54 protein-coding genes (2 of these 54 only partly in view) are annotated in these 57,454 nt (G+C 58.6%); 31 read left to right on the forward strand and 23 right to left on the reverse strand.

Features of this window, described 5'->3' with window-relative positions; translation table 11 throughout:
• The 9 genes from ahcY to J2W46_RS19135 form a co-directional block, all read left to right on the forward strand.
• On the forward strand, positions 1–450 hold the 3' portion of the coding sequence (gene ahcY, locus J2W46_RS19095; RefSeq protein WP_310355488.1) for an adenosylhomocysteinase. It extends 963 nt beyond the left edge of the window; 450 of the gene's 1,413 nt are visible here — the last part of the coding sequence; its start codon lies off the left edge, out of view; its stop codon occupies positions 448–450.
• 147 nt (positions 451–597) lie between these two features.
• Positions 598–951, forward strand: coding sequence for a phage holin family protein (locus J2W46_RS19100; RefSeq protein ID WP_006052549.1), 354 nt, complete (start codon positions 598–600; stop codon positions 949–951).
• 11 nt (positions 952–962) lie between these two features.
• Positions 963–1,793, forward strand: coding sequence for a methylenetetrahydrofolate reductase [NAD(P)H] (gene metF, locus J2W46_RS19105; RefSeq protein ID WP_027777004.1), 831 nt, complete (start codon positions 963–965; stop codon positions 1,791–1,793).
• 316 nt (positions 1,794–2,109) lie between these two features.
• Positions 2,110–3,738 carry an ABC transporter substrate-binding protein gene (locus J2W46_RS19110; RefSeq protein WP_087752462.1) on the forward strand — a complete coding sequence of 543 codons (1,629 nt, stop codon included), beginning with the start codon at positions 2,110–2,112 and terminating at the stop codon, positions 3,736–3,738.
• Between the two features lie 150 nt (positions 3,739–3,888).
• Positions 3,889–4,899, forward strand: coding sequence for an ABC transporter permease subunit (locus J2W46_RS19115; protein ID WP_006052552.1), 1,011 nt, complete (start codon positions 3,889–3,891; stop codon positions 4,897–4,899).
• A gap of 6 nt (positions 4,900–4,905) precedes the next feature.
• Complete coding sequence (locus J2W46_RS19120; RefSeq protein WP_020070785.1) at positions 4,906–5,823, forward strand: ABC transporter permease subunit; 918 nt, start codon at positions 4,906–4,908, stop codon at positions 5,821–5,823.
• A complete protein-coding gene (locus J2W46_RS19125; protein ID WP_087752460.1) occupies positions 5,824–6,828 on the forward strand; it encodes an ABC transporter ATP-binding protein in 1,005 nt (334 codons plus the stop codon).
• The gene (locus tag J2W46_RS19130; RefSeq protein WP_288828530.1) at positions 6,825–7,844 is read left to right on the forward strand and encodes a peptide ABC transporter ATP-binding protein; all 1,020 of its coding nucleotides are present in this window, start codon (positions 6,825–6,827) and stop codon (positions 7,842–7,844) included. The genes J2W46_RS19125 and J2W46_RS19130 overlap by 4 nt, the downstream gene beginning before the upstream one ends.
• Positions 7,837–9,009 carry a TraB/GumN family protein gene (locus J2W46_RS19135; protein WP_310355490.1) on the forward strand — a complete coding sequence of 391 codons (1,173 nt, stop codon included), beginning with the start codon at positions 7,837–7,839 and terminating at the stop codon, positions 9,007–9,009. Before J2W46_RS19130 ends, J2W46_RS19135 begins: the two co-directional genes overlap by 8 nt.
• Before the next feature lie 13 nt (positions 9,010–9,022).
• Here J2W46_RS19135 and J2W46_RS19140 read toward each other — a convergent pair whose 3' ends face one another.
• From J2W46_RS19140 to pxpB, 6 genes are all read right to left on the reverse strand, one after another.
• Complete coding sequence (locus tag J2W46_RS19140) at positions 9,023–10,837, reverse strand: tetratricopeptide repeat protein (protein ID WP_310355493.1); 1,815 nt, start codon at positions 10,835–10,837, stop codon at positions 9,023–9,025.
• Between the two features lie 222 nt (positions 10,838–11,059).
• The gene (locus J2W46_RS19145; RefSeq protein ID WP_027777010.1) at positions 11,060–12,016 is read right to left on the reverse strand and encodes a DUF979 domain-containing protein; all 957 of its coding nucleotides are present in this window, start codon (positions 12,014–12,016) and stop codon (positions 11,060–11,062) included.
• Positions 12,013–12,762: a DUF969 domain-containing protein gene (locus tag J2W46_RS19150; protein WP_088176784.1), complete on the reverse strand. Its 750-nt coding sequence runs from the start codon at positions 12,760–12,762 to the stop codon at positions 12,013–12,015. Before J2W46_RS19150 ends, J2W46_RS19145 begins: the two co-directional genes overlap by 4 nt.
• Before the next feature lie 256 nt (positions 12,763–13,018).
• The gene (gene pxpA / locus J2W46_RS19155; protein WP_020070792.1) at positions 13,019–13,771 is read right to left on the reverse strand and encodes a 5-oxoprolinase subunit PxpA; all 753 of its coding nucleotides are present in this window, start codon (positions 13,769–13,771) and stop codon (positions 13,019–13,021) included.
• Between the two features lie 97 nt (positions 13,772–13,868).
• A complete protein-coding gene (locus tag J2W46_RS19160; protein WP_310355495.1) occupies positions 13,869–14,921 on the reverse strand; it encodes a 5-oxoprolinase subunit C family protein in 1,053 nt (350 codons plus the stop codon).
• Positions 14,918–15,571 carry a 5-oxoprolinase subunit PxpB gene (pxpB, locus tag J2W46_RS19165; protein ID WP_310355496.1) on the reverse strand — a complete coding sequence of 218 codons (654 nt, stop codon included), beginning with the start codon at positions 15,569–15,571 and terminating at the stop codon, positions 14,918–14,920. Before pxpB ends, J2W46_RS19160 begins: the two co-directional genes overlap by 4 nt.
• A gap of 201 nt (positions 15,572–15,772) precedes the next feature.
• Between pxpB and J2W46_RS19170 the strand changes: the two genes are divergently transcribed.
• Positions 15,773–16,285, forward strand: a complete 513-nt coding sequence (locus J2W46_RS19170; RefSeq protein WP_020070795.1) for a winged helix DNA-binding protein — start codon at positions 15,773–15,775, stop codon at positions 16,283–16,285.
• Between the two features lie 97 nt (positions 16,286–16,382).
• Here J2W46_RS19170 and J2W46_RS19175 read toward each other — a convergent pair whose 3' ends face one another.
• The gene (locus J2W46_RS19175) at positions 16,383–16,925 is read right to left on the reverse strand and encodes a 5-formyltetrahydrofolate cyclo-ligase (RefSeq protein WP_310355497.1); all 543 of its coding nucleotides are present in this window, start codon (positions 16,923–16,925) and stop codon (positions 16,383–16,385) included.
• A 77-nt stretch (positions 16,926–17,002) separates the two neighbouring features.
• On the opposite strand from J2W46_RS19175, the gene J2W46_RS19180 reads away from it, so the two are divergent.
• The 4 genes from J2W46_RS19180 to J2W46_RS19195 all read left to right on the forward strand — a co-directional run bounded on the left by J2W46_RS19180 (position 17,003) and on the right by J2W46_RS19195 (position 21,920).
• Positions 17,003–18,970 (forward strand): lytic transglycosylase domain-containing protein, encoded by a 1,968-nt coding sequence (locus tag J2W46_RS19180; protein WP_087752456.1) that lies wholly within the window; start codon positions 17,003–17,005, stop codon positions 18,968–18,970.
• Between the two features lie 81 nt (positions 18,971–19,051).
• Positions 19,052–20,005, forward strand: coding sequence for a complex I NDUFA9 subunit family protein (locus J2W46_RS19185; RefSeq protein WP_020070798.1), 954 nt, complete (start codon positions 19,052–19,054; stop codon positions 20,003–20,005).
• Positions 20,006–20,037: 32 nt separating this feature from the next.
• On the forward strand, positions 20,038–20,691 hold the full coding sequence (locus J2W46_RS19190; RefSeq protein ID WP_310355498.1) for a glutathione S-transferase family protein: 654 nt from the start codon (positions 20,038–20,040) through the stop codon (positions 20,689–20,691).
• Positions 20,688–21,920: a multifunctional CCA addition/repair protein gene (locus tag J2W46_RS19195; protein ID WP_204522525.1), complete on the forward strand. Its 1,233-nt coding sequence runs from the start codon at positions 20,688–20,690 to the stop codon at positions 21,918–21,920. The genes J2W46_RS19190 and J2W46_RS19195 overlap by 4 nt, the downstream gene beginning before the upstream one ends.
• Before the next feature lie 84 nt (positions 21,921–22,004).
• Here the strand turns inward: J2W46_RS19195 and J2W46_RS19200 are convergent, their stop codons facing one another.
• Both J2W46_RS19200 and J2W46_RS19205 read right to left on the reverse strand, forming a co-directional pair.
• Entirely contained in the window at positions 22,005–22,199 is a 195-nt protein-coding gene (locus tag J2W46_RS19200; RefSeq protein ID WP_020070801.1) for a DUF2905 domain-containing protein, read from the reverse strand.
• A 16-nt stretch (positions 22,200–22,215) separates the two neighbouring features.
• A complete protein-coding gene (locus J2W46_RS19205; protein WP_310355499.1) occupies positions 22,216–23,406 on the reverse strand; it encodes a class I SAM-dependent methyltransferase in 1,191 nt (396 codons plus the stop codon).
• Positions 23,407–23,419: 13 nt separating this feature from the next.
• On the opposite strand from J2W46_RS19205, the gene J2W46_RS19210 reads away from it, so the two are divergent.
• The 9 genes from J2W46_RS19210 (at position 23,420) to J2W46_RS19250 (ending at position 33,695) form a co-directional block, all read left to right on the forward strand.
• Positions 23,420–24,238 carry an SDR family oxidoreductase gene (locus tag J2W46_RS19210; protein WP_288828513.1) on the forward strand — a complete coding sequence of 273 codons (819 nt, stop codon included), beginning with the start codon at positions 23,420–23,422 and terminating at the stop codon, positions 24,236–24,238.
• Positions 24,239–24,304: 66 nt separating this feature from the next.
• Positions 24,305–24,700 carry a dihydroneopterin aldolase gene (locus J2W46_RS19215; protein WP_020070804.1) on the forward strand — a complete coding sequence of 132 codons (396 nt, stop codon included), beginning with the start codon at positions 24,305–24,307 and terminating at the stop codon, positions 24,698–24,700.
• A gap of 3 nt (positions 24,701–24,703) precedes the next feature.
• Complete coding sequence (gene ttcA, locus J2W46_RS19220; protein WP_310355501.1) at positions 24,704–25,678, forward strand: tRNA 2-thiocytidine(32) synthetase TtcA; 975 nt, start codon at positions 24,704–24,706, stop codon at positions 25,676–25,678.
• Between the two features lie 129 nt (positions 25,679–25,807).
• Positions 25,808–27,169 (forward strand): bifunctional UDP-N-acetylglucosamine diphosphorylase/glucosamine-1-phosphate N-acetyltransferase GlmU, encoded by a 1,362-nt coding sequence (gene glmU, locus J2W46_RS19225; protein WP_310355502.1) that lies wholly within the window; start codon positions 25,808–25,810, stop codon positions 27,167–27,169.
• Positions 27,170–27,230: 61 nt separating this feature from the next.
• Complete coding sequence (gene glmS, locus J2W46_RS19230; RefSeq protein WP_310355504.1) at positions 27,231–29,048, forward strand: glutamine--fructose-6-phosphate transaminase (isomerizing); 1,818 nt, start codon at positions 27,231–27,233, stop codon at positions 29,046–29,048.
• A gap of 975 nt (positions 29,049–30,023) precedes the next feature.
• Positions 30,024–30,797, forward strand: a complete 774-nt coding sequence (locus J2W46_RS19235; RefSeq protein WP_310355505.1) for a reverse transcriptase domain-containing protein — start codon at positions 30,024–30,026, stop codon at positions 30,795–30,797.
• Positions 30,798–31,292: 495 nt separating this feature from the next.
• Positions 31,293–31,595, forward strand: a complete 303-nt coding sequence (locus tag J2W46_RS19240) for a DUF4031 domain-containing protein (RefSeq protein WP_044021441.1) — start codon at positions 31,293–31,295, stop codon at positions 31,593–31,595.
• Between the two features lie 73 nt (positions 31,596–31,668).
• Positions 31,669–32,730: a thymidylate synthase gene (locus tag J2W46_RS19245; protein WP_310355506.1), complete on the forward strand. Its 1,062-nt coding sequence runs from the start codon at positions 31,669–31,671 to the stop codon at positions 32,728–32,730.
• A 32-nt stretch (positions 32,731–32,762) separates the two neighbouring features.
• On the forward strand, positions 32,763–33,695 hold the full coding sequence (locus tag J2W46_RS19250; protein WP_310355508.1) for an alpha-glutamyl/putrescinyl thymine pyrophosphorylase clade 3 protein: 933 nt from the start codon (positions 32,763–32,765) through the stop codon (positions 33,693–33,695).
• Here the strand turns inward: J2W46_RS19250 and J2W46_RS19255 are convergent.
• From J2W46_RS19255 to J2W46_RS19270, 4 genes are all read right to left on the reverse strand, one after another.
• Positions 33,692–34,792, reverse strand: coding sequence for an ImmA/IrrE family metallo-endopeptidase (locus tag J2W46_RS19255; protein ID WP_310355510.1), 1,101 nt, complete (start codon positions 34,790–34,792; stop codon positions 33,692–33,694). The genes J2W46_RS19250 and J2W46_RS19255 overlap by 4 nt on opposite strands.
• A complete protein-coding gene (locus J2W46_RS19260; RefSeq protein ID WP_310355511.1) occupies positions 34,782–35,180 on the reverse strand; it encodes a hypothetical protein in 399 nt (132 codons plus the stop codon). The genes J2W46_RS19255 and J2W46_RS19260 overlap by 11 nt, the downstream gene beginning before the upstream one ends.
• A gap of 290 nt (positions 35,181–35,470) precedes the next feature.
• A complete protein-coding gene (locus J2W46_RS19265) occupies positions 35,471–36,832 on the reverse strand; it encodes a hypothetical protein (protein ID WP_310355512.1) in 1,362 nt (453 codons plus the stop codon).
• A gap of 165 nt (positions 36,833–36,997) precedes the next feature.
• A complete protein-coding gene (locus J2W46_RS19270; protein ID WP_310355514.1) occupies positions 36,998–38,215 on the reverse strand; it encodes a hypothetical protein in 1,218 nt (405 codons plus the stop codon).
• A gap of 531 nt (positions 38,216–38,746) precedes the next feature.
• On the opposite strand from J2W46_RS19270, the gene J2W46_RS19275 reads away from it, so the two are divergent.
• A complete protein-coding gene (locus J2W46_RS19275; RefSeq protein ID WP_310355516.1) occupies positions 38,747–40,492 on the forward strand; it encodes a serine/threonine protein kinase in 1,746 nt (581 codons plus the stop codon).
• 208 nt (positions 40,493–40,700) lie between these two features.
• Here J2W46_RS19275 and J2W46_RS19280 read toward each other — a convergent pair whose 3' ends face one another.
• The 3 genes from J2W46_RS19280 to J2W46_RS19290 all read right to left on the reverse strand — a co-directional run bounded on the left by J2W46_RS19280 (position 40,701) and on the right by J2W46_RS19290 (position 42,313).
• Complete coding sequence (locus tag J2W46_RS19280; protein ID WP_310355518.1) at positions 40,701–41,600, reverse strand: DUF2971 domain-containing protein; 900 nt, start codon at positions 41,598–41,600, stop codon at positions 40,701–40,703.
• A 181-nt stretch (positions 41,601–41,781) separates the two neighbouring features.
• Positions 41,782–42,000, reverse strand: coding sequence for a hypothetical protein (locus J2W46_RS19285; RefSeq protein WP_310355521.1), 219 nt, complete (start codon positions 41,998–42,000; stop codon positions 41,782–41,784).
• 34 nt (positions 42,001–42,034) lie between these two features.
• A complete protein-coding gene (locus tag J2W46_RS19290) occupies positions 42,035–42,313 on the reverse strand; it encodes a hypothetical protein (RefSeq protein WP_310355523.1) in 279 nt (92 codons plus the stop codon).
• 184 nt (positions 42,314–42,497) lie between these two features.
• Between J2W46_RS19290 and J2W46_RS19295 the strand changes: the two genes are divergently transcribed.
• Both J2W46_RS19295 and J2W46_RS19300 read left to right on the forward strand, forming a co-directional pair.
• Complete coding sequence (locus J2W46_RS19295; protein WP_310355524.1) at positions 42,498–43,406, forward strand: AbiJ-related protein; 909 nt, start codon at positions 42,498–42,500, stop codon at positions 43,404–43,406.
• 245 nt (positions 43,407–43,651) lie between these two features.
• Entirely contained in the window at positions 43,652–44,167 is a 516-nt protein-coding gene (locus J2W46_RS19300) for a hypothetical protein (RefSeq protein ID WP_310355525.1), read from the forward strand.
• Positions 44,168–44,632: 465 nt separating this feature from the next.
• On the opposite strand, the gene J2W46_RS19305 is transcribed toward J2W46_RS19300, so the two are convergent.
• The 7 genes from J2W46_RS19305 to J2W46_RS19335 form a co-directional block, all read right to left on the reverse strand.
• Positions 44,633–44,764 (reverse strand): hypothetical protein, encoded by a 132-nt coding sequence (locus J2W46_RS19305; protein ID WP_310355526.1) that lies wholly within the window; start codon positions 44,762–44,764, stop codon positions 44,633–44,635.
• A gap of 365 nt (positions 44,765–45,129) precedes the next feature.
• The gene (locus J2W46_RS19310; protein WP_374726849.1) at positions 45,130–45,867 is read right to left on the reverse strand and encodes an SIR2 family NAD-dependent protein deacylase; all 738 of its coding nucleotides are present in this window, start codon (positions 45,865–45,867) and stop codon (positions 45,130–45,132) included.
• A gap of 110 nt (positions 45,868–45,977) precedes the next feature.
• Positions 45,978–46,223 carry a hypothetical protein gene (locus J2W46_RS19315; RefSeq protein WP_310355528.1) on the reverse strand — a complete coding sequence of 82 codons (246 nt, stop codon included), beginning with the start codon at positions 46,221–46,223 and terminating at the stop codon, positions 45,978–45,980.
• A gap of 32 nt (positions 46,224–46,255) precedes the next feature.
• Entirely contained in the window at positions 46,256–46,681 is a 426-nt protein-coding gene (locus J2W46_RS19320) for a putative phosphothreonine lyase domain-containing protein (protein ID WP_310355530.1), read from the reverse strand.
• 464 nt (positions 46,682–47,145) lie between these two features.
• The gene (locus tag J2W46_RS19325) at positions 47,146–47,676 is read right to left on the reverse strand and encodes a hypothetical protein (protein WP_310355532.1); all 531 of its coding nucleotides are present in this window, start codon (positions 47,674–47,676) and stop codon (positions 47,146–47,148) included.
• Positions 47,677–47,788: 112 nt separating this feature from the next.
• On the reverse strand, positions 47,789–48,055 hold the full coding sequence (locus J2W46_RS19330; protein ID WP_083084447.1) for a BPSL0761 family protein: 267 nt from the start codon (positions 48,053–48,055) through the stop codon (positions 47,789–47,791).
• A 654-nt stretch (positions 48,056–48,709) separates the two neighbouring features.
• The gene (locus J2W46_RS19335) at positions 48,710–49,228 is read right to left on the reverse strand and encodes a DUF6471 domain-containing protein (RefSeq protein ID WP_310355534.1); all 519 of its coding nucleotides are present in this window, start codon (positions 49,226–49,228) and stop codon (positions 48,710–48,712) included.
• A 595-nt stretch (positions 49,229–49,823) separates the two neighbouring features.
• Here J2W46_RS19335 and J2W46_RS19340 point away from each other — a divergent pair.
• The 5 genes from J2W46_RS19340 to J2W46_RS19355 form a co-directional block, all read left to right on the forward strand.
• Positions 49,824–51,233, forward strand: coding sequence for a hypothetical protein (locus J2W46_RS19340; RefSeq protein ID WP_310355535.1), 1,410 nt, complete (start codon positions 49,824–49,826; stop codon positions 51,231–51,233).
• 796 nt (positions 51,234–52,029) lie between these two features.
• A complete protein-coding gene (locus J2W46_RS34370) occupies positions 52,030–53,010 on the forward strand; it encodes a TnsD family Tn7-like transposition protein (RefSeq protein ID WP_374726850.1) in 981 nt (326 codons plus the stop codon).
• The gene (locus tag J2W46_RS19345) at positions 52,967–54,589 is read left to right on the forward strand and encodes a TniQ family protein (RefSeq protein ID WP_310355537.1); all 1,623 of its coding nucleotides are present in this window, start codon (positions 52,967–52,969) and stop codon (positions 54,587–54,589) included. Before J2W46_RS34370 ends, J2W46_RS19345 begins: the two co-directional genes overlap by 44 nt.
• A 104-nt stretch (positions 54,590–54,693) precedes the next feature.
• Positions 54,694–55,560: a PDDEXK family nuclease gene (locus J2W46_RS19350; RefSeq protein ID WP_310355538.1), complete on the forward strand. Its 867-nt coding sequence runs from the start codon at positions 54,694–54,696 to the stop codon at positions 55,558–55,560.
• A gap of 40 nt (positions 55,561–55,600) precedes the next feature.
• Positions 55,601–57,454, forward strand: the 5' portion of a protein-coding gene (locus J2W46_RS19355; protein WP_310355539.1) for a hypothetical protein. It continues 405 nt past the right edge of the window; only the first 1,854 of its 2,259 coding nucleotides appear in the window; it begins with the start codon at positions 55,601–55,603; its stop codon lies beyond the right edge, outside the window.

The raw sequence follows: 57,454 nt of genomic DNA on the forward strand, positions 1-57,454 counted from the left end.
ATCAACCACGATCACATGAAGGCGATGCGTCACAACGCGATCGTGTGCAACATCGGTCACTTCGATTCGGAAATCGACGTGGCCTCGACGCGTCAGTACCAGTGGGACAACATCAAGCCGCAAGTCGACCACATCATTTTCCCCGACGGCAAGCGCGTGATTCTGCTGGCTGAAGGCCGCCTCGTGAATCTGGGTTGCGCGACGGGCCACCCGTCGTTCGTGATGTCGAACTCGTTCACGAACCAGACGCTCGCACAGATCGAACTGTTCACGCAAGGCAAGAAGTACGAGAACCGCGTGTACGTGCTGCCGAAGCATCTGGACGAGAAGGTCGCGCGTCTGCATCTGGCGCGCATCGGTGCGAACCTGACCGTGTTGTCGGACGCGCAGGCGGGCTACATTGGCGTCGACAAGAACGGTCCGTTCAAGCCGAACCACTACCGCTACTAAGTACGCGTTCCGGTATGCCCCTCGCGCGTAAGCCCGAGGGCAGCCTGAAAACATGATGGTGTGACGACGGGGCGGCGCTTAGGCGCCGCTTTGCTCGCCATGCCTGCCTTTTCGTTCAACGGACATCCTGCCTGCAAGGAGCTTTACATGACCGTTCTGCTGACCTGGCTGATCAATGCACTGGCGCTACTGATCATCACCTACCTCGTTCCGTCGATTCATATCCGCAGCTTCGGCACCGCGTTGATCGTCGCGGTAGTGCTCGGACTGATCAACACGGTCCTGCGGCCGGTGCTGATTCTGTTGACGCTGCCCGTCACGATTGTCACGCTCGGACTCTTCATTCTGGTGGTCAATGCGCTGTGCTTCTGGCTGTGCGCGTCGCTGCTGAAAGGCTTCGAAGTGTCGGGTTTCTGGTCGGCGTTCTTCGGCTCGATTCTGTATAGCATCGTGTCATGGCTGCTGTCCGCGCTCATTTTCGGCAACCGCAGTCTCGGTTGACATACTGAACCATGAACCCGATCGAACTTTCATTCGAATTCTTCCCGCCGAAAACGCAGGAAGGCGTCGACAAGCTGCGCGCAACGCGTGCGCAACTCGCTTTACTCAAGCCCAAGTTCGTGTCCGTCACGTTTGGCGCAGGCGGCTCGACGCAACAGGGCACGCTCGATACCGTCGTCGATATGGCGAAGGAAGGGCTCGAGGCGGCGCCGCATCTGTCGTGCATCGGCTCGTCCAAAGAGAGCTTGCGCGCGATTCTCAACGAGTACCGCGCACATGGCATTCGCCATATCGTCGCGCTGCGCGGCGACTTGCCGTCCGGCATGGGCGAAGTCGGCGAGTTGCGTTATGCGTCTGAACTGGTGAGCTTTATCCGCGCCGAGTTCGGCGACTGGTTCTGGATCGAGGTGGCAGGCTACCCGGAATATCATCCGCAGTCGCGTTCGCCGCGTCACGATCTCGAAAACTTCGCTCGCAAGGTGAAGGCCGGCGCCAATTCGGCGATCACGCAGTACTTCTTCAATGCGGACGCGTATTTCCGCTTTGTCGACGACGCACGGAAACTCGGCGTCGACGTGCCGATCGTGCCGGGCATCATGCCGATCACGAACTTCTCGCAGCTCATGCGCTTTTCAGAGATGTGCGGCGCCGAAGTGCCGCGCTGGATCGCGCGCCGGCTGGAGAGCTTCGGGGACGACCGCGAGTCGATTCGCGCATTCGGGCTCGACGTGGTGACGGACCTGTGCAGGCGTCTGATCAGCGCGAAGGTGCCGGGTTTGCATTTCTATACGCTCAACGGCGCTGCGGCGACCACGGCGATCTGCGAGCGCCTGGGCGGTTAAACCGCTGACTCGTCGTTGTCGGTGGCCTTTGTCGCCGATTGTTATCCAGGCCGCCGTGCGGATTCATGCGCGGCGGCTCTGGCGAATTGTCTCTTCCCAGCACTTTTCCCAGATTTCCAGTCATAACAACTCGAAACGATTCCACAAGAATCGCCGCGATGGCCTACTCTGAAAGTCATTCGAAAGAGGTCTCGAAATATCCGCGCAGGCGCGCCGGCTGCGGCGTGGCGGATAATTTCCTCTGCTTGTGACACCGGGGAAAGCTCAGTAATATCGCGCTACGCTGGCGTCAGCCAGCCCCGAACCTGGAGGAAACATGAAGCAAAACAACCTGTTGCGCGCCGCGCGTGTTACGACGCTCGTCGCAGCTGCAGCGGCATCGATGGTGGGTGCGCAAAGCGCGCGCGCCGAGATTCCGAACAAGACACTCGTTTACTGCTCAGAAGGCAGCCCTGCGGGTTTCGATCCGGCCCAATACACCACGGGCACCGATTTCACGGCCAATACGTTCACCGTCTATAACCGCCTCGTCGAATTCGAGCGTGGCGGCACCAAGGTCGAGCCGGGCCTCGCCGAAAAGTGGGATGTCTCCGCGGACGGCAAGACGTACACGTTCCATCTGCGTCATGGCGTGAAGTTCCAGACCACGTCGTTCTTCAAGCCGACGCGCGAATTCAACGCGGATGACGTCATCTTCACCTTCGAGCGCATGCTCGACGCGAACCAGCCGTTCCACAAGGCCTACCCGGTGCAGTTCCCGTACTTCACCGACATGGGTCTGGACAAGCTGATCACGAAGGTCGAAAAGGTCGATCCGTACACGGTCAAGTTCACGCTGAAGGAAGTCAACGCGCCGTTCATCCAGAACCTGGCCATGGAATACGCGTCGGTTCTGTCGGCTGAATATGGCGACCAGTTGCTGAAGGCCGGCAAAGCCGCCGACATCAACCAGTTCCCGGTCGGCACGGGTCCGTTCATCTTCCGCAGCTATACGAAAGACGCGACCATCCGTTTCGACGGCAATCCCGATTACTGGAAGCCGAATGCGGTCAAGATTTCGAAGCTGATCTTCTCGATCACGCCGGACGCAGGCGTGCGCGTGCAGAAACTAAAGCGCGACGAATGCCAGGTGATGAGCTATCCGCGCCCGGCCGATATTGCACCGCTGAAGGCCGAATCGAGTCTCGCGATGCCGTCGCAGCCTGGCTTCAACCTGGGCTACCTCGCGTACAACGTCACGCACAAGCCGGTCGACAAGGTCGAAGTGCGTCAGGCGCTCGACATGGCGATCAACAAGAAGGCGATCATCGACTCCGTGTACCAGGGCGCAGGCCAGGCCGCCACGAACCCGATGCCGCCGACCCAATGGTCCTATGACAAGAACCTGAAGGGCGCATCGTACGACGCGGATAAAGCCAAGGCGCTGCTCGCAAAGGCCGGTTATCCGAACGGCTTCGACATCACGCTGTGGGCGATGCCGGTGCAACGCGCATATAACCCGAACGCACGTCTGATGGCGGAAATGATCCAGGCTGACTGGGCCAAGATCGGCGTCAAGGCGAAGATCGTCACGTACGAGTGGGGCGAGTACATCAAGCGCGCCCACGCTGGTGAGGACGACACGATGCTGATCGGCTGGACGGGCGACAATGGCGATCCGGACAACTGGCTCGGCACGCTGCTTGGCTGCGACGCGGTGAACGGCAACAACTTCTCGAAATGGTGCTACAAGCCTTTCGACGATCTGATCCAGAAGGGTCGTTCGACGTCCGACCAGGGCGCGCGCACGACGGCATACACGCAGGCGCAGCAGATCTTCGCGCAGCAACTGCCGTTCTCGCCGATCGCTCACTCGACGGTCTACCAGCCTGTCAGCAAGAAGGTGGTCGACATGCGTATCGAGCCGCTCGGCTACGCTCGCTTCGACGGCGTCAGCGTCAAGTAAGGCGCCCGATATTGAGTCAGGCAAGCCGTAAAATTCGCGCAGTACGCTTTTCGCACGGTTAGAAAACTGGTCGAAATGGTCCGGCGACCGGGGTCACAAGCCCTCGTCGCCGGTTGCGTTTTTTCTTCATCAAGACCATAGGGACGAACCATGTTCCGCTTTGTTTTGCGCCGCATCGGCATGGTGATACCGACGTTCATCGGCATCACGATCCTTGCATTCGCGCTGATTCACCTGATACCGGGCGACCCCATCGAAGTGATGATGGGCGAGCGCGGCGTCGATCCGGCGATGCATGCCGCGGCTATGCACCGGTTAGGGCTCGACGAGCCTCTGCCGATGCAATACGTTCACTACATCGGCCGCGCGCTGCACGGCGATCTCGGCACTTCCATCATCACCAACACGAGCGTCATGGGCGAATTTCTCGCCCGCTTCCCCGCGACCGTCGAACTGTCGATTTGCGCGATGCTGTTCGCGCTGATCGTCGGCCTGCCGGCAGGCGTGTTCGCGGCGCTCCGGCGCGGCACGGCGGTCGATCACGGCGTGATGGGAACCGCGCTGACCGGCTATTCGATGCCGATCTTCTGGTGGGGCTTGATCCTCATCATGGTGTTCTCGGTCAAGCTTGGCTGGACGCCGGTGTCGGGCCGCATCGCGGTCGAATACGACATTCCGCACGTGACCGGCTTCATGCTGATCGACGCGATGATGTCCACCGACGAAGGCGCGTTCAAGTCCGCACTCAGCCATCTGATTCTTCCCGCCATCGTGCTCGGAACGATTCCGCTCGCGGTCGTCGCGCGCATGACTCGTTCGTCGATGCTCGAAGTGCTGCGGGAAGACTACATTCGCACTGCGCGCGCGAAGGGTTTGTCGCCGGGGCGAGTGATCGTCGTTCATGCCTTGCGCAATGCGTTGATTCCGGTGGTGACGGTGATCGGTTTGCAGGTCGGTACGCTGCTTGCGGGCGCGGTACTGACGGAGACACTCTTCTCGTGGCCGGGTATCGGCAAATGGCTGATCGATGCGATTGGCCGCCGGGATTATCCGGTCGTGCAGGGCGGCATCCTGATGATCGCCACACTGGTGATCTTCGTGAACCTCGTCGTCGATCTGTTGTACGGCGTGCTCAACCCGCGCATTCGCCATACGAGGTGATCAAGCATGGCAGACATTCAAAATACAGTTCCCACAGCAGTGACGCCGCCCAGCGGCCGCGCGATTGCCGCTCGCGAATTCTGGGCGAATTTCTCGCGCAATCGCGGTGCGGTTGGCGCCGGCATCGTCGTTCTGCTGCTTATCGTCGTGGCGATTTTCGCGCCGCTCATCGCGCCGCATAGCCCGATCGAACAGTACCGCGACTTCGTGAAAATTCCGCCTGCATGGCTCGAAGGCGGCAACTGGCGGTTCGTTCTCGGCACCGATGAAGCGGGCCGCGACATCCTTTCGCGTCTGATGTACGGCGCGCGGCTGTCGTTCTGGATCGGCTTCGTGTCGGTGGTGCTCGCGCTGATTCCGGGCGTCGTGCTCGGTCTCATCGCGGCATTCTTCGAGAAGTGGGCCGATACGCCGATCATGCGCATCATGGACGTGCTGCTCGCATTGCCGTCGCTGCTGCTCGCGGTGGCGGTGGTCGCGATCATCGGTCCGGGCCTCGTCAATACGATGCTGGCCATCGCGATCGTCGCGTTGCCGGGCTACGTGCGTTTGACGCGCGCCTCGGCGCAAGGCGAGTTGCAGAAGGAATACGTGACGGCCTCGCGAGTGGCCGGCGCCGGCACGCTGCGTCTGATGTTCTCGCAAGTGCTGCCCAACTGCACCGCGCCGCTGATCGTGCAGGCAACGCTCGGCTTTTCGTCGGCGATTCTGGATGCGGCCGCGCTCGGCTTCCTCGGCCTCGGCGTGCAACCGCCGTCGGCGGAGTGGGGCGCGATGCTGGCCTCGGCGCGTGACTACATCGACAGTGCATGGTGGATCGTCACGATGCCTGGTTTGTCCATCCTGATCTCGGTGCTCGCCATCAATCTGCTCGGCGACGGGCTGCGCGACGCACTCGATCCCAAACTGAAACGGATGGCATAAATGGACAATCTACTGACCATCCGCAATCTGGCGGTCAACTTCAACGGACTGCCTGCTGTCGACCGGATCAATCTGGACGTCGCGCCGGGCGAAGTGCTCGGCGTTGTCGGCGAATCGGGTTCGGGCAAGAGCGTGACGATGATGGCGTTGATGGGACTGATCGACGCCCCCGGCAAGGTCACGGCGGACGAAATCACGTTCAACGGACGCGATCTGCTGAAGGCATCGGCGAAGGAACGCCGCAAGATCATCGGCAAAGATATCGCGATGGTGTTCCAGGACGCGCTCACGAGTTTGAATCCGAGCTACACGGTCGGCTATCAGATCAAGGAAGTGCTGAAACTGCACGAAGGGCTGCGCGGCGCCGCGCTCGACAAGCGCGCGCTCGAACTGCTCGATCAGGTCGGCATTCCGGACGCGAAGAGCCGCATTGGCGCGTTTCCGCATCAGATGTCGGGCGGCATGAACCAGCGCGTGATGATCGCCATGGCCATCGCCTGCAACCCAAAGCTGTTGATCGCTGACGAGCCGACCACCGCGCTCGACGTAACGATCCAGGCGCAGATCATGGAACTGCTGATGCGCTTGCAGAAAGAGCGCGGCATGGCGCTCGTGCTGATTTCGCACGATCTCGCGGTGGTGTCCGAGGTCGCGCAGCGCGTCGCGGTCATGTACGCTGGCGAAGTGATCGAGACGAACAAGGTGCCGGATATCTTCGCCGCGCCTCATCATCCGTACACTGAAGCGTTGCTGGCCGCGATTCCCGAGCACAACGTGGGTGCCGTGCGACTCGCCGCTTTGCCGGGCATGGTGCCCGGACGCGACGATCGCCCGAAAGGGTGTCTGTTTGCCCCGCGCTGCAAGTACATGATCGACGACTGCAACAAGGGACGCCCCGCGCTCGCGCCCATGCAAGGTCACGCCGAAGTTGCGCGCGTGCGCTGCATCAAACCCTTGAACCTGAGCGGCGACGCGAACGTTCACACACATGGAGGCGCACGATGAACGCAGTACCTGAAACGCGGCGCCAGTCGGACCATGCGGGCGATCACGTGCTGGTCGCCGACAAGCTCGCGCGGTATTACACGGTCAAACGCGGCATGTTCGCAACGGGGACGGTGAAGGCGCTCAACGGCGTGTCGTTCGCGCTCGAGCGCGGCAAGACGCTCGCCGTGGTCGGCGAATCCGGTTGCGGCAAGTCGACGCTCGCGCGCCAGCTGACCATGATCGAAGCGCCCAGTGCGGGCCGTTTGCTGATCGACGGTGAAGACGTGGCTGGCGCGGATCACGCGAAAATCGCGGCGCTGCGGCGGCGCGTGCAGATGGTGTTTCAGAACCCGTTTGCGTCGCTCAACCCGCGCAAGACCGTGGAGCAGACGCTCGGCGAACCCCTCGCGATCAACTCCCAACTGAGCGTAACGCAACGCGCGGAACGCATCGCTCAAATGATGCGTACCGTCGGCCTGCGTCCGGAACATGCGAAGCGCTATCCGCATATGTTCTCGGGCGGTCAACGTCAACGCGTGGCGATTGCTCGCGCGATGATTCTCGACCCGCAGATCGTTGTCGCCGACGAACCCGTGTCGGCGCTCGACGTGTCGATCCAGGCGCAGATTCTGAACCTGTTCATGGATCTGCAGCAGGAGTTCAAGACGAGCTATGTGTTCATCTCGCACAATCTGTCAGTGGTCGAGCATATTGCCGACGACGTGATGGTGATGTACTTCGGCGGCGTGGCCGAACTCGGCGACAAGAAGCGGATTTTCTCGAAGCCACGGCATCCCTACACGCGCGCGTTGATGTCGGCGACGCCGTCGATCTTCGAGGCGGATCGCACGATCAAGATCAAGCTGCAAGGTGAGATGCCTTCGCCGCTGAATCCGCCTTCGGGCTGCACGTTTCATCAGCGCTGCCCCTATGTGATCGACCGTTGCCGCAGCGAAGAGCCGAAGCTGCGTGAAGTGGATGGCCGTCAGGTGTCGTGTCACCGCGCCGAGGAGGTGGGGGACGTGGATGCCTGATGCGCTGGCGGCGCGTCGTCTTGCGCGCCGCTCGCGTGAAGGCGGCCGCCGCGCTGCCTTCATGCGAAGCTTGCGGGCGCGTGCACTGACCGGTGCCGCGCTCGTCGGCGTTTGTTCCGTTCTGTATTTCTCCGTGGCACCGATCGGCCGCGCGCATGCTGCCGGCGCCGCGGCCAATACACCCACGGCTGGCGTCAATTCAACCACGCAAGGTGTGCGTCCCGCGTTGCCGGTGCCGCACGCGCCTTCGGAGCCACGCGCCGCGCTGCCGGGTTTCAACCCGCCACCTGCCACACCCGGTACGACTGCGAGCGGACCCGTGCGCCTGCAACCGGCGCGTATGCCGTTCTACGTCGCGACTCGCGGTGCTACCACCATCTACGTTCTGGGCACACTGCACGTGGGCGATCCCGCCGATTACCCGCCGGCTCAGCCGTTTCGTCCGCCGATCATGGGCGCGTTGGCTGCTTCGCCAACGCTTGCGCTCGAACTTTCGCCGGACGAGCTACTCGTTTCGCAAGACGATGTTTCCAAGTACGGCGTATGCCGCCGCGACTGCCTTCCCGGCCTCTTGCCGGAGCCGCTGTGGCGCAAGCTCGCGTTTCGTCTGCGCGGCAATCCTGCGGCGTTGGATGAAATCAAAAAGATGCGCCCGTGGCTCGCCTCGCTGCTGGTCGAAACCTACGACTCGCTCAGCGCCGGCTTGCAGACCGAGTACGGCACTGAAGCGCAGTTGCAGAACGTATATCTGCGCACACGTGGCAAGATCATCGGCCTTGAAACCCTGCCGCAGCAGATGCGCGCCTTCACCGGACTCACGCTCGCCCAGCAACGCGAGATGCTCACGCAGGATCTGGTGCAGACGCCCGCGCAAAACGTCGAGGACGTGCGGACCTTGCACCGCCTGTGGCGTGTTGGCGATGCAGATGCAATCGCCGCCTGGGAGGCCGCGAAAACCGAAAAGCTGGCGCGCGACAAGCAGGTGTCCAACTCGATAGACGACAGGATTGTGTACGCGCGCAACCGGCGCTTCGTCTCGCGCATGCTGCAGATCGCCGCGCCGAACAAACCGGTGTTCGTGGCGATCGGCGCGTTGCATCTGGGTGGCCGCAAAGGCGTTCTGCAGCTTTTGCGACAGCATGGGTTCGTGGTGGACGCGGGCTGAAACGATGCGCGATCTACGACGCGGGATCGATTGCGCTGATCACTTCCTTCACGACCTCCGCCCATTCACCCAGTACCTTTTGCCGGAACAGCCGCATTCCCGGATACCACGGCGAGTCGCTCCGTTCTTCAAGCCACCGCCAGTCTGAATTGGCCGGCAGCAGCAGCCACACCGGCTTGCCGAGCGCGCCGGCCAGATGCGCGACGGCGGTGTCGACGGCGATCACCAGATCGAGGTTCATGATCAGCGCGGCTGTGTCCTCAAAGTCGTTCAACTCGCCGCTGAAATCGTGCGTGCGGAAGGCTTGCGGCGCGGCGGCGAGTTGCGCGTGCGCCGCACCCTTCTGCAACGGATACCAGTCCACATTGGCGACATCTGCGAGCGCGTGCAAGTCGGCAAGCGCCATTGACCGATAGCGGTCGTTGCCGAACGCCGGACTGCCTGCCCACACGAGACCCGCTCTGCGCTTTGCGTCGCCGGTTTTCTTCAGTTTCTTGCGCCAGGTTTTGACCTTGGCGTGGTGCGCGAACAGATACGGCACTTCGGCCGGGATGGTGAACAACTCAGTGCCGACGCATGACGGCACGCTCGTCATGGGAACCCAGAAGTCGTAGTTCTGCTCCGCGCAGTTCTGCTCCGGTTTTCCGCTGAACGCGTTGTGTACGCCCGGCATGCGTTGAACAAGACTCAGCAATGGCTCTCGCACGCAGACGTCTACTGTGGCGCCGCGTTCGTGCAGCAAGCGCGCAAAACGCAGGAACTGGAAATGATCTCCAAAACCCTGCTCGCCGACGATCAACACACGATGCCCCTTGAGCGGTTCGCCGCGCCATTCGGCCACGCCCGCAATCGCGAGCGCTTCGTAATCGCTCTTACGCCAGCGCAGCGCAAACTCGGCCCAGCCCTGCTTGAAATCGCCGCGCTTGAGCAGCAGCCAGGCAAGGTTCTGATGGGCGTCGGCGTAATGCGGATCGCGGGCGAGCGCTTCGCGATAGAACGTCTCCTCTTCGTCGAGTCGTCCCTGCGCGCCGAGCGAGCCTCCCAGGCACACGAGGTTGGTCGGATTCGGCGCGATTGCGACCGCGCGGCGGTAGTGCGACTCCGCGCCCGCATAGTCGCCATGCTTGCCGATCGCGCTACCCAGGTTGATGTGCGCCTCGGCGTAATCCGGGCGCAACGCGAGCGCGCGCTCAAAGCTCGCGACGGCCGCCTCGCGCTCGCCCTGCGCCGTGTAGGCATTGCCCGCGTTGAAGTGCGCTTCCGCTGAAGCCGGATCGACTCGCAAGGCGTCGCGATAGCACGCCAGGGCTTCCGCGAAACGCCCGAGTTTGCCGAGCGCCGTGCCCAGATTCAGATGGGCATCGACCAGTGCGGGGTTCGACGCGATTGCAAGCCGATATTGCTCGACCGCTTCGTCCAACGCGCCTTGCGCCTGCAACGCGGTGCCGAAATTGTTGCGCGCGTCGGCGAAATCGGGTTGTAGCTGCAACGCCTGGTCGTAACAGATGGTGGCTTCGTCGAGATGGCCGAGCGCGGCGGCGGCGAGTCCGCGGTTGCTCCAGCAGGCGGCGTCGTGACGGTCGTATTTGAGCGCGTTGCTCATTAGCGCAGCGGCGTCCGCGTATTGCCCGCGCTGATAATGCAGTACCCCGAAATAATGCAAAGCCTGCGAATTCGTCGGCGCAAGCGCCAGGATCTCGCGGTAGATGGACTCGGCGGTGTCGAGCCGGCCGGCCTGATGCGCGCCAAGCGCGGCATTCACGAGCGAAGTAACGCTGGATGACGGCGGCGCGGAATGCGCGCCGGTGCGCTGAGGTTGACGTTCCATGGAAACCTGCGGGAAAGGCTCCGGCGGCGCGCGTTGCACGCGCCGGCGCGTGTGGATAGGAGATGGTCTAGCATCTTATGGTCGGCATCACGGACCGACGATCGGACGCATCCTATTTCCCTTGCAGGTTTTTCCTGTTTGAGGTGCTTCGCCGATGTGCCGCGAAAGCGTCGCGCGACACATCGGAAATTGCTGCTTTTACGGACGTTTTTACGAAGCCCTTTACATGAACATGAGAAAGTTGAGCAGGAAGATGTTCACCACCAGCAAGGTCAGCGCGGTAGGTATCTGGACCTTGATAACGGCGTTCTTATCCGGCAGTTCCAGCAAGGCCGCCGGCACCATGTTGAAGTTCGCGGCCATCGGCGTCATCAGCGTGCCGCAGTAGCCCGAGAACATGCCGATTGCCACCATCACGGCCGGATTGCCATGGAACACGCCGACGAGGATCGGCACGCCGACGCCGCCCGTCATCACCGGAAAGGCAGCGAAGCCGTTGCCCATGACCATCGTGAAGAGCGCCATGCCGATGCAATACACGGCCACTGCGATAAACCGGTAGTCGAGGCTGATATACGCGGTGGTCACGTGAGCGACAGCTTTGCCGACACCCGCGTCCGAGAACACGAGGCCGAGCATGCCGAGCATTTGCGGCAACACGGCGGCCCAGGAGAGCGCGTCGACGAGGCGGCGCGTTTCCTTCATCGACTGCCCGACGGTGTCGCGCGTCAGCACGCATGCAATCGCGAGCGCGATCACGCAGCCGATGCCGAAGCCGATCAACGTGACGTTGGCCTTCTCGATCAACGGAACGCCGCCGAACACAAGGTGGCTCGCCGACAACGTGATGATCACGGTGATCACGGGAATCGTCAGCGCGGGCACGAACAGCTTGTTGCCAAGGCGCGCGGCGCTCGCCTTGCGCGCTTCGAGCGACAGCACTCGCGGCTTGCCGGCGGTGACCCCGCCGAAGCCGGCAATCAGCGCCATCACGATCACTGCAACGCCGACCACTGCGGGCGGCAGTTTGTCGCCGATCAGAAAGATCAGCGCATAAAGAATCCAGAAGCCGCCGGCCGTCAGGCGGCGCGGATGTTCCTTATCTGTGACGATCATGCCGCCGACGATCAGCAGCACCACGCCCAACAGCCAGAAAAGATAGGTGATCGAGAGCGTCATGCTTTGTCTCCTGCAGCGGATTGCGTCGACGATACGGTGGCATTGCCCGCGCGGGCGTTGCCGCGCAATTCGCGGTCGAGCTTTCGGTCGAGCAGATACAGGCGGAAGCCGTGAATCAGGAATGCGCAGATCGCAGTGGGAATGCCCCAGACCGCGACGTGGATCGGCTCGACGATAATGCCTGCCTCCTTGAGGAAGGTGGTCATCAGCACGATCGCACCGAACGCAACGAAAATGTCTTCGCCGAAGAAGAGGCCCACGTTATCCGTTGCCGCTGAAAACGCCCGCAGCTTGAAGCGCACGGCGTCGCTGATCTTGCCGAAGCGGGTTTCGGTTGCACCTTCGGCCATCGGCGCGATGAGCGGGCGCACCATCTGCGGATGCCCGCCGAGCCCGGTCAGCCCGACTGCCGCAGTCAGCTCGCGCACGAGCAGATAAACGATCAGCAGGCGCCCGGCCGTGGCGGCCTTGATGCCGCTGATCCACGTCTGCGCACGCTCGCGCAGGCCATGCCGTTCCAGCAGGCCGATTACCGCGAGCGGCAGAAGAATGATCAACGGAATGTTGCGCGTCTTGATAAAGCCAGTGCCGATTTCGGCGAGGATTTTCTCGACCGGAAAATGCGCGGCCAGCCCGGTAATGATCGCGGCGACTGCCACGATCAGCATCGGATTGAACCGCAATAAAAAGCCAACGATGATGACGGCCACGCCGATGAGCGGCCATAGACTGACTGTTGTCTGCATCTGGATCTCCAAACAGGTTTCAACGTCGCCGCTTGTGACGGCTAACATGGGCCGGCGCGTGGCGATCCGCGCGCCGTTTTGTTTCCGCGGCTCTTGATGGCCGCGTTGCTACGCACTGCACCTGCACCAGCACCTGCATTCACTGCGATGAATCGACTGCGGATACTGCGAATCTCTGCATAACCTCTCGCACCTGGCGAACGCCCCGCATGTAGCGGGGCGTTCAGGACATGACCAGGATGCGGCGGCGCGTACTTCAGACGCTTGCTGCGCCGGCCGCGTGCACTTCGATACCGGCCTGTTGGAGCGCGCTGCGGATGCGCCGCGCGAACGCGAGCGCATGCGGGCCGTCGCCGTGCAGACAAATGGTCTGCGCGTTGAGCGGCACCCATTGACCGTCGACGGCGCGCACCCGCTGCTCGCGCACCATCGCAAGTGTGCGTTCGAGCACTTCGTCTTCATCTTCGAGTAGCGCGCCGGGCTCCTTGCGCGGCACGAGCGAGCCGTCGGCGCGATAGCCGCGATCGGCGAATACTTCTTCGATGGCGGTCAGCCCCGCGTTGCGCGCGGCCGTCACGAGACCGCTGTTGGCAAGCGCGAAAACCGCGACCGACGGATCGAAGTCATGCACGGCCGAAACGATCGCGTCGGCGATCTTCGCATCGCGCGCGGCCTGGTTGTAAAGAGCGCCGTGCGGCTTCACGTGCGCGATGCGCCCGCCCTCGGCCTGCGCGATTGCCGACAGCGCGCCAAGTTGATAAAGCACGCCCGCGTAAATGTCGGCCGCCGGCAAGTCCATCTCCTTGCGGCCGAAATTCTCCGGGTCGTTGAAGCTCGGATGCGCCCCGATCGACACGCCTTTTTGCACCGCCCATCGCACGCAGTCACGCATGGCGTTGGCGCCGCCCGCGTGCCAGCCGCACGCGATATTCGCGGAGCTGACGAGGTCGAGCAGCGCCTCGTCGGAGCCGCAGCCTTCGCCGAGGTCGGCGTTCAGATCGATTTCCATGATGTTCCTCTACTCTCAAGAAAACGCCGGGCCGCCCCAAGTTTTCTTGCCCCTCGATAGGCCGGGCGCGACGCGCCAGGCTTGTGGGCGGTCATTGTCACAACGCTGCGGCGGTCATCTGCCGTGCGCAACGTTCTTCATGCATTGCTATGGCGGCGTCGATTTGCCGCAAATAGGTGCGCTCTTCCAGTAACGCGTGGCGCGCTTCGTAGGGTGTGGTCGGAATGAAGCGGACCGCCGCATTCAGCCGCACCTGAGCGAGCTTCCACAAGTCGGCCTGAATGACCGCGCCGATCTTCGGATAGCCACCGGTAGTCTGTGCGTCGCTCATCAGCACGATCGGCTGGCCGTTCGGCGGCACCTGGATCGTGCCCGGCAGCACCGCGTGCGACAGCAGATCCACTTTGACTTTGCGCTTCAGTTCCGTGCCGGCGAGCCGGTAGCCCATGCGGTTGCTGTTCGGCGTGACCAGCCACTCGTCGGACCAGAAAGACTCATGTGCTTCTTCGGTGAAGCTTTCGTACTCGGGGCCGCGCAGCACGCGAATGGGGACCGCCCAAGGCACGCCTGTCGGATGACGGCCGCGCCGCAGCGGTTCGTCCACGAGCACGAACTTGCACCAGGCAGGCGCTTTGACGCCGAACTCCGGCGCCTCGGGAGAGAAGCCGACATGAGCGCGCTGCGGCGGCGCGCCGACCGGCAGGCGGTCGCCGTCGCGCAGCGCCCGGCCCCCAAGACCGCCGAAGTGAGCCGCAAGGTCGGTGCTGCGCGAGCCGAGCATCGGCAATACGTCGATGCCGCCCGCGATGCACACGTAGCCGCGCATGCCGCGCTTCGCCGCGTTCAGCACCAGCTCCTGGCCGGCCTTCACGGGCAGGCTCCACCACGAGTAGACCGGCTTGCCGTCGAGCGTCGCGCCGAATTCAGTGCCGGTGATGGCCACTCGCGTCGCCCGCAGGAAGCGCAGCACGGTGGGGCCGAAGGTGATTTCGAGGCCCGCGGCGTCGGGCCGGTTGCCGACGAGCCGGTTGCCGACTTCCAGCGACAGGCGGTCGAGCGCCCCGCCCATCGCGACACCCAGATGCCGGTAGCCGTGACGGCCGAGGTCCTGAATCGTGGTCAGCAGACCTGCGCGAATCACGTCGATCATGCGTGTATCCCCGCAATCGTGAAGCGCACCCGGTCGCCCGGCTGCAACAAGGTGGGCGGGCGGCGCGTTGGGTCGAACAGCGGCAGTTCGGTGCGGCCGATCAGTTGCCAGCCGCCGGGCGACGTAGCCGGGTAAATGCCCGTCTGCTCCCCGCCGATGCCGACCGAACCGGCCGGCACTTCGAGTCGCGGCGATGCGCGGCGCGGCGTATGCAGCGCCTCTTCCAATCCGCCCATATAGGCGAAGCCCGGCTGGAAGCCGAGGAAAAAGACCACGTATTCGCCACCCGAATGCCGCTCGATCACCTCGCGCACGCTCAAACCGGTGTGGTTCGCCACTGCACCGAGGTCGGGGCCGAACTCTCCGCCGTACTGAACCGGGACTTCGACTTCGCGGCCCGGCGCGGGCGTTGCGCTGACTGCTTGCCAGGCTTCCTGCAGCCGGGCCGTCAGCGCGTCGCGGTCGGTTTCGACGGGATCGAACACGAGCGTCAGATTGTTCATGCCCGGCACGACTTCCAGCACATGAGGCCAGTGCTGCGCCATTTCGGCGGCCGCCCACACGCGGCGCTGACAGTCCAGCGTCGCGGGCGGGGGCGCCTCGCAGACAAGCGCGGCGTCGCCGAGCGGAAAAATTCTGGGTTGGCTCATGGCTTGAAGACCCGAAGAAGTCGAAGAGTTCTGCGTTGAACGCCGTCAGAAACCGTGGGGCATGGCTACGCGACGTTTGAAGCGTACATTGTCAATAAAATATCAACAATTTATCAATAAGAGTTTTCGCCAGGCTCGCCGCCGTGAGCCGCTCGTCGTACACTCCCGACACTCTCCATCCCGTTTTCCTGAGAAATTCACATGTCGCGGCATCCCACCAAGATCGTCTCGTCCGAACATCTCGTGTCGGACACGAGCGCGGAACTGTCCGAGCTCGAGTACGCGCTCATCATGGCCGGCAACGCATTCAACCGATGGATGGTGCGCTGCATGTCGGCGGCCGGGGACAAGGACATGACCGCAATCGAGGTCTCGCTGCTGCATCACGTGAGTCATCGCGAGCGCCGCAAAAAACTGGCCGACATCTGCTTCGTCCTCAACATAGAAGATACGCACGTCGCGACCTATGCGTTGAAGAAGCTCGTAGCTAGAGGGTATGTAAAAAGCGAAAAGACCGGCAAGGAAGTGTTTTTTTCGGCGACGGAAGCGGGCCGTGCGCTGTGTCTGAAGTATCGGGAGGTGCGCGAGAGTTGCCTCATCTCGACGCTGAAGGAAAGCGGCCTCACCAACGAACAGATTGGCGACGCGGCGCAACTGATGAGAAACGCGTCTGGGATGTACGACACAGCCGCGCGCGCGGCGGCGTCGTTATAGATGTGAGGCGCTGAGACGCGCGCCTGCGCGGCATGAGTTTCCTGGCTGCGTGCAAGCCGCGCCAAGCGGTGTGTTACCGGTCGCTCTTCAGAGGCATCTAGCCGACGCTCCGCGCATGAAGCCCCGCTTCGGTCACGATCATGTCGAGCGGGATGTCATGCACCTCGCGCTTCAGTGTAGAGGTGCGGCATGCTTCATACGCCACACCCACCGTAATCGGCTTCTTCGCTCCGGGCCAGCCGGCGAGCGTACGGTCGTAGTAGCCGCCGCCATAACCGAGCCGGTAGCCGTCGGCATCGAAACCCACGCAGGGAACGAGCAGTAGCTCGGGCGTTACCATTCGCCCTGTGGTGGGCTCTGCGATCTTGTGGTGGCCGATCTTCATCGGCGTGTCCGGCGACCATGCGTGGAACTCGAGCGGCAGCCCGCGTTCCTTGATGATGGGCAGGCTGGCCTCGCGTTGCGTGCTGCCCGTGAGCCAGATGGAGATCGCTGCGCGTGCATCGAATTCGCCCGCGAGCGGCCAGTAGAACCCGACGCTTTGCACGTCGAAATGCTTGAGCGCATCGAGAACGCAGCGTCCGAGCGCGGCATTGTTAGTCGGCTCGGAAGCCGCTTGTAGCCTTGCTTCCAATAGCATTCGACGCAGCGCCTTTTTCGATTCCGCGACAGGGTTGCATGCTATGCTTGGGTTCAATTCGCGCTCCAGAAACAACGATGTCAAAAAGTCTTTATCGAGTATATCGCGCGGCAGGCATGGCGTTAGCCGCAGCGGCGCTCGTCGCATGTAGCACGGCATCAGCCGTCAAGCCTCTTCCCATTTCGCAGCTCACCAACGACGATCAGATTTTCGTCCAGTTGCGCGAGGCCGCCCGCAATAACGACGCGGCTCGTGCGGTGCAGTTGGCGAGCATGATCCCGAGCTATCCGGCGCCTTCGTATCTGGAGTACTTCCAGATCAAGCCGCAGCTCTTCGATTCCGGCGGCCATGCGCGCGTCGACGCGCCAGACGCGCCGGTGCTCGCGTTCCTGCAGAAGTACGACGGCCAGGCGATCGCCGACCGCATGCGCAACGACTACCTCACGGTGCTCGGCACGCGCCACGATTGGCGCAACTTCGACCAGCAATATGCGCGCTTCGTGCTGAACGACGATACGCAGGTCAAGTGCTACGCGCTCGAATCGCGTGCGTCGCGCGGCGAGAATGTCGCGGACGCGGCGCGCGCGCTGCTCGTCGATCCGAAATGGTACGGCGACGGCTGCGTCGATCTGATCACGGTGCTCGGCGTGAACAAGCAGTTCAGCACCGACGACATCTGGCAACAGATCCGTCTCGCTTACGAACAGAACTATCCGAATACCGGCAGCAAGCTGGTCGACGCGCTGGGCGACCAGGCGCCCGATCCGGTGCTGTTCGGCCAGGCTACCAGTACGCCGCCGCTGTTGCTCGCGCGCGGTGTCAGTCCCGATGCGCAATCGCATCAACTCGCGTTGCTCGCCATCACGCGCATGGCCCGCAACGATCCGGCCATGGCCGCGGCCACGTTCGCCTCTGTCGCGCCGTCGCTGAATTCGCCCGAACGCGCGATCGGCTGGGGCACCATTGCCTATCAGGCGGCAGCCAAGCAGATGCCGAGCGCCACCGACTGGTACAGGCTGTCGGCAAACGCGCCGCTCTCCAATCCCGCGTATGAATGGCGCACGCGCACCGCGCTCCTCGCCGGAGACTGGAACATGGTGCGCTGGTCGATCGAGCAGATGCCGGTGGCGCTGCGCAATCAGCCGTCGTGGGTCTATTGGCATGCCCGTGCGCTCAAGCAGGCTGGCGACACGACCACGGCCAACCAGGAATTCGAGTCGATCTCGCAGGGTTTCAACTTCTACGGGCAACTGGCCGCTGAAGAACTCGGGCAGAAGATTTCGGTGCCGCCTAAAACCATGGTGACCGATTCCGAAGTCCAGCAGGCCGGCAACACGCCTGGTTTCGATCTGGCGCAGCGCTTCTACGCGCTGAACTTGCGGCTCGAAGGCAATCGCGAGTGGAACTGGCCGCTGCGCACCATGAGCGACCGTCAGCTGCTTGCCGCCGCCGAATACGCGCGCCGTATCCAGTTGTATGACCGAACCGTCAACACCGCCGACCGCACAAAAACCGAACACGATTTCTCGCTGCGTTATTTGTCGCCGTTCCGCGATATCGTCGAACGGGATGCGCAGTCGAGCGGCCTCGACGTTGAATGGGCGTACGGGCTGATTCGCCAGGAATCGCGCTTCATCATCAACGCGCGTTCCGAAGTCGGCGCGGGCGGTTTGATGCAACTGATGCCCGGCACCGCGCAACTCGTCGCAAAGAAGATCGGTCTCGGCCCGATTTCGCGCGAGCAGATGAACGACATCAACACCAACATCCTGCTGGGCACGAACTACCTGTCGATGATCTACAATCAGTTCGATGGTTCCGCCGTGCTGGCCACCGCGGGTTACAACGCCGGGCCGGGCCGTCCGCGTAACTGGCGGCAGACGTTGCAGCATCCGGTTGAAGGCGCGATCTTCGCCGAAGCGATTCCCTTCCAGGAAACGCGTGACTATGTGAAGAATGTGTTGTCCAACACGGTCTACTACGCGGCATTGTTCGAAGGCCGTCCGCAATCGCTGAAGGCGCGTCTGGGTTACATCGCACCGTAAGCGCCGTGCCGCCGCTGCCTCGGTGCGAGGTAGCGGTGCGCCACGCCAGCCGTTGCCGCGGCTTCCACCAGGGAGTCGAAAATGCGACACAAAGCCATTGCGATCATTGGCGGTTCCGGTTTCATCGGAAGCCATCTCGTCAACGCCCTTGTTGAAATGGGCAAAGACGTGCGCATCGCCACACGGCGACGCTATAACGCGCGCCACCTCACGCTGCTTCCTATCGACGTGATCGAGACCGACGTCTTCGATCCAGTTCAACTCGCTCGCTTCGTCGAGGAAACCGACTGTGTGATCAATCTCGTCGGCACGCTGCACGGCAAGCGCCGCACACCATACGGTCCGGAATTCGCGCGCGCTCACGTCGAACTGCCGACCAGAATTGCGGCGGCTTGCGAAGGTAAGGGCGTGCATCGGCTAATTCATCTGAGCGCGCTCGGCGCCGACTCGAACGGCCCGAGCATGTACGCGCGCTCGAAGGGCGACGGCGAGAAAGCCGTGCACGCGTCGAATCTTGCGTGGACGATTTTTCGGCCATCCGTCGTGTTCGGCCCGGAAGACCAGTTTCTCAACAAGTTCGCTTTCTTGCAGCGCATTTTCCCGGTGATTCCGCTCGCAATGCCGGACGCGAAGTTCCAGCCTGTCTATGTCGGCGACGTCGCCAAGGCGATCGTGAACGTGCTCGATCTCGATGCGGCGAGCGGCAAGACCTACGAGCTTGGCGGCCCGAGCGTCTATTCGCTCGAAGAGCTCGTCAAGTATTGCGGCGATGTGATCGGCAGGCACGCGAGCATCATCCGTTTGCCGGAAATGCTGGCTCGCATGCAGGCAATGACCTTCGAAATGGCACCCGGTGAACCTGTCCTCACACGCGACAATCTCGACTCGATGAAAGTCGATAACGTGCTGACCCGGCCACTCGCACCGGAGCTTGGTCTTGAGCCGGCCAGCCTCGAAACCATCGCGCCGGTCTATCTGAGCGGGGCGTCGGCACGCTCGCGTTTCGACGCGTTTCGCGCGAGCGCGGGCCGCTGAACCTTCTTAATTTCTTCCTCATACGAACCCGCATGAAGCTGCTTATTGGTGACAAGAACTATTCGTCGTGGTCGATGCGTCCGTGGCTGCTGTTCAAGCATTTTGGGATTGCGTTCGACGAAATCCTGATTCATCTGAACCAGCCCGGCACCAACGCTGCCGTGCTGGCTCATGCGCCGAAGGGCCCCGGCAAGATTCCCTGTCTGATCGACGATACGGGCCTTGCCATTTGGGATTCTCTGGCAATTGCCGAGACGCTGGCTGAGCGCTTTCCTCAGCACTCGTTGTGGCCGCGCGACCCGGCGGCGCGTGCGCATGCCCGCAGTGTGAGCGCCGAGATGCATTCTGGTTTCGGAGAATTGCGCTCGCATATGTGGATGAACATTCGCGCGTCGTTCCCCGGCAAGAACGCAACGCCGGGTGTGCTGGCCGACATCGCGCGTATCGAGGCGATCTGGCGCGACTGTCTGGACACATATGGCGGTCCGTTCCTGTTCGGCGAGTTCACCATCGCGGACGCAATGTACGCGCCGGTGGTCATGCGCTTCAACACGTGGCAACCGGCGTTGTCCGAGACGTCGTCGGCGTATATGCGACGGGTCATGACCGTGCCTGCCGTGAAAGCCTGGATCGACGACGCGTTCAGCGAGACGCACGCCGTTGCGTATCTAGACGAATGCCGATGAATATCTATGCAGTGGGCGGCGCCATTCGCGACGAATTGCTGGGCGTGCCGGTTCAGGATCGCGATTACGTGGTGGTCGGCGCAACACCCGAGCAGATGGTCGCGCAGGGCTACCGTCCGGTCGGCAAGGACTTCCCCGTGTTCCTGCATCCGCAGACGCACGAGGAGTACGCACTCGCGCGTACAGAGCGAAAAACCGCGGCGGGCTATCACGGCTTCCAGTTCTTCTACGCGCCCGACGTGACGCTCGAAGAAGACCTTGCGCGCCGCGACCTGACGATCAACGCAATGGCTCGCGAGGTGCGTCCGGGAGGCGAACTCACAGGCCCGGTGATCGATCCGTTCGGCGGTCAGCGCGACCTGGAGGCAAAGCTCTTCCGTCACGTCAGCGACGCGTTTCTCGAAGATCCGGTGCGCATCTTGCGGATTGCGCGCTTCGCCGCGCGTTTCGCCGATTTCACCGTCGCGCCTGAGACGCTCGCGCTGATGCGCAAAATGGTGGCGGACGGCGAAGTGGACGCGCTCGTCGCCGAACGCGTATGGCAGGAGGTGTCGCGCGGTTTGATGGAGAAGAAGCCGTCGCGCATGTTCGAGGTACTGCGCGATTGCGGCGCATTGGCGCGGATTCTGCCGGAGATCGACGCGCTGTTCGGCGTACCGCAGCGCGCCGACTATCACCCGGAAGTCGATACGGGCGTGCACGTGATGATGGTGCTCGACCACGCCGCGCAGCAGGGTTATGCGCTGCCCGTGCGGTTTGCGGCGCTCACGCATGACCTCGGCAAAGCCACCACGCCCGAAGATATTCTGCCGCGGCATATCGGCCACGAAGGACGCAGCGTGGATCTGCTGAAGCCTTTGTGCGAACGCTTACGTGTTCCGAACGAATGTCGCGACCTCGCGGTGCTGGTGGCGCGCGAGCACGGCAACATTCATCGCGTGACGGAAATGGGCGCCGCTGCGCTCGTGAGGCTGCTCGAGCGCTGCGACGCGATACGCAAGCCTTCGCGTTTCGCAGAAGCGTTGCAGGCTTGCGAGGCGGACGCGCGCGGCCGCCTCGGTTTCGAAGCAAGGGAGTATCCGCAAGCGGAGCGTCTGCGAGTCGCGCTCGTCGCAGCGCGAGGCGTGGATGCAGGCGCCGTCGCCAAAAGGCTCGCCGATACGCCGGCCGGCATCAAGGACGCCGTGCATCAAGAACGCGTGCGTGCTGTGGCCGCGGCCCTCGATTGAGCGAAACGGCGGGTTAGTGCACCGACGGTGTGTCGTGAAAGAACTTGCAGAGCTATCGCTGTAGTGATCAACCGCGCGGCGGCTTCACAGGAGCCTCGCGATAAGCGACAGCAACATCGACAGCAACAACGTCGACATAAACGGAAAGTGATATTCGCGTCCGAACAGACGCACGCTGACGTCGCCGGGCATTCGTCCAATGCCGAGCTTTCGAAGCCACGGCCAGCAAGCCGACAGCACCGCGAGGGCAACGAAGGTAGTCAACAGCCAGCGGATCATTGCGGGTACCCCGGCATTACAGCGTGTGCGACCGGTCGCCGCTGGAAAACGCCTGCAGCGTGTCTTCCAGTCCGCGTGAGAACGCGATCACCTTGAATAGCTCGCCCATTTCGGCCTCCGACAACAGCTTCTGCACCGCGTTCGCCGCGGGCAAAAAGCGCGCTGTGTCGGCGGGATCGATTTCGGACAACGCATCCGTAATGCCCGCGTTCAGCAGAAAGCGGGCATGCGACGTGAAGCCCAGCAGGTCGGCTCCGGTTTCAACGCCCGCTTCGGCGATACCCGTGAATTCCACGTGCGCGGTGATGTCCTGCAAGCCAGGATAGACAAAAGGATCGCCATGCGCGCGATGCCGGTAGTGGCACATCAGCGTGCCTTGCGCGCGCTGCGCATGGTAGTACTCGTGACGCGGAAAACCGTAGTCGATGAAAAACGCCGCGCCGCGTGCGAGCATCGTGCAGATGGTGCGCGTGAAGGCGCGTGCGGCGTCGTGCGTTTCGGCGAGGTAGTCGCCGCCGCTCGTGTCGATTTCGGACAGCAATGCCATATCGGCGGATGCGGAAACCGGGCGGTCTTCGAATGCGAACCACCCGTCGCGCCATGCAACGCCGCGTTCGCGCCAGGCGCCGTCGACGGAAGCAAAAAGCCGCACCGGCATCGCGTCCAACACTTCATTGCCGATCACCACGCCCTCGAAGCGCTCCGGCAATGCGTCCAGCCAGCGCACTTTGCCCGCGAGTAAAGGCGCGGCGGCGTCGATGGTTTCACGCTGACGCTCGCGCAATTCTCCTGACAGATCGACGATCGAATAGCTGTCGAATTCAGCGCCGAGCGCGGCGAGCGCGTTCAGCAAACCGGCCGCGAGTTTGCCGGTGCCGGCGCCGAACTCCATCACGTTGCGCGTACCGCTTGCGTGCAGCGCTTCGGCGACGGGACGCGCCAGCGTGGTCGCGAAGAGCGGCGATAATTCGGGTGCCGTGACGAAGTCGCTGCCGTCGTCGCCGCGCAAGCCGAACTTGCGGGCGCCGCCGCTGTAGTAGCCGAGTCCGGGCGCGTACAGCGCGCGTTCCATATAGCGATCGAACGGCAACCAGCCGCCGGCCTCGTCAAGCTCCGCTCGAATGAGCGCGACGAGCGCTTCGGACTGCGCGAGCGCGCTCGGGCCGGGAGCAGGTAAACTATCGGGTTGGTGAGCTTTCGGATTCATTCCCGCATTGTAAATGACCGCTTCTATCGACACCGCCGCCGCCCGCGAGCCCGAAACGCCGCGTGTCGTCCTGATTACCGGCGCCGCGCGCCGCATCGGACGTTCGCTCGCGCTCGGCTTCGCCGCGCGGGGCTGGGACGTGGCCGTCCATTACGGCGCGTCGCGCGGGGAAGCTGAAGAAGTGGTCGCCGAAATCGCACGCATGGGCCGCCGCGCGGTGGCCTTGCATGCGGAACTGAGCGACGAGGCTCAGGTCGCGGCCCTGTTGCCGGCCTGCACCGCGGCGCTCGGCCGGCCGGTTTGCATCGTCAACAATGCGTCGAGTTTCGAAGAAGACACGCCTCGCAACGTCGGCTACGACCTGCTGCTGAAGCTGACCGCGATCAACCTCGGCGCGCCGCTCGTGCTGGCTCGCATGCTGTTCGACGCGACGCCGCAAGCCGCGCATGCCGACGAAACGCAGCGCAGTGTCGTGATCAACGTGCTGGACCAGAAGTTGTACAACATGAATCCGGACTACCTGTCGTATACGCTGTCGAAGGCGGCATTGCAGACAGCCACGATCGCGCTCGCGCAGGCGTTGGCGCCGAAAGTGCGTGTAGTCGGACTCGCGCCTGGTCTGACAATGCAATCCGCCGATCAAACGGCGGAGAGCTTCGCGGCCGCTCACCGCGTGACGCCTTTGGGCCGTGCGTCGCGGCCGGAGGATATTGTGGCCGCCGCACTGTATCTCGCAGACGCAACCGGCGTCACAGGAACGACGCTGGTGGTCGACGGCGGGCAGCACCTCGTGCCGCTGCCGCGCGACGTGATGTTTCTAACGGGTTTTTAATGGGTTTCTAATGGGCGCCTGAAGCGCCCTTTGCGTGCCCCCACGCTCTTTTGGACTGGAACGAACATGTTTGCCGCTCTTTCGCATCCCCGGCTCGCCGACTGCCGCCGGCTCTTTCTGCGCAATTACGAAGTGCACATCAACATTGGCGTGCACGACTTCGAGAAGCGCGGCGAACAGCGCGTCGTCATCAACGTCGAACTGTTCGTGCCGCTGGCGCTTTCCACGCCGGTGCAGGACAAGCTGGATGAAGTGGTCGACTACGACTTCATGCGTTCGACCATTTCGCGCCGCGTCGAGCAAGGCCATATTCACTTGCAGGAAACGCTGTGCGACGACCTCGTCAAGGCCATGCTCGAACATCCGCAAGTGCGGGCCGCGCGCGTTTCGACAGAAAAGCCGGATGTCTATCCCGACTGCGACGCGGTGGGCGTCGAAGTTTTCCGCATCAAAGAGGATTGAGCCATGAATGCTCCGGAAATCATTGACGACACCACGCCCGCGACCCGTCAGAAGTCGCCGCTCACGCGCCGCGAGCAGAAGGAAGCGTACGAGAACAACAAGCTCTTCAAGCGGCTTGCGCGCCAGGTCGGCGAGGCGATCGGCGACTTCAACATGATCGAGGACGGCGACAAGGTGATGGTCTGCCTGTCGGGCGGCAAGGACAGCTATGCGATGCTCGACGTGCTGATGCGGCTGCGCGAGCGCGCGCCGATCAACTTCGACATCGTTGCGGTGAATCTGGACCAGAAGCAGCCGGGCTTTCCCGAGCACGTGTTGCCCGAGTATCTGAAACAGCTCGACATACCGTTTCACATCGAAAATCAGGACACGTACAGCATCGTCAAGCGGCTCGTGCCGGAGGGCAAGACCACCTGCTCGCTGTGTTCGCGGCTGCGGCGCGGCATTCTCTATCGTGTGGCGGGCGAACTGGGCGCGACCAAGATCGCGCTCGGCCATCATCGCGACGACATTCTGCAAACGTTGCTGCTGAACATGTTCTACGGCGGCAAGCTGAAGGGCATGCCGCCCAAGCTGCAATCGGACGATGGCAAGAACATCGTGATCCGTCCGCTCGCCTACGTGAAGGAAACCGATCTGGAAAAGTATGCGGAATTGCGTGAATTCCCGATCATTCCGTGCAATCTGTGCGGCAGCCAGCCGAATCTGAAACGTGCGGAGATGAAGGCGCTGATTCGCGATTGGGAAAAGCGCTTTCCGGGACGCATCGAGAATATGTTCAACGCGTTGTCGAATGTCGTGCCGTCGCACTTGATGGATCACAAGCTGTTTCCGTTCGCGGGCCTGCGCGCGAACGGCGAGGCCGATCCGCAGGGCGACATCGCATTCGACGAAGAACCTTGCTCGACCGACGCCGATAACGGCGCGCCGCTTGGCGCCGCGCGGCCGATCTCGATTGTCCAGTTCGACGATCTTTGATTCGAACGCTCGCAAAAATGGCGTCTGCGTGCTGCCTTTCGCTCGCAAAATGGCCGCTTTCGCGGTCATTTTGACAAGTGCGTGCATGATAGAATCGACGGCTCCAAACTCCGTCTATATGCCGACGCCATGAACATCGTGATTTTGGCGGCAGGCACCGGTAAGCGCATGCGGTCCGCGCTTCCCAAGGTGCTCCATCCCCTGGCTGGCCGGCCGCTTCTCGCTCATGTCATCGAGACTGCACGCACACTGAAGCCCACGCGGCTCGTCGTGGTGATCGGTCACGGCGCGGATCTGGTCCGCGAAACCGTTGCCGCGCCCGACGTGCGGTTCGCCGTGCAGGAACAGCAACTCGGAACGGGCCACGCGGTGCAACAGGCTTTGCCGCTACTCGATCCGTCCGTGCCTACGCTCGTGCTCTATGGCGACGTGCCGCTCACGCGTGCAAGCACGCTGCGGGCGCTGGTAGAACGCGCCGGCCAGCATGGCTACGGCGTCCTCACCGTGACGCTTGCCGACCCGAGCGGCTACGGCCGCATCGTGCGCGATTCGCAGGGCAAGGTGTCCCGCATCGTCGAGCAGAAAGACGCGAACGCCGATCAGCTTCTGATTGCCGAGATCAACACGGGCATTATCGTTGCGCCCACCGAGCGTCTTGCGGGCTGGCTCGCCGCGTTGAAGAACGACAACGCGCAAGGCGAGTTCTATCTGACCGACGCGGTCGAAATGGCAATTGAAGCGGGCCTCGAAGTCGTCACCACGCAGCCTCAGGACGAATGGGAAACCTTGGGCGTGAACAGCAAGCAGCAGCTTGCCGAGCTGGAGCGGATTCATCAACGCAACGTGGCTGACGCACTGCTCGTGTCCGGTGTGACGCTTGCCGATCCGGCGCGCGTGGATGTGCGCGGCACGCTGGAGTGCGGCCGCGACGTGTCGATCGACGTGAACTGCGTATTCGAAGGCAGCGTAACGCTGGCTGATAACGTGACGATCGGGCCGAACTGCGTAATACGCAACGCGACCATCGGCGCGGGTACGCGGGTCGATGCGTTCACGCATATCGAAGGCGCGGAAGTCGGCGCGAATGTCGTGCTCGGGCCTTATGCGCGGTTGCGCCCGGGCGCGTCGTTGCACGACGAATCGCATGTCGGCAATTTCGTCGAGGTGAAAAACGCGGTGCTCGGCCGCGGCTCGAAAGCCAATCACCTCACGTATATCGGCGACTCGGATATCGGTGCGCGAGTGAACATCGGCGCGGGCACCATCACGTGCAATTACGACGGCGCGAACAAATCCCGCACGATCATCGAAGACGACGTTTTCGTCGGTTCAGACACGCAACTGGTTGCGCCTGTGCGTGTGAAGCGGGGCGCGACGATCGCGGCGGGCACCACGGTCTGGAAGGACGTCGAGGCAGACTCGCTGGTCCTGAACGACAAGACGCAAACCAGCAAGACGGGCTACGTACGCCCGACTAAAAAGAAGAGTTGATGGAACGGCCGCGGGGCGACGTGCGCCCTGCAAGCTTCCAGCACTGAACGAGGAACAGACCATGTGCGGCATTGTTGGCGCGGCAGCGCAACGTAATATCGTCCCCGTCCTGATCGAAGGACTGCGGCGCCTCGAATATCGCGGCTACGACTCTTGCGGCGTTGCCGTGCTGGGTGAAGGCGGCCCGGCGCGCGCTCGCAGCGTGGCGCGCGTCGCCGATCTCGACGATCAGGTACGCGACAGCCACTTGGGCGGCATCACCGGTATTGCCCATACGCGCTGGGCTACGCATGGCGCGCCGGTCACCGACAACGCTCACCCGATCTTTTCGAAAGATGCGCTCGCGTTGGTACACAACGGCATCATCGAAAACTACGAATCGCTGCGCGAAACGTTGCGTGGCAAGGGTTACACGTTCGTCTCGCAGACCGACACAGAGGTTATCGCGCATCTGATTCACAGCCTTTATCGGGGCGATCTGTTTGCGGCTGTGCGCGAGGCGGTCGCGCAACTGCACGGCGCCTATGCGATCGCGGTGCTGCATAAAGACCAGCCGCATACCGTCGTGGGCGCGCGGCAGGGCTCGCCGCTCGTGGTGGGACTCGGCGACGGTGAGAACTTCCTTGCGTCCGACGCGCTTGCGCTCGCGGGCAGCACGGAGCGCTTCATTTTTCTGGAAGAAGGCGATGTCTGCGAATTGACGCTCGAGGGCGTGCGTATTGCCGACCGCGAGGGCAACGAAGTGCGCCGCGAGGTGCGTCAGGTCGCGGCATACGGCGGCGCGGTGGAACTTGGCCCGTACCGTCACTTCATGCAGAAGGAAATCTTCGAGCAGCCGCGCGCGATCTCCGACACGATCCCGCAATCGGATTCGTTCGAAGCCTCGCTGTTCGGCGAAAGTGCCGGGAACGTGTTCGCGGATATCGACAATCTGCTGATCCTCGCGTGCGGCACGAGCTACTACTCGGGGCTCACCGCGAAATACTGGCTCGAGTCGATCGCCAAGATCCCGACGCAGGTGGAAATAGCCAGCGAGTATCGCTACCGCGAGTCGGTGCCTAATCCCAGGTCGCTCGTGGTCGTGATATCGCAGTCCGGCGAAACCGCTGACACGCTTGCAGCGCTCAAGCATGCGCAGGCGCTTGGGCATCGGCATACGCTCGCCGTGTGCAACGTCGGCACTAGCGCGATGGTGCGCCAAACGGAATTGGCGTTTCTCACGCATGCGGGCCGCGAGATCGGCGTTGCGTCGACCAAGGCGTTCACGACGCAACTGGTTGCGCTGTTCGTGCTGGCCGTCACGCTCGCGAAGCAGCGCGGGCGCGTGAGCCCGGAGCAGGAAACCGAATACTTGCGACAGCTTCGTCATTTGCCCGCCGCGCTGAACAGCGTGCTGGCGCTGGAGCCGCAGATCATCGCGTGGTCGGAAGAGTTTTCGCGCAAGGAACATGCGCTATTCCTCGGCCGCGGAATGCATTATCCGATCGCGCTCGAAGGTGCGTTGAAGCTGAAGGAAATTTCGTACATTCACGCCGAGGCTTATCCGGCTGGCGAACTGAAGCACGGACCGCTTGCCCTCGTCACCGAGGCAATGCCCGTCGTGACTGTCGCACCAAACGACGCGTTGCTCGAAAAGCTCAAGTCGAATATCCAGGAAGTGCGCGCGCGTGGCGGCCAACTCTACGTTTTCGCCGACGCGGATACGAAGATCGTCAACGACGAGGGCATCCACGTAATCCGGATGCCGGAACACTACGGTCTGTTGTCGCCGATTCTGCACGTGGTGCCGCTGCAGTTGCTGGCGTATCACACGGCTTGCGCGCGAGGCACCGACGTGGATAAGCCGCGGAATCTCGCGAAGTCGGTGACGGTGGAGTAAGAGGGGTTGGCGGAGCTTTGTGGTTGTGTTCGCGCCAAATGAAAGCGTTCCGAGGCCTCTCGTAAAACCGTTCCGTGGAGGGGGCCAAAATTCCCTCAAAGCCTTTCTGGATAAGGCGCGGAACGCTTTTTCTGTGCTGTGTGTATTCAGCAAAAAATCCGGGCTCGCGACCTCCAGTTTTGAGAGCAATCGCAGGGGGAGAACCGCCACGGAACGCTTCTTCTCGCTCGGTATAGGCGGCGCAGCCTCTTGCTGCAGCGGTTGCTGAGCGGAATCTGGCGAATTCGGTGACGGTGGAGTTGGAGGGGACCCTGAGTCGGAGTTGTGCTGAGTTGCATTAATTTCGGTTACGAGGCCTCGATTTAGTTTCGGTTACGGGGGCTCTTACCTGCCGCTGAGCCTTACCTGACAGGACGTAGCCAGAATTAATGTAAAAAGGGCGCTGGAGCTTTTTCCAGCGCCTTTTTTTTGCGCTCACACCCTCGATTTCCTTTCGCAGCTTGCTCGCTCCCGGAAGGCGGCGCCTCGCTAGCCGCTCCCCACAAGACCACGCGGTGGTGACCCGAGCACCGCAGGGACTACCTACCTTCCGCACTCGTAATCAGCCGCCCGCACCTAAAATCACGCGTTTTTACCGATTGCGCATTTTTCAAGTCATATTTACTTGCGCGTTTCGGTGCATTTTGGTAGTGTTTATCTTCCCGGCGATAGGCACCATGTTGGCGCCTATCCTCCATTGCGTCACTATGTGATATCGCGATATAGCATTGCGGATAATATTTCCAATATGCATATCAGTTTTGATTTGTAGTCATTGCGCACAGCGCTAGACAAGCCGGGATTGAATGGAGAAAGCTGCTATGAAAAAATTTACTTTCGTACAGCGTCTAGTTCTTGCTCTGATTCCCTTTGCGACCGAACTCGTTCGGCTCGCAGAGGACATCGTCAAGAACATGACTGCTAATTATAAAAATTATGGAACCTCGTTGGGATTCCAAGTTTGAGCTGAAGCCTGGGAAGTGGGTCTTCGTTCCCAATGGCGACACGATAGAGCTTGGGGCAAAAATCAAAGACGAACTACGCGAACGCTGGAAGGCGCCCGCGTACTACTACCATCTTCGTCAGGGTGGCCACGTTGCAGCGTTGAAGGCCCACCTTGGGCAGACCTGTTTTATTCACGTCGACATCGAGAACTTCTTTCAGCGTATAAACCGCAGCCGGGTAACTCGTGTCCTGAAAGGGATGTACAGCTATGCAGAGGCTCGAGATATTGCGAATCTCTCGACGGTCCGATTGCCTGAGGATGTGCAAAAGCGCTACATACTGCCGTATGGATTTGTTCAATCCACTTTGCTTGCGAGCATCTGCCTCCGTAAAAGTGCACTGGGCAATTACCTGAAACAGCTCTCTGCGACCGACGGCATTGAGGTAAGCGTTTATGTTGATGACATAATCATTTCTCTGAACGACGAAGCACTGGCGGAAAATATTTTCGCTGACGTTAAGCGCATGGCCGAGAAGAGCGGTTTCGATTTAAATCAAAAGAAAGAGCAGAGACCGGCTGACAAAATCAGCGCTTTCAATATCGAGTTGTCGCAGAATTCTCTGCATGTATTGCCTGACAGGTGGCACGCGTTTCTCGATGCGATGCGTCAAGACGGGAATCCCCATCGACACCAAGCCATCCTCGGGTATGTAGACTCGGTGAACCCGGCTCAAGCCAATCAGCTTCAGGCAGAGATGCTCTGATACCTCCGCATCGGATTAGGCGTGACACCTTGACCGAGCGTGCCAGCGCCTCGAACAAGTTCAGCTAGTTAGTGCGGCAAACGAGCCAATCCAATCAGGTTCTACTGGGAGCACGGGGCGGCTGCCAGCCTGCAACGGGTCCGACATAAACTTTTATGTCTTGCGCGAATTCCTTCTGCCTGTCAGGTGGGCCGAGGTAAAGAACTGCGGTGCAGCTCTTCGCTAGCTCTCGATAAATCTCTGGGTCAGTCGCGCACCCGACTCGCCACAAGATGCAGTCGAAGTGCGGCGCTGGTGACTCCAACGAAAGCGTCGATGTAGATTTTCTGCCCGGAGTATGCTCATGGATGAGTTCCTCGGGTGTGAACTCTCTTTAGGCCGAGCAGGCATGCATCATTCTGCGGATACGGATAAGCGTTAGGACGTTTTTTCCGGTTTCGGGTATCATATCCGGAGAGTAAGGGAAAAATAAAAGCTTTCTGCGAGGGAGAGACCGTGGCGGTCTATGTAGATAACGCTCGAATAGCGTGGCGTGGCCGCCAGTGGTGCCATTTGGTTGCCGATTCGCTCGATGAACTGCATGGCTTCGCGAAGTCCTTAGGATTGAAGCGCGGTTGGTTTCAAGCGAAAGCGTCGTTGCCACACTACGACGTGACTGTCGAAGTTAGAGACTTGGCGATGAGTCGGGGTGCCATGCAGGCCGACCGACGCACGCTCGTCTCGCGTGGCCGCCAATTGAAACTCGAACTTCATGAATCGCTCGCAAGAGCAAATGCTCAGTTGAGGCTGTTTGACTGAGATTTGAGTTTCGTGCTGTCTAATTTTTTCGGCTTCGCAGGCGATAGACCGCGCCTAGCTTGCTGCCCTCGCCATGTACCTGACTGCAGACACAATCGATGACCTGCTGAATAAGGTTTATCGTCGCCTTCTGAGAAAGCGCGGTGCCGGTGACATCGTTCCCACGAAAGGCGCCAATACCGAAATATACGGTGCGCTTTTACTCTTAAAAAACCCGCGGGCCAGGCTAAGCCAGAGCGAAAGAAAAAATACTGTTTTCAGCTGCCTCGGCGAATTCCTCTGGTACCTATCCGGGTCTAACAAACTGGACTTTATCCAGTATTACATCAAGTCATACTCGGAATTTTCTGACGACAACGAGACGATTTTCGGCGCCTACGGCCCACGCTTATTCGGCTCCGATAAGGCCCCGAACCAAGTACAGAACGTCATTGAGACGCTCCGAGCAAGCTCCACATCTCGCCGGGCCGCCATTCAGCTCTACCATGGCGAAGACCTTGCCCAAAATCTCGAGAAGAGGCGCAAGGACCTTCCGTGCACATGCACGCTGCAATTCACAGTCAGAGACCATCAACTACACGCAATGGTCATGATGCGTTCGAACGATGCGTTCATGGGACTGCCGCACGACATCTTCGCCTTCACGATGCTGCAAGAACTCATCGCCCGCTCTTTGGGAGTTGAGGTCGGACAATACAAGCACGCGGTCGGCAGTCTTCATCTTTATGCAACGGACATACAGTCCGTGCTCGACTACCTCGACGAGGGTTATCAAGAGCGCGTTTTGATGCCTCACATGCCGGCAGAAGACCCTTGGCCGACGGTAGCGAAGGTACTGGAGGCAGAGCGCATGGTCCGACAGGGGAAGCAGCCAGAACTCGACCAGCTTCCGTCGTACTGGGCGGACCTAGCGCGGTTGTTGCAGGTATATCGCTATTCCCGCAAAGGGGCCCGCCAAGCTGACCGAGAAAAGCTGGCCGACATTAAGGCGCAAATGACCACCGACGTCTACGACTTGCACATCGCAAAGCGTCAGCGACAAGCGCCCATGCCTGTTCCGTCTACCCCGCTGTTGTTTGATGGCGCAGCACTTGATGCTCAGCAGCCAGCGAGCGCCGACTCAAATAAACGATAGTTGATAGAAACCACACGTTCGACGGCTCACACATGAAGAATCCTGTTCTCACAAAAAAGCTCGACGCTATCCTTTCCGCCTACCGTCTCGACGGTAAAGTTCTACCGGGAATATCAAAAGTTGAAGAGCGCGAGGCCTTGGTCGCCCAAATCGTCGACAGCGTCGCACGCATCGACTACGTAAAGCTAATCGCAAAGCGCCCAATCTCGCTCATGCGTCTTGACCCAAAGAACGCCGAGATGTTTGACCCATTGCGCGCTGCCATTCATTACATGCGCAGTGGCAACGTTGACGAGGCGTTTTGGCTGGTATTTCTTTTCGTTGTTTGCGGCAAGCACCTGACAAAAGGCTATGGTCTTCTGCGAATGGTCTACGGCGCCTACAACGACAAATTTACTTGGACTTGGGAGAAATTCTCGAAGGACCCAGGCCAATTCACATTGTGGCTTCATCAGCATCTGGATGACATCGAAGCTCAGAAGCAAGACTTCCCGTTCGGGAACCACCGCAAGTTTGAGAGTCGACGGGAGCTTGACATCGTTCTCAAGAGCTACGCCGAATGGATTGGCCCGAAACGGTCACATGCAGCCTTCATCGCAGATGCAAAAGCAAAGGCAAAATGTGGAAACGACCCGAAGAAGTTGTTCGACTATTTGTACAAAAGAATGAAGGCGGTCAAGCAATTTGGTCGAGCAGGTAAGTTTGATTATCTGACAATGATTGGCAAGGTCGGGCTTATCGACATTGAGCCGCCGTCAGCTTATATGGTCGGCGCAACGGGCCCTGAGCGCGGTGCACGCCTGCTTTTCAGCGGAGCGGTCGACAACAAGACATATTCGAAGAAAGAGCTGGATGTACTCGCAATCCAACTCGGAAACGCTCTGGGCGTCGGTATGCAAGTGATTGAAGACTCAATTTGCAACTGGCAAAAGAGTCCTGCGAAGTACGAACCATTCCGGGGTTAAACGGCGTTCCACTTATAACGATTTTTCAAATTGTTATAGATTTTTTGGCTGACCAGTCCACGGAACTGCATCTGTCCAACGACAATGCCATACGATACGCCAGCGTCCCGAGCGAGACGCATGATGCCCTTGAGCGACTTCGACGCCGTCGGTAGACGTGCCTGGAGATGAAGGGGAATAAGTTGCTCCGTAGCAAACTTATTAGCCTCATCTTCCTGGGGAGACATTGGCCCGTCCGAGGTCTCGAGAATCATCAGGTCTGCGTCCCAGTGCAAAACTAGGTGTCCCGCTTCATGGAAGAAGGAAAACCAGAACTGGTCATCACTCAGGTATCGGAACGACAGCAGTAGGACCGCTTTGTCGGGGCCACCAAAAAAAGTAGCTCCGCTCGCGCGGCAACCTTTCGGGGCCTTCACAACGACAACTGCGACGCCAGCCTCAGCACAAAGCTGCTGAAGCTTCGGTAAAAATTCCGATGGGCTGGGAATGTTAGTCAGTGCCCGAATCTTCGAAAGCTGATATTCAAAGAGCGCGGGACTCCACTTTTTGCACTCGACCTTTTCTGCTTCAAGCTCACCACGGCGCAGCCACACGGCAGTCGCGACCTCGTCCTCCTCGAACGTCGCGCTCGTACGAAACGCGGCCGCGCCTTTCGTATCTGAGTACGTACGACGCCAAGCATCGAGGTTCGGAACATCGAAGAACTCAAGGCATCGACGAAGCTTCTCCCGCTTGTCCCTGGTCGGCTCGACCCACCCGAGTTCCTGCATCTGTTTTAAGGGCAGACTCCTGAGCCACGCCTGATACTCGTCGCTTTCCGGGTCAACACTGTCCGCAAGCTCAGCCAGTTGCTCTCGATACTGTTCTTCACGACTCAGCCAGAATCCAGCCGAACCACCCAGTTCGGCGGCGAGACGAGCTGCTATGCGAGCCGTAAGTGCACATTTCCCCTGAAGGAGACTATCAAAGTCTTCATCAGACATATCGACCGAATGCGCCATGCGCGCCAAAGCTATGCCTCGCGATTCCATCAAATCGCTGATGGTGCGACCTGGCGGAACCGCCCACATCGGTGCGAATTCGGCTTCAGCTCTCATGTGTACGCTCGATTGATAGGATTTTGACGCGCGTCACTTGCGCCCAGTCCAACGCCCCCGGAGCACCAGGAGGAGGTCTATTGTTTGCCACCGCAAGCATACGGTATCCCCCGGCGATGAAGATAACAATCCGGTCGTGCACCGTCTCGTCAAAGCGTCCGAAGCCAATCTCAACGAACTCCGTCGGTGAGTTCGCCGCACGCAAGTCCGCTAGCCGAGCATGGATTGACGGCCCAGCGACTTCCCCGTACTTCCGCTTTGCCGAAACTGTGCTCTCACACACCTTCCGGAGCTTCTCGTCTTGAAACGCCAGTTTTATGGGCATCTTATTGGCTATGCCGGCGGCCGAGAAGCTGGCCAGCCTGAACGCTCGCATGGCGAGTGTCATCGTCTTGATGGATTGCGCGAACTTGAGGGGAACTGCAAGCCATTGGCTAGAGAACCCTGACACACGCTTCAAGCGCGATATCTTACCAATAATTCAGTATAGGCCGACGGCGCGCAATTGAGACGGTAGTTTTCCGGCTTGCGGCCGTGGCATTTGGCCAGCCAGACTCACAGACAGTCTCGCCCCCTGTTACGACGTCGCGGACAACACGGTTTGAGCCGGGTGAGCGGCCATGCTGCGAGAAACGATACAACAAGCATCGAAGCTAGCCTATTCTGCCCTGTCTCACATCAACTCTGTGCCACCCTACCTCCGCCCAAAAATTTCGAAGTGGCGATGCCGTATTCGCATACCTCATAACTCTCTTCATCTTGAAGGGAAAGCCACGGAGTGCTGGCACATTGACGAGGCTCACGTATTCTAAGTTCATGCCCACAACTGGTATAGAACGGGCACCGTGATGGCTTAGGATTTGGCTCGCCGGATTTGTAGTCTTCGCTCAGATACGCATACATATAGTGGAACGTAGCATAGAGAAGTTTTCTTTGAGCGAGAGCCTCTTTGTCGTTGGCTGGGTCACCTGCAAGAAACTTCACTTTGTCTTTCTGAACGCAGTGCTCATCGCCTTTGCTTTCGAGAAATAGCATCGGTGCACCGTAGCGCGAGCGCGCTGCAATCCAATCCTGCTTCTTTCCGATGCCAGTGGCTACAAACTCGAGTTCAAAAAAAAGGTCATCTTTGCGAAAAGCCAAATTCTTACGCAAAGTCGCTGTGAGTCTGTGCACGGCATAGGTCATTCTCTCGTCTTTATCGAACGCTTCTTCAAACATTTTTAGTGTCGCGAGAGCTTCAGGAAGAAGTCTTTCGAACAATTCTATTGCGGAAGTCCGCACTGCTGCCTCTCCGTCCTCTCCTGTTATGCATGCAGCCTCACCACACCTGAGCATTTCAACCAGCTTCTGAGGCGGGTCGGGAAACTGGAGCGCCGCGAGCGTTGCCAACAAGACGCATCGTTGAGAAATCCGCGGAGATATAGCTTTGGCCAGGCTCTGGACGAGGAAGTAAGGGGCATAAGGTGGAACGCGCAAAGCCTCGCCCAAAGCTAATGCAAACAACTCCTCAAGTTGGTACGCAGCGCTCTCTAGTATTTCATGAGTACCAATGCGAACCGTGCGTTGCACAGGCTCGCCTTTTACTGGAACCTTGACTTCTGCCTCGCAGACTAGAACCGTTTGACGTCCGTGACCCAGCGGCTCGGAAGTTATATTTACTTCAGTAAATTGAACCTCACTTATGTGAAGTTTTTCTGGCAAGTCGTTTGATTGTGCACTCCGGAAGCCCGCCATATATCTCACATCTGCATCGAGGTCCGCGAGCATATCGGCTCTCCGCGGAGGCTCATCGTCGCTCGCGCCATCTCGCCAAAAGATATATCGGAAATTCGACCAGAGCTTCAATAGCGTAGAGAGGCTCGCCAAGCCGTGAATCGTTGATATGTTGTGCAGATAATGAATCCACTCGTGGAAGATGAATGCCTTCTCGGAGGCGGTCAACAAAGCATCCGGTTGCTTCTCGTCCAACGCTGCTTCGAGGTAAGCAGGAAGTATCATCACCTGCATATCCGGACGATATTTTGCACCAGATTCGGACATTTTTTTGTTTCCTCAATGGATTGACAACTCTGTGAGCCGTCGACTTTATGAATCGAGTCTGTGCCGATGCTTTCAAAGCATTCTTCGGCCGAGTATTTGATACAGTTCCAACTCTTTTGGATGTTCTTACGGGCCTAGGACGTTGCGTCGATGACGCACACAATGTCACGACACACGAAGATACTGGGTGACGTACTCCTCAACCAGCGCAGCAATGCTATCGAAGAACGGATTTAGAATGCATTGGAGATGCTCCGGCTGTTCGTCCAGCCAATATTTTCGTTCAGTTAGGAGCTGCGCAGGAGAGAAGAGCCTTGTCTGCGGCGCCTCCTGGCGCTTACGATAGTCTTCAAAAAAAGCATCAAATGTGCAACGACCGATACGTACAGCTTCCGTCAGTCGGTCTAGTTGGTCAACGCTCAGCACAAGCGGCACTTCCTCATCGCCCGCAGCATCGAAGAGAAACTCAGCATTTCCTAGCATTAGGTCACCATAGGTGACGGCGACCCGATAGATGCGAGCGTTTCTGTACTCGGCATCCGCGCGGACATGCTGCGCTACATTCGCGATTTGACTCGCAGCCTTCACTACTGTGGCTCTGAACTTCGACTGATAGGTTTTGGCAGAACCAGTTGCAATCAATGCATGCGTCAAGGCTTTGTTCTTTGCCTCTACAAGCACAATGTAATCGTCGCCGAGGACAGCGAAGTCGTTGCATGCCCCCTTGACATTGAACCGCTCAACGATTTCCTGTTCGCTCAATACTTGAGTAGAGCATAGACGAAGGGAATCACCCACATAGGCCTCGAATGCGTCTTCGAAGGTGCGACGCACTGCATCGTTCTTAGACCGCGCTACGACGTCACTAAACGCGAATTCAATGTTTCTCTGAAGACAAGCTCGCCCCCAATAGAAGCGCTCGCCGCGATAGGCAACAAAAGGCGAGCGATACAGGAGATTTGGCTGGAACCATTCATCTTCAACTATGTGCTCTGGCGATAGTGCTGCCAGCCGTTCATGCGGCACGATGATGGTTCGCAGAAACGCTGCAATCGCTTCCTGCCCAAAAGCTAGTGTTAGCGCTCGCAGGTACTTCTGTGAAAACACAGCCTCAATGCGCTCGTCGGCTAAGCTCCAGAAGAAAACTGCGATGCGCAAATACTCTTCCGGCGACATTCCCAGCGCCCCCTCCAATTCGTGATGCAGCTTCGCATTCGAGCCAATACGTCGAAGCAGGTCTACCTGCCGAGCGAACGCCCCTGTTCCATGCGGCAACTGATGCGGCAACTGAGACAGGAGCATCATGCGTATCGAAAGGTTCAAGGGATTGCCTTGACGCATCCACGTCACCCCTGTATCCATTTGCATCCACGCGAGATTCATACATGCTTGGCAGTCCTCAGGTGACATGGGCACCGATGAGTACATCGAAGGCCTATCGCGCAGGACCCATGCTGCAAGTCGCTCCGCAATCCACGGCATCTGGCGGACCCTCTGCTCGCCAGTCAGAGCGTCCGCTCGCTGAATATGCGCGGACAGTTGCCTGAGCACAGAGGTATACGAATACTTTCGCATCCTGTTGCGTACCGGACGGATTGCGTCAGCATAGGACATCCCTAACCTTTATAAAATTAATGCGCCCCATCACGCCCGGCGCCCCCATACGAGGCTAATACAGAGAAGCCGCCGTTGTCGTTCTGATGTCTCACGATGTACATCTACGCAGCTGCCGTTTCGCCGCAAGCGATATGCGATTGTAGGGTAGAGAACGGCTGATTAATTGCGCCAGGTAGTGGAACGAGCGCTGTATCAAACCAGTTTAAAACGTATCATATATTTCACTCCCGCCAACATCAAACTTCTCGGACGCGCGGGTTCGTTGCATTTTCAACCACAGTAGAGGACCAATCGGCAATGTCATCGAATCGGAAGCCGCTTACCAAGGTAGGCAATTGGAAACTTGGGAGGAGCTTGGGAAGAGGCGGAAACGGCAAGGTAGTCTTGGCTACGAATGGTGGCCAAACAGCCGCCGTCAAAATTTTGACCAAAAGTGACCAACCTCGGCGAGTCGCTCGGTTTCGTGATGAAATCGTTGCAATGCAAAAGTGCGAGCATCTTGGTTGCATTCCTGTAATCGATTCCGAGGTGCCTGACAACCCCTCACAAGAAAACCCGGCATGGTTCGCTATGCAGCTAGCCACGCCCATGCAGGATGCTCTGGGGGACGCTCCGACTCTTGTGGAGGTCGTTACCAGCGTTCGCGACATCGCGCATCTGCTGACCAAGATGCATGCACTCGAAGTCACCCATCGGGACATCAAGCCCGACAATTTGTTCAAGTACGAAGGTAAATGGACGGCAGGCGACTTTGGTCTCGCAGACTTCGAGGGTAAGGAATCACTGACTCTGGAAGGCGAACGCATCGGCCCGGTTTTTTACATGGCACCTGAGATGCTCAACGATGCGGCTGACGCGGACGGAGCGCCCGCCGACGTCTACTCTCTTGCAAAAACGTTGTGGGTGCTAGTCACTGGACAACACTTTCCGCTTCCCGGAACATTGTCGACGTCGGTCGAAGCTTTGCGCGCGAGTTCATATGTGTCCGACGCTCGTGCGGTATTACTCAACGCAATTCTGGAGGCAGCAACAAAACACGTCCCGAGCGAAAGGCCAAGTATGGCTGAGTTTGCACACGAGCTTGATTTCTGGTTAGCCCCGCCCGTCCATAACCACGACCTGTCAGAACTCGACCTGTCCGAATTTGCACCTGTTCTTGCCGTACCCAAGTATCAAATGGAAGCCGCGCAGGCGGCTAGCAATGAGCACCAGCAACGTGTGAACGAAACCGGTGAGCGCGTACGGGAAAAACTTCGACCTATGTTTAATCAACTTAAGGACGCCCTCACGAATGCGAATTTCATCGGAGTGGGCGCACAGCTCGACAACTACTATTGGGGCGGTGAACTGCAAGCCACCGTTCCGCGCGAAGACGGAATCAACGAGTTCGCTCGGTTGAAAATGACCGTCAATTGCGATTTCAACGATGCCGCGTCTGCAAAAATCTCGGCAACGTATCGCACTTCCCGGGACAAACGACCGCCCGTCGATGTGTGGACCGAAAGGGTCAACTTCTTGCCCGGCGGAAGTGAAGAGGATTCGGAAATCAATCGCCTCCTTTCCGCAATCCGCGCCAAATTCAAGCCGGTCATCCAGCAAGTTTTGGAGTTAAATCAATCCATAAATCCGCAAAACACGCTTTTGGCAGACGATAGTCCGTACGCACAAATGTTGTCTGTGCAAGACAATTTGGGTACGACGATAGCCTTTGATGTGAATTTGCGGTCACACCCTCGTATAACGGGAAAGACGGTTGAAGTTGGGCAACGTATCGACCTCGTAGCTCTAGCAATTGACCCGAAAGATGAACCCTTAGAATATCAGTTCAAAACGCTACATCAGACAGCTGATAGCGGCTGGACCGATTCGAACGCATGGACTTATGAGTTCACTGCCGGGGACATCGGAGAGGCATGCGACATATCTGTTCGGGTTCGGAGTAAGCGCGAACATCATCGTGTCCGGCACGCCGACAGGGCATACGCTCATGACGACCTGATGCAGCTTCGCTATACCGTAGTCGCCGCATCGCCGTCGGATTAACCAGAGGGGGCGAGCTGACGTTCCGGCGACTAAGCGCCGAGCGCCTCCTTCTCGGCTTGCCGGCTCGAAAGGTCTTGGAAGCACCGGGTTCGCGGACAGTTCGTCCATTGCGCAAATCAACCTGTCGAGGTCTATCCAGCCTTAGTTGTCCAGTGCTACGCTGATTAACTGGGGTCCGTGACGCAATATTCTCGAAAACCCCGGCTTACTACACGGTCTTGTTCACGAGCTTGCTGGTCGGATGGTTCTCAATCATCCATCTCGCCATCTCAGCAAATGGAGAGTTCGTGCCGACGAATATGTGCGCGGTTCGTGCAGAGATGGTTGGATTCCGGAAGTCGCCTGGGTACAGAACAATCTCCTGGCGGAATCCGTAGCCCACGTTGTCGACGGCCGACAATGTCAAACCGATTTTCGTCTTGTGTAGCAGCTGAAAAATCTCTTTTTGCTGCGGCACGGGTGTCCGCTCACCCATCGAGACAAAATGAATGGCCTCCTCAGGTACCGCTGCCGTGAACACGGGGAAGCCTCTTGCGTCGAGAATGTCTGTTTTGTTGCAGTCATGTAGAGCGCGAATAATGCGGACCTCCTGCTCGTACCTCCACTCAACGGATTTGGCGCAAAGTTCTGACAATGGGACGGGCGCAGCTTTATAGGTATCGATGTGTTTTTTTGGCCGCTCCTTTACGTACTCGACCGGTATTTGACCGGCAAAGAACTCGTGGTCGGCATTGAAGGCGATGACGGCCCCTTGATACTGGTCGGCGTAGTGTGACCACATCAGGATTGAGTTGGGGGATTTCGACAGGCAAAGAATCCCGACCTGTTGATTGAGCTGGTCCAGGATATTTCGGGACGTGAAATCGCTGGCTACGTGTCCGTCCGTCACTTGGACGGCAGCATCGAGTGGGGCTTCACGTCGACGGGACAGAATATCGAATGAAAAGCTGATTTGTTCTTCCGTTTGGTCAGTCCGGACGATTATCTCCGGTAGCAGCTCGAATGGGTCGTTGAATGCGCCAGGTTGGGTCAGGCGGATGGACCCTCCAAGTATCCGCTTCAGCGTGGAAACGTTGACGTACTTATAGAGCAGGTTCTTTTGCATCATTGTCTAGTCCTATTGTGCAGTGAGATGCTGCTTGCGGCGCACTGGATGTCCCGCCGGTCAGGTCCCTGTAGCTGCACCGCCGCCTTTGTCGACTGGAGTGTCTCACGAGGGTACCTCCGTGAGCGTTTGCCGGAAGCTCGCAAGACATCGTGGGATGCACCAGCGTGAGAACAGCCCAGCGCTATCCGTGCGAGTCGACCCAAGCACGCGCCCACGACAGACCGGCATCCTGCGCTTCTTCTTCGGTGTCAAATACGCCGAGGACTCCAGAGGCCTCTACGAACTTGCGGTCCCGCGTAATCGTCCCGCTCGCGGCGTACCGCTCGGGCACAAGAACTTCTTCCTGCTGCTCGATGGCGTGGCCCCATAGCACGTAACCTTTATAGGTATCCTGCTGCATCGTGTTTGTGTTCCTCTGCAGGTGCTTCGACTTGTCAGCTGCGAAACATGGTCGAAATAAATCGTTCCGCTTCTTCACGGCTTACGTGCTCGAACGGCGCCGCATGATAGGCGTATAAAAATTTCTTGCCCTCGCGTTCTGTCAGCTTAACGACGAGCCGGAACAGTGCGCCAGATGGATATTGTTGGCGCATGGACCGACTGCACTCGACTTTGAGCTTTGGGTCGACCCCTTGGCCAGGAAGTGGCCTCACACGCAAATCTGCTGACGAGGGTTCGCCGTAGGGTACGTACGTCTCAACGATGATTTCCATTCAATGTCTCCGTCAGGTAGGCGCCGGTCAGCGCGCAGCTCAGAGGGAAACGCGACTCCAGCTGCCAACATAATGACCACCGCTTTCGCAGCCTTGGCGGCTGCTATTTTTGCAGAAACAAGGCATGCTTTCTCGAAGGCCTCGAGCGGGGCAATGAGCAAGGCAAAACAAGGAGGCATCTTTCATGGTCGGTTCGAGCATCAAGCTCCCGGCAGTTTCCTTTGAGACGATAAGGACACTGATTCCAGCTGTTCTGCACGAAGTTAAATCGTACAACCTTCCACGTGTGTGCATGCAGCTGGGCATTCAGCCGTCGGTTGAACCCGGCGACGAAACAGAGGCGCACAGCAGCAAAAGGTCGTATGTCAGCACTAGAATCGCCGATTTTGGCGAAGACGCGCTCCTCGAGCTTGCGCGCAAGGTGCTTCACAAATACCCGGATGAGAGCTTGATGGAAGCGCTCGTTGAGCTGACGGAGCATAGCCAGCACCGCGTGAGCAAGCTTGTTCGCGGCGACGTCCTCAAAGTTCTGAATCGGTTTGATTCGTTGTTCGGTGACTCTCCGGTCCTGGATAGCCTGGAGGAGGTTTTTGGCGCTGCGGTGTTACGCGACGGTGGGTCGGTCTGGCTGGACAACTCCAGCCTGGAAGCTCAGATAGACCAGCACTATCTTCGCAACCCCGATTGGACCAGTGAGGAGATGCTCATTGAATGCGGCGCGTTGACATGCCCTCAGTTTCGCTTCTTCGCTTTACTTGAAAAACTTGTCCATCCGATGACTCGGCGCGATGCTGAACAGGCCGAGTTGGCCGCCGCCGTCAGCGACGCGTTGAAGCGAGACGGCTTCACACTGAAACAGACCTCTGTCGAGTCCCAGTATCCGATTTACAGTGTCGTTCGCGCTCTGGCGGGTGTAGCCGGAACAATGAAGAATCTGATTTTTGCGTCGACCGGACAGAAACCGGCGTTGGTCTTTCGCGACGCCTTAAACAATGACGTCGAAATCACGAAGCACGCGGACAAGGTGCTCGTCTACGACCAGCCGCTTCCCAGCTCGGGGATGCTTTTATGGACCGACCTTCGCGACTGGTAGCGCGCGCGGCAACTCGGGCGGTTGTATCTTTTCATGGGGTTTCGCACTTGGTCTCGGTATGTCTGGCGTCGGGCGTGAAGGACGAGAAATCCGTTAGGCGGTGGGTGCGGCAACCCGACTGTTAGCGCCCTCCATTCGCATTCGAAAGGTATACTTCGCGACACAAGGCCAACAGACCGGGACTGGCCGAACAAAAGCTAACTCAAAACATGCGAAAACAGCGAGGAAGCGGTCGACTCATTTTTGTGCTTATTTGTCTGGCAATCTCCGGGTCGGTGGTTGCGTGGAGCACATACGGGCCGAACAGCAATGCGGCGATTCAGAAGCGGCTGGACCAGCACGCCAAAGACCTGGCGGACCCGAACGTACCGCCGGAACTCTCCGACAGGATGCGCGACCCGTCCTGGACAATCAAGTATTGGATGGGCGTCGGCGGCAAGCAGAGCGACTGCGACCAAGCGAATGAGATGATGGACAAGCGAGCCTACGCGCGTCGGACCACCAAGCGAGGCGTGGTGCAGCACACCTACTACCTCTCCGACTATGTCAGCTCATGCGGTAATACGGTGACGCGTGCGTTGTCTTACGTCGAGCCGGAAGCGAACAAGTGGTGCCAATACCGCAAGTCGGACCCGAGGTTCGAGACCCTATGCACTGAATGGGAGCAGAACAAGGACAGCTACGTAGCCGAGCTTCACGCGGCCACCCAGCCGACAGTGGACCGATACGCGAGCTATCCCTACAAGGGCGGGCGCGAATAACGCAATGCCCGCCGGCTGGCGGGTGAAAATTCGTCGTGCCGGACTGGCGCCGTCGTATTCGGCTCCTGACACCGGCCGCCGTGCAAAGGAGGCATAACACTTTCCGAGCCAAGACGGGGCGCTCGACCCTGCTCGCGAGCAGGCGAAGATTCGTCCCGCAAGGCCGGGAGTCGCTCGTCCTGGGCCCTGTCTGCCTGCCGAAGTTAAACGGGAGCCCACCGCCGGCATGGAAGCAATGCCCACCGGAATTTTGAGCTTGCATCCCGCGAGGTTCTGATACCGACGACTTCATCATCTCCGTCGCCGAGGCGGCGACGCTGCTATTCATCTGTCGTCCGCATGCGTTAAAGCTCGTGGAATCTTGGAACTGAAGCTCCATCAGCAAGCGAGGTACGACCGGTTTGTGACGAAGGAATCTGTGATGGATTATTACGTCGCCTTGTCGCTTTATTGAGACATACCGGTTCAGTCCAGCAGCAACTGCTGCGTGCGCTTCATGACCCAAGCCACTTCTGCTTGCGAAAAGTCCCACGTACCCGAGTCGACCTTCAATCTTACGCCCTTCTCGACTCTCGTCAACGCCACGTCACGGGACATGCCAGAGGTCGACATCTTTCGCGATACGTAATCGGATAGCTGACAAGCAAGGTCTACGCATGCGTCATAGCGTACCCAGAGTTGCTGCTCAGTCAGACCACGTTGATAACGCCCGTCGACTTCGCGAACAAGAAGTTTTGGTTGAACCCCGGTCACAGAACCTTGGTCCGGTTCTCTCGGAAAATCATCAGGCACACGTCGGTCTGTCATATCGTTCTCCATAGCTGTGGCAACTGCCGGGGCGGGTTGACCATCGGACATGTCTCGCATATCGGCGCCTCGCGCGCGATTTCGCTCAGCGGAGCGCGAATACCTGGCTGCCGAAACGTGTCTGCACCATGCGGTTGGATGTGATTTAGGAAAACCTACAATTTGGCGTCAAGCATTCTGAGCATCCAAGCGGCGGCGCCTTCAAAACCGACTCCATGCGACGGATTCGTGTTCGACTCCCGAGGGTTGATTCGAATTAGCCTCTGCGCTGAGAACCGTTCGCTGAAGCGTCGTACCGTCGGTAAGGCCTTCCCGGCACCAACTTCGACAACAACAAGCTTCGACACTGAAGAAATCCAAGCTGCGAGTCGCTGCTGCTGTTTCTCATAGGGAAGGCCGACCCAACCCCAGTCTCCGAACATCAGGATATTCGGACGCGCGAGAGCGCCACAACGAGGACAACGCGGCATGGGGCTCTCCAACTCGGAGGTTGCTTCATTTACGAGTGGATGAAAATCTCTCGCTGACCAAGTATCGTCCGTACAGGTCTCCAGACATTGGAGTGCGTGAATCGACCCATGACATTCGTGCACACGGAGTTCCGAGAACCCGGCCTTTTGGAACTGTCCATCGACGTTGCTGGTGAACACGAACGCGCCATGACTCATTCGGTCCGCCCATCTGCGCAATATCGCAAAGCCTTCGTGTGGAACGGTATCCCGATAGAGGTTAAGGCGGTGTCCGTAGAAGCCCCACGCAAGTTTCGGATGCTCGGCAAAGCTCGCCGGGTCTGCCATGTCCTCGAACGAGAAGCCTTGATGCCGAAGCGCAGGGTACGCTCGCCAGAAACCTTCCTGACCGCGGAAATCTGGAAGGCCCGAGTCGACGCCCATGCCGGCGCCAACTGCGATGAGCAAGCCATCTGCTTCTCGCAGCCAAGCGACAGCTTTCTCCAGCTCATCATCTTGCGAATCGGACACGGGTTGACTCCTTTAGATTCCGCTCATTCGTTGTCACCTGTTGAAGCTTGGTAGGCTTTTTCCGCAGCACGCTGGTGTGCCTGATAGGCCAGCACTGACGCCTTCGTCAGGAATTGGATGTTCCCAGCTTTGTGGTGAAGCTTGAGTTTGTCTTGCTTGAGCAGCTTCACGACATGTGGGCGGGAAACGAATAGCAGCTTCGCGGCTTCGGCGGTGGACATGAAATCGTCGGCGTCAGGTGGCCGTAGAAATTTCGCGTTCGTCGACATTGTGGCTCTCCAGTTAGATTGCGCGGCTCTGACTATGCACATAGGTACCACTCGCCAGCGCCGTAAATCCTATTCCGTGTATCAATGTCACGCTTGTAGCCGAGCTCCTTCACGGAGCCCAGCGACCGCAGCACTTCGCGGGCACGCATGATGTCGCGCCTATCGGCCCAGTCATGGGTGTAGACACAGATGACGTGCCCATTGCGACCGATGCTGCGCAGAGCGGTGGACACCTTGGCGCACATCAGCTGGTTGTTCTCGATAGCGCCGCTGACTTTGCTCCACTCCTTGTCCACGTCGGTTGGGCTTACAAAGATGCACCATTTGCCTGTCGCATCGGTAGGGACAAAGTCGTTGTAGCTTGGGGATTTCTTATAGTGCCAGTTGCAGCTCAAGTCCTCAGAAGGCTTGTCCGATTTCCTGAACAATCGCTGTTCCGCACCAATTCCTTCCGTCACGGAAGCCTCCTCGCGTCTGGCGCTGCTTTCATATCAAGCCGCTTGCTCAGCCTCGCGACATTGTTCTAATTCTTTGCTGAGCTCATGTATTCGCGACTGCATGCCTGCCGCTTGTTTCAGAAACAGCCCGACTTCATGCCAGTAGGCATATCCTAAGTCCCCGTCCTATAAGCACAGCTCTCGGAACTTTCGAAGCGCAATCCCGAGGTCAATATGGCCGTCCGAATTCATCTCTTTTTCCGCCGTATCTGAGACGGGTTGAGCGTTCCGGAACAGGCAACCGCCTGAACAAGACTCCCTCCTTCACGTATCTCGTTTTGACGCGCAACACCACCAGCGCGAGAGCAAATCCACATGCCGGCACGACCGGCAACGCCGGATACCTAAGAGCAAATTGCCAGATTGCTTCCATAGCTTCTATCGTTGTAAAGCTATCGCAGCCAGTGGTGGAACGCGCGAATTCCTCAACGTTCGACAGATTCGGCAGCCGCGCGCAACACTTGCTTCCTGTCGCCATAGAAGAGTGCTTGCAACGGTGTCAGGTCGTCCAGCGCACTATTCGTCGTTGTAAAAAAATGCCATTTGTTCCAGCCTTCCAGGTCCCCGAGCGTTCGCACAACCTTCGCCAGGTCCTTTCGACGAATCTCTTCGACCAGGAAGAATGCCGGGAAATACGGTTCATCGTCGATGTCGACACTGAAGATGTGCTGAGCAGCGACTTCTTTTCTGACCCGTTGGGGGGTGAACCCGATGACGGCACAGAAATGAGAAAAGTGTATTAGTTTCGCGGTGGCGACTAGGCGTGCCGGCGTCGACTCTCCTTGATTAGCACCAAGTTCCATCCGCCGTTGCGCGCTTTCTTCACGAATCGAACGTTGTTGTATGTTCAACACTGTGGCTAGCCCCGCAACTCTCACAAGCGCACGTTTGAACCGCCTCCCGAGCTCGGCATCTGGGATTTTAAGAAGCGCTCGAGCTCCGATGGGGTCGAACAAGGTCACTGCAACCGCGGCGCTCTGCAGAAGCTCTAATACGTGCGCATCAGGGGAAGACGCCTCGCTTGTTGGATTGTTTCGACGGGGCGGCATGGTCATCCTCGTCGGCACGCTACTCGTCGGTCCGCGTCGTGAACAGAGGAACGACGCGAGCGCACGCTATCAGTTCGTCAGGTCGCTCGACAGTCGGCTGCGCCCAGATTTCCGGAAGCGCGCTCGCGGACACGTCCAAGTCGACGTTCAAGGGGTAGTGCCTGAGAAGGCCAATTGCGACTGATTGCACCAGGCCACGGATTGTGACTTCTCCTGCGCCACTCAGGACTTGCAGAAAGTCGCGTGTATCCAGCACAGCCTTCGTACGTTCCGCTGGCGTAGTCATGTCTTTCCCTCCACGAGCACATCGGTCGTGACGTCGATGTATGAAGTTATGCCGTTGACAGCGCACCAACGCTCCCAGATGTATTGACCGTCCGCTGAGAACCCTCGAGGGCCGACGAGTTGATAGACGCGACCGGATGAGGTAACTCCCCGGAGAACAGTCGAGTCGAACTGTTGAATGGCTGTGCTCACCCGCACGGTGTAATCACGCACGTCGGTACCGACGAAATGCCTAGAGCCAAGTTGCGTCTCTAGGATTTGCCATTCAGAGATGGACAACTCGGGCTGGGCACTAATGCCCGCAACGCTCCAGACAGGCATGGCTGCCTCCGTTTGTCGAGAAATGCTGCACATGACCGTGCAGGCGTCGATTGACTGCAGCGCACTGCATACGCATTGTTAATGCCGACGCTATCTTCGTGGCAATCGCGAAGAACCGACGGGCGATGGCGTGCTAGCAGCCAACAGTGCGGCGAGCTCATGCAACCAGTTCGCGTCGCTCAGCGGTTAGGCCCGATTAGGGACAAAAGGGGCGACAGGACATCGCGCTTCGGCATACGCCAAGTTTCCGAACCAGAATTCGGACATAAAAATCGCTCTTTTTGATTTTAGGTGAGCGAGACAAAAAAGCAAGGAGAGCTCAGGCGTGAAGTGCTCAATTTGTTGGGGTAACCGACGCAGCTAGGGCTGCAGCCGCAAGGTCGTCGTAGTCCACATACCGCTCGAGACTTGAGCTGCCGAGCGCAACGAGACACTGGAGGAACTCCGGAAGCGAGATTATTCCCTCATCCATATGCGACAACAATGTCTTTTCAGTGAGGTCTGCACCTAGTCGAATCATCCTTTGCGCGAGTTCATCGGAAGTGACTTTCGGATGTCTGCACAATTCGGCAGCGACGACGCTGTTGGCGCGCTGCTCCCACGTTCCAGGCATGGATATGGCGGTGCCCCATAAGGACGGCACCTTCGAACCAGTCACCGTAAGAATCTGCAGAAGCAAGCTCAACTTGATGCGCCCGCGAGAGACGCGGGATGCTAGTGCCCGGCTGCTTTCCTTCACGCCTACCGAGGCAAGCGCCTCAGATAATTGCGCGTAGCCGAAATCCTTTCTTGCAAGTACGACGCGCACGACGCGCGCAGCAAGACTCGACCATGGCGTTTCCACTTCGCTCACAGGACTCCTTGCATTCGGGAAGAATCGGCCTAAAGTAAACGACAGTAAAAGTCGCCCATTTCGTCGCGCTTGAATGTTGGCGTTTTATTCTCGATGGCGAGCGACTCGCCGAGACGCACTTACCGATTGTACCAGGCGCAAAGTTGCAGGAGGCTGGCGGAGAGCTGGTGTGCCCGGGGCGGGGCGAATTTCGGATGGGCCCGTTTCGTCCGAAAGCAATGGACTTGCGATGCCCGCGAACTTCGCGTAGCATCCAGACCCTCCCCAAGAGGGGAGGCTGATTATACCATTAAATTCGCATTTGTCAAGTCGTGCTCGCTCGATTGCGAAATTGGCCAGCTCCGTCATTCGTGGTCTGGCGCATCGAGTACAAGCGCAGCGTTTTCGCCTTTTACCCTAGCCCGACCGGTGAGGAACCCATGACATCACATCGATTCAGCGCGGCGGTTTACAGTGGGACGGTGCCCGGTCTTCATTCCGTCGGCGCACTTCCTGCGTCGAATAAGTCTGGTGCTTTGCTCGGACTCCCTCCCTGCGCTACGAGATGTCTTGCGGTCGCGCTCCGGTGCGTCTCGGACAGTATTCAGACGCCGCAATGATGGACGCTATCGAAGTCCCTGCGTGGCCGGTGTTTCGCCGTGGCTTGTTGGCCGAGGGGCCTGGCAGCATTGAGTCCTATGTCGGACAGACGTCTGAGCTACCGGAATTTTCAAATGCGCCGAGCAAGGCGGCCGTCATCAGGGAACTCCGAAACAGGCTCGTCCCTGACGACGAGCATTTGTGGAAGGCTGGGCCAGAGGCAAAGCTGCGAGCAATGAATAACTTCGACAAGGGATACCTCGCAACTGAGGAGGTCGCGAGGTACACATACTCGCTCGTTTCCGCGTACGTCGAATGCATGGAGGCGAGGCACATCACGAACCCTAGGTACCGCCGCTACTTCTACTCTTTTCAGCAAGCCGTTCAAGGACGCGGTCCCATCCCGAGCCGAGAAAGCCTCGAAACGCTTACCGGCGTCAATTTTGTCATCACAGGTCGCTCGCAATTGGGCCGCACCGCCTACATACAGCGGTTACGCACGATGTTTGGTGCGCCGTTCCGTGTGGTTGCGCCAACCTTAGACGACATCAAACTTGTGTGGTATTTCCCTATCATAGTTTTGCAGTGGCCGACGTGCGGAACGTTGAAGGGTTTGCTCGACCAGTTTCGTGACAAGCTCGTCTCTGAGATTAAAGACCCGCAGAGCCTAGCATCTGTTTTTAAGCGAATGCGCGGGAAAAGTGCCGCTACTGCGGCTATCGCGGCATCGGTTCTTCTCAACGTAGGATTGTTCGTCATTGACGGAGCCTGCGCTCAAAGTCTCAAGGGTGGCATCCGCGAAATATTGATGTTTCTCTGCAAGCTACAGGGTCACGCCAACATTCCGTTACTCTTCTCGTGTAGTGACGTTTTCATGCAAGGTGCAAAACAGCTGGGTCCTGAAGTAGATGCCGTGCTCCGCGGTCGCTGCCTCGCGTTTGAGCCACTAAACGCACCTCCTCTCGATGTGGCCGCGGTTCTTCGGGGCCACATGCTACGCGACGCACCCAACCAAGTCTTGGCTAAACTTGGTCTCTGGTATCAATTCAATCTGTGGTTCTGGCGCGCCGGCCTACTCTCGCCACTCCACGAAATGCCGCAAGACCTTCCGAAATGGACACACGCTCACTGTCACGGACGTCTAGGGTGGTTAGCCGCCGGATTTCGCTCATTGCATGAACTTCTGGCGTGGGAGCCTACGTTATTGAAGGACGGCGGCCCTTCGGAGAGTACGGTAACGAAGGCTTTCGGGATAGCCCTTAGCAACTGCGATGCCGCTCGTACTGCGATTCGTGAGTACGGTAAGGACCCAGCATCGGTCAGTCGTTCCATCGTCTATCAGCATCTCGACCATCTTCCATTCGTCGCCGGTTCAATGCTGGAAGGGTTCCTTCCTCGGCCGAGGCTTGGGGTCGGACATGCCTGACCAACTCTCTACTCAATTACTGATACCGCCTTTTCCTGATGGCGAGACTGTGAACTCGTTCCTGCGCCGTGGCGCGAGCCTAGTGGGCGATAACACGTTAGGAAAAATTAGCAGGCAATTGCTTGCAAGATGTCCAGGCTTGGACGGGATGCCGAGTCGGCTCGATGAATTTTACGCGCGTATTGGATATTTGCTCGGCGAACGCGACGAACTGGAGGCGAAACACACCTTGCTTGCCTACGAATTGCTGGGTGTTCCGCTTGGGCGACAGGAATTTGCGAAGGAACGGCTACGCACGCGATGTTCAGGTCCGATTCGCTCGTCGCGACTCCCAGTGTTGCTCGCACCATCGGAGGGAACATTCCTCGCGTGTCCAGAATGCGAAGAGGCGGCGTTAGTTCGATACGGGTTCTCATTTACCCACCGTCGTGACGTTGCCCCGTTCGTAATTGCGTGTCCATACCACTTCTGCTGGCTCAGGTCGTCCGCTCAAGGACAATTCTTTTTTGACGCGCAGTGCCGGCGCGGCACGTCGACTGACAAACTGCTGGACGCTATTCAATTCGCTTCGCATTCGGTCGTGTGCGTCGAAAGCGACCAGACGCTGTCCACATACACTAAGGCCGGCGTGATTGCCGCATTGCAGGAAGCGCATTGGCTGACAGAAGCCGGCCGCTTTCGGTTCACCGAGTTAGTCAAGGCATTCCGCGTGTTTTTTTGTGACCGATTTAATGACTGTAGGCTCGATGAACTCGTCTCGACATCAAATTACGTAGAGGCTGCACTCCGTGCGCTGATGCGTGCAGACCGCGCAGTACATCCTGTGTGGTGCATTTTGCTGACGTGGTTTACTCAGCACTGCGAGTGTCGGCGGTCGTGCAATTCCACGCCCACGCATCGGGAAGTGAAAATTCTCTCCGATGAGGTAGTAAGAACAGCATTGTCTTTACACCAAACGGTTACGTCGGCAGCTAAAGCACTCAGTACCAGTCCGCAGCGACTGACCATCTTCTGCCGCTGCGCAGGGATACCTGTTGACGCACGGCCGTCGAAGTTGGACGACACGACGCTTGCGACTATCCGGCGGCACATCATCGCCGGTATGCCGCCGACGGAAATCGCACACGCCACTCATCTCTCGACGACTTCCATTTATCGTGTCTTGGCTTCAATACCTGATATTGAGTCTCCATACAGACGTCGGCTAGGACGCGCAACTGATGAGGCGAAACGACTCTGGTTGACGCACCTCAAAGAACATCCCGAAGCGACAAAAACGGAACTCCGGCATAGCGCTCCGGCCACGTTCGCGATGCTACGTCGAAATGCGCCCGAATGGCTCAGACGAGAGACTCAAGTTCCCGCGCCACGTCTCAGTCGAACTTGCGTGCGTAGGTCGGCCGTCGCGACTTTTGCCTTGACTCGTGCCGTCGACGTTGCCGAGGCGCATCTTGACTCACTTGATGGCCCTCCACGGCGGCGGAGTGCTTACCGGCTTCGGGAACTTCTGGGAATAAACGAATACGCGTTGGTGTCCTCAGTGGCTCGGTCCGCGTTGCGGGTGTCATTTCAGACCCGTGACGAACATATTCGTGCGCGCGTTGGCTGGGTCATGCACAACGCCCCCACCCTCCGACTTGACCACTGGCGCACAGCGCGCGCAGCGATGCTACGGTTGAAAACACTGAGAAATTGGAAGCTTCGTTGCAGAGACGCAGCACAAGCAAGAATAGATGAGCAAAGTAACTTTATTTCACGCAACAGGCATCAAGGATGAGGAAGACTTCACAGGATTTGTTGTCCGCCAAGCTGAACTGAGTAGTGCCGGTGACCATGTCGGCTTAATGGCGCTGCTGAACAAGGCAAGCTCAAAACCGGCATTCGTGCATCCGGCAAATGTGAAAGCAATCGGACAGTTCTTCTCGGGCTTGCTGCCCGACTGGAAAACTGTAGTCATGAATCATACCCGCTATAGGCTCTATAGCGCGTTCATTCCTCACCCGTACCGGAAGAAATTGCTTGAGCAATACAGAAGCGGGAATGACCAAGCAGCGACGTCATACCTCTCCGCGAACCGCACAGTCCATCGTTGTCGTTTGGGCGTCTGCCTAAGCTGCATTGCGTCTGATTCTGAGTCGAACGGTTTCGCAATCTGGCGACGCATTCATCTCATGCCCGCAATGTTGTATTGCCCGACGCATGCGGAGCCTTTAATGACATTTTGTTCTCGCTGCGACCTAAGCCATCGAAAGAGGCCAAAGACTTGGCATCCGCGAGCAAGGTGCCTGTGTGGCGGTTCGCTTCGCCCCATTGGCAGCTTGAGAAATAGGCAGAGCATTGATGCGGCTGTTGGGATTGCAAAGATGGCGGAGGATGTCCTGACCGGTCGCATTGACACGTCGGCGTTTGCAGATAACACGGCACCGGTGCTGATGACGAAGATTCGGCAAATCGCGGGACAACTTGACCGTCGCGACACTCGCCAGGTAGCTCGCGAGCACTTGGAATCTCGCCTTGGGACCGAGTTGATTTCCGCACTAGGGTTCAAAGCTCGAACGTTTAAGCGTGTAGCGGGCCATTGGGTACCCGAAGGGGCGCTCAGGAACCCGGTTCAAAATATCGCCTCTATCTGGGGTCTCTTTGGAGGGTGGGAAGAGTTCCTTATCGAGGTGAAAGCTCGCAAAACCGACCCTAATCGTTACGATACGAGTGCCGCGATTCAGCCGAAACGCGTTCGGCCCGCGGGGGACAATAAGTATGAACGATGGCATCGCAAAATTAAGCACTTAGACGGCATCGAATTGATGCGCTACCGCGAGCATTGCCGCTCAGTAGTTTTAGCTGCCAAAAAAGTCAACCCTGACTTCAGGCGAAGCGAAATACGCAATCTGCCGGACGGGCAGGAGATTACCTTCTTCGCCACGCACTATGACCAGCAATGGCTTGACCGAAATCTGCCCAGCCAACGAGGAAGGTCCGACTTGGCTAAGGTTATTGAACGGAAGCATGCTCTGGACTTGAAGAAGAAAGGCCTCGTGCTGCAACGCTATGAGGACACTATTCGCGACAACCCGGAACGTGTCATTACCCGCGCTTTCTTGCTAAGCGAGACGGGCAACGAGTCGCGATACAAACGAGGTCAGGGTACACCTGAAGTCGAATCGACGCTGGACCGATGCGCCGATACGTACGACTCGTGGAGAAAACGACAAATCGAGACTGTGATGTCGATGGCAAGAAAAGTCGACAAAAAATCGAAATGGGGAGTCCAAGAAACGTACGAAGCTTTGTCCCGCAAGGCATTCTCAGAGCGAATCAATAGAGCAAAAACATGGATAAAAGCAAGCCGAGGCTAATAGGAGATTGCTCGCACCTATCGTTCTCGCGAGCTAGGGGCGAGCAGCTTCGAGGCCTCGCGATTGCGAGTGGGCTGCGGGAGACGGAATGGCACCCATGGTCCATGCGCGTCGTTCTTCCGAAAAGTTGTGACATTGAATACCGCGATACCGAGGTGGCGCTTAGTCAAAAGAGTTGGCTCCGGGGACTGACAGGTTCACCAGTCCTGCATTGGCCAATCGCGTTGTCAGAATGCGACCCTCGAGGTGTTCTTAGTGCACCTAGGTTCGAGTGCTGGAAGAAGGCAAGCGCGAGCCGCGTAGGTATTGCTGGCTACCATTTCAGCTTCAAGGCGGGTGGGCAAGTCGCATGTCACTCTAGTCTCGAAGCACGCCTGCTCGCATACTTCGAGATGTGTCCGTTTATCGTTGAGATACGCACGCAATACCCCCAGTGGAATCGAGAGGCATTTCTCGCCTATTGTCAAGAAGGCTGCCTATTTCCACGTAATGAACTTTCGACTATCGACTTCATGCTCACCATTCAAATACCCGGCATGCCCTATCCCATTTATCACGGCGTATCGGGAAAACCTGAAGCGCATCTTGGGCGAGGAAAGGTCAAGGCGAGACATAAACGAGAGGCGGAAGGTCTCTGGGAGTGGGGTGCGACTCATGAAGTCATGACCGAATTGTCGGTGACCGACATCGAGTACGAGAGCTATCGTCGCATGTTCGAGCATATGAAGTATGTGGAGCTCGAGGAGATGGAGAGTTTGGTCGACGACTCCAAAAAGCTAGCAGAAAACCTCCTTGTGTCGAACGCGACGGGCGACACGAGCCGAGTTGTCTCCATGGTTGGCAAGCGATTTCGTTGGGACAAAGCAAAATCCTTTCGGCTTTTGGCCGTTGCCATTTTTCTAGGCTATCTCAAATGGGACGTCCGATTTCTGTACGCACCGTGGGAGCCCCTTAGATTGGTTCGCCCGTAGACAACATACTCGAGTACAACCTAGTATTGGGAGGTATAAAATGAATAGTAAAGCCAATCAAGAAGATTGCGTTGCGTTGTTCCCCAAAAATTCGAACTTGAACATCGTGACTGGAAAGGGCGAGCAGCTCCTGGTGAGATACCTTGGGGAAGACGCCAGCCATGTGTATCTTGTCCAGCTTGGTTCTGTACAGAACGGATTGCTAACAGTTATTCGTGACCCTGACACCAAGAAATATAGGAGTGCGCGGTCCATCGAGGACATGCGCGACTTCAAGGCGCGTCGGTTGGTGTGGCGTGTGGAGGAGGCAGGCATACCGAGAGGCATGCAGGACTTTTTGCCCAAGGACAGCGATGAAGAAAAGTCTTTAGCAGACAAACAAAAAGTCATAGACCATATCTGCGATGTGCATGGCGATGCACCATTCAAGGACAAGAAGATATACGCTATGGCTGTCAGGGACGCCGCGAACAAGTACGACTTGTCTGAGAAGACAGTGCGGAAATACTATGAGCATTATCTTTTCTACGGTGGGCACGAGTTCGCGCTGGTAGAAAGGCACTGGGACAAGGGAGCGCCCGGTGTTTCGCGGCATGGGGCGCAGCGCGAAGACGGAACGCTTATCGAGTCAGGCCGAAAGACATTTGCCCAGATACTCGACCCGCTGAGCACGCTTTCACGCATGCAGTTCCCGGTATATCTGAAAGAGAGGCTTGCAAAATTCGTCCAGCGCGAAGCTCACGTACCCGGCGTGACCATTGCGGCCACCGCTCGGAAGTTCCTTCGAGGGTTGAGGGGACACAACCGTGGTGCCGACGAAAAAAAGCAGAGCTTCCCTGTCGACCCGCGGAAGCTACCGTCCGAGCGGAACACGGTGAGGCATGTAACTCCCATCTTTAAAGCAGAGAGAGCCAAGCTGGCTTTGCTACGCAGCTCGGAGCGTGGACAGGGATATTCCGCACAGATAGCGCGAGGTGACCTCAATGTTGTAGACATCGACGGCACGGTGGCGGATTGCTTCGTGCGAGTTGGTGATGCAACAGTTTCAATTAATGGAGTTCTGAAACCTACGGTCTTGCTAGCGGTTGACCGTTCGAGCCGCGCGATACTTGGATGGTACGTAACTTATCGAGCGGAAGACGCCGACTCATACTTGGCGTGTGTCTTTAGTGCATGTACAGATAAGGAAGATGAGTTGGCGCGATGGGGACTCGCGCACTTAGATGGAATGGTATATGGCTGCCCCAGCGCGGTGTTCGTGGACCGGGGTCCGGGAATCTCAATAAAAGTTCGAGATGCGCTTGTCGACCGAATGCGGCAGCGCTTGCTTATGGCAGAACCGGGTCAAGGTAAGGCAAAGGGTGACGTCGAACAGATGATGGATTACTTTCAAGAGGAAATCGCGGGGCTCAGTGGTGCGACGCATGGTGAGCCTATCAGAGGGAGAGGGCGAGAAAAAGACGCTGCGCGCAAACGCAATCGAGAGAAGTTAAGGGACGCTACGGCGGGCGCTACGCTGACGCTGGAGGAGTTCATGCGGGCCCTGCTCACCGCGATAAGCAGATACAACTTGCATGGAGACATGAGACGGCTCCGGACTCGCGTGATGCTCGAGGCAAACGTTCCACCAGTTCCTAAGCACATGTTTTTGTTCAATATGGCAATGCGCGCGGGCGATGCTGCGTGGGAGCTAACGGAGGAGATGATAATCCGCCGACTTGCAAAGCGCATTGACACCTTGGCACCTGGAGGAATCGTTAGCCTTAACAAGCGGGTGTTCACATCGACGCCTTTACAGAATAGAGCAGTTGAATACGAGGCGCTCAACAACGGCCGGTCGATGCCCTTCGTCGGCTACGAGACGTTCACATCAAAACTTCATCTGCTCTGGGAC

Source organism: Paraburkholderia strydomiana (genome assembly GCF_031456815.1).
Taxonomy (GTDB): domain Bacteria; phylum Pseudomonadota; class Gammaproteobacteria; order Burkholderiales; family Burkholderiaceae; genus Paraburkholderia; species Paraburkholderia caledonica.

Coding starts and splice junctions, on each gene's coding strand:
- J2W46_RS19185 (WP_020070798.1), top strand. CDS start 19,052: ATGCGACACAAAGCCATTGCGATCATTGGCGGTTCCGGTTTCATCGGA.
- J2W46_RS19285 (WP_310355521.1), bottom strand. CDS start 42,000: ATGCAGCAGGATACCTATAAAGGTTACGTGCTATGGGGCCACGCCATC.
- glmS (WP_310355504.1), top strand. CDS start 27,231: ATGTGCGGCATTGTTGGCGCGGCAGCGCAACGTAATATCGTCCCCGTC.
- J2W46_RS19330 (WP_083084447.1), bottom strand. CDS start 48,055: ATGACTACGCCAGCGGAACGTACGAAGGCTGTGCTGGATACACGCGAC.
- J2W46_RS19255 (WP_310355510.1), bottom strand. CDS start 34,792: ATGAGAGCTGAAGCCGAATTCGCACCGATGTGGGCGGTTCCGCCAGGT.
- J2W46_RS19290 (WP_310355523.1), bottom strand. CDS start 42,313: ATGGAAATCATCGTTGAGACGTACGTACCCTACGGCGAACCCTCGTCA.
- J2W46_RS19315 (WP_310355528.1), bottom strand. CDS start 46,223: ATGTCGACGAACGCGAAATTTCTACGGCCACCTGACGCCGACGATTTC.
- J2W46_RS19150 (WP_088176784.1), bottom strand. CDS start 12,762: ATGCAGACAACAGTCAGTCTATGGCCGCTCATCGGCGTGGCCGTCATC.
- J2W46_RS19180 (WP_087752456.1), top strand. CDS start 17,003: ATGTCAAAAAGTCTTTATCGAGTATATCGCGCGGCAGGCATGGCGTTA.
- J2W46_RS19280 (WP_310355518.1), bottom strand. CDS start 41,600: ATGATGCAAAAGAACCTGCTCTATAAGTACGTCAACGTTTCCACGCTG.
- J2W46_RS19340 (WP_310355535.1), top strand. CDS start 49,824: ATGATGGACGCTATCGAAGTCCCTGCGTGGCCGGTGTTTCGCCGTGGC.
- J2W46_RS19350 (WP_310355538.1), top strand. CDS start 54,694: ATGCGCGTCGTTCTTCCGAAAAGTTGTGACATTGAATACCGCGATACC.
- J2W46_RS19160 (WP_310355495.1), bottom strand. CDS start 14,921: ATGATCGACGTGATTCGCGCAGGTCTGCTGACCACGATTCAGGACCTC.
- J2W46_RS19210 (WP_288828513.1), top strand. CDS start 23,420: ATGACCGCTTCTATCGACACCGCCGCCGCCCGCGAGCCCGAAACGCCG.
- J2W46_RS19120 (WP_020070785.1), top strand. CDS start 4,906: ATGGCAGACATTCAAAATACAGTTCCCACAGCAGTGACGCCGCCCAGC.
- J2W46_RS19295 (WP_310355524.1), top strand. CDS start 42,498: ATGGTCGGTTCGAGCATCAAGCTCCCGGCAGTTTCCTTTGAGACGATA.
- J2W46_RS19130 (WP_288828530.1), top strand. CDS start 6,825: ATGAACGCAGTACCTGAAACGCGGCGCCAGTCGGACCATGCGGGCGAT.
- metF (WP_027777004.1), top strand. CDS start 963: ATGAACCCGATCGAACTTTCATTCGAATTCTTCCCGCCGAAAACGCAG.
- J2W46_RS19245 (WP_310355506.1), top strand. CDS start 31,669: ATGTACCTGACTGCAGACACAATCGATGACCTGCTGAATAAGGTTTAT.
- glmU (WP_310355502.1), top strand. CDS start 25,808: ATGAACATCGTGATTTTGGCGGCAGGCACCGGTAAGCGCATGCGGTCC.
- pxpB (WP_310355496.1), bottom strand. CDS start 15,571: ATGAGCCAACCCAGAATTTTTCCGCTCGGCGACGCCGCGCTTGTCTGC.
- J2W46_RS19145 (WP_027777010.1), bottom strand. CDS start 12,016: ATGACGCTCTCGATCACCTATCTTTTCTGGCTGTTGGGCGTGGTGCTG.
- J2W46_RS19275 (WP_310355516.1), top strand. CDS start 38,747: ATGTCATCGAATCGGAAGCCGCTTACCAAGGTAGGCAATTGGAAACTT.
- J2W46_RS19200 (WP_020070801.1), bottom strand. CDS start 22,199: ATGATCCGCTGGCTGTTGACTACCTTCGTTGCCCTCGCGGTGCTGTCG.
- J2W46_RS19310 (WP_374726849.1), bottom strand. CDS start 45,867: ATGGGCGTCGACTCGGGCCTTCCAGATTTCCGCGGTCAGGAAGGTTTC.
- ttcA (WP_310355501.1), top strand. CDS start 24,704: ATGAATGCTCCGGAAATCATTGACGACACCACGCCCGCGACCCGTCAG.
- J2W46_RS19115 (WP_006052552.1), top strand. CDS start 3,889: ATGTTCCGCTTTGTTTTGCGCCGCATCGGCATGGTGATACCGACGTTC.
- J2W46_RS19125 (WP_087752460.1), top strand. CDS start 5,824: ATGGACAATCTACTGACCATCCGCAATCTGGCGGTCAACTTCAACGGA.
- J2W46_RS19170 (WP_020070795.1), top strand. CDS start 15,773: ATGTCGCGGCATCCCACCAAGATCGTCTCGTCCGAACATCTCGTGTCG.
- J2W46_RS34370 (WP_374726850.1), top strand. CDS start 52,030: ATGCGTGCAGACCGCGCAGTACATCCTGTGTGGTGCATTTTGCTGACG.
- J2W46_RS19190 (WP_310355498.1), top strand. CDS start 20,038: ATGAAGCTGCTTATTGGTGACAAGAACTATTCGTCGTGGTCGATGCGT.
- J2W46_RS19100 (WP_006052549.1), top strand. CDS start 598: ATGACCGTTCTGCTGACCTGGCTGATCAATGCACTGGCGCTACTGATC.
- J2W46_RS19140 (WP_310355493.1), bottom strand. CDS start 10,837: ATGGAACGTCAACCTCAGCGCACCGGCGCGCATTCCGCGCCGCCGTCA.
- J2W46_RS19110 (WP_087752462.1), top strand. CDS start 2,110: ATGAAGCAAAACAACCTGTTGCGCGCCGCGCGTGTTACGACGCTCGTC.
- J2W46_RS19305 (WP_310355526.1), bottom strand. CDS start 44,764: ATGTCCCGTGACGTGGCGTTGACGAGAGTCGAGAAGGGCGTAAGATTG.
- J2W46_RS19250 (WP_310355508.1), top strand. CDS start 32,763: ATGAAGAATCCTGTTCTCACAAAAAAGCTCGACGCTATCCTTTCCGCC.
- J2W46_RS19235 (WP_310355505.1), top strand. CDS start 30,024: ATGGAACCTCGTTGGGATTCCAAGTTTGAGCTGAAGCCTGGGAAGTGG.
- J2W46_RS19135 (WP_310355490.1), top strand. CDS start 7,837: ATGCCTGATGCGCTGGCGGCGCGTCGTCTTGCGCGCCGCTCGCGTGAA.
- J2W46_RS19205 (WP_310355499.1), bottom strand. CDS start 23,406: ATGAATCCGAAAGCTCACCAACCCGATAGTTTACCTGCTCCCGGCCCG.
- J2W46_RS19175 (WP_310355497.1), bottom strand. CDS start 16,925: ATGCTATTGGAAGCAAGGCTACAAGCGGCTTCCGAGCCGACTAACAAT.
- J2W46_RS19345 (WP_310355537.1), top strand. CDS start 52,967: ATGAGCAAAGTAACTTTATTTCACGCAACAGGCATCAAGGATGAGGAA.
- J2W46_RS19265 (WP_310355512.1), bottom strand. CDS start 36,832: ATGTCCGAATCTGGTGCAAAATATCGTCCGGATATGCAGGTGATGATA.
- J2W46_RS19260 (WP_310355511.1), bottom strand. CDS start 35,180: ATGACACTCGCCATGCGAGCGTTCAGGCTGGCCAGCTTCTCGGCCGCC.
- J2W46_RS19215 (WP_020070804.1), top strand. CDS start 24,305: ATGTTTGCCGCTCTTTCGCATCCCCGGCTCGCCGACTGCCGCCGGCTC.
- pxpA (WP_020070792.1), bottom strand. CDS start 13,771: ATGGAAATCGATCTGAACGCCGACCTCGGCGAAGGCTGCGGCTCCGAC.
- J2W46_RS19270 (WP_310355514.1), bottom strand. CDS start 38,215: ATGAATCTCGCGTGGATGCAAATGGATACAGGGGTGACGTGGATGCGT.
- J2W46_RS19195 (WP_204522525.1), top strand. CDS start 20,688: ATGAATATCTATGCAGTGGGCGGCGCCATTCGCGACGAATTGCTGGGC.